This window comes from Kocuria sp. SM24M-10 (genome assembly GCF_001027955.1).
GTDB classification, from domain to species: Bacteria; Actinomycetota; Actinomycetes; order Actinomycetales; family Micrococcaceae; genus Kocuria; species Kocuria oceani.
This window is the reverse complement of record NZ_LDNX01000069.1, coordinates 1-57,300: the sequence shown is the minus strand read 5'-3', so window position 1 is coordinate 57,300 and position 57,300 is coordinate 1. Positions and strand designations below refer to the sequence as shown.

Annotated in this window: 46 protein-coding genes, 3 tRNA genes and 1 pseudogene (1 of these 50 only partly in view); 19 read left to right on the top strand and 31 right to left on the bottom strand. The window is 73.7% G+C overall.

Annotated features, from left to right (window positions below):
• Positions 1-292: the 5' end (the start) of a maltose alpha-D-glucosyltransferase gene (treS, locus tag ABL57_RS08530; protein WP_047803027.1), read on the bottom strand. The gene continues 1,478 nt to the left of window position 1, outside the view; the window shows 292 of its 1,770 coding nt (coding positions 1-292); its start codon is at positions 290-292; its stop codon lies beyond the left edge, outside the window.
• A 107-nt stretch (positions 293-399) separates the two neighbouring features.
• A complete protein-coding gene (locus tag ABL57_RS08525) occupies positions 400-2,838 on the bottom strand; it encodes an alpha-1,4-glucan--maltose-1-phosphate maltosyltransferase (protein WP_047803026.1) in 2,439 nt (812 codons plus the stop codon).
• A 144-nt stretch (positions 2,839-2,982) separates the two neighbouring features.
• Between ABL57_RS08525 and glgP the strand changes: the two genes are divergently transcribed.
• On the top strand, positions 2,983-5,580 hold the full coding sequence (gene glgP, locus ABL57_RS08520) for an alpha-glucan family phosphorylase (protein ID WP_047803025.1): 2,598 nt from the start codon (positions 2,983-2,985) through the stop codon (positions 5,578-5,580).
• Positions 5,581-5,667: 87 nt separating this feature from the next.
• Here glgP and glgX read toward each other — a convergent pair whose 3' ends face one another.
• Genes glgX through ABL57_RS08490 form a run of 6 tightly spaced genes read right to left on the bottom strand, consistent with a single transcriptional unit; the run spans position 5,668 to position 12,149 of the window.
• The gene (gene glgX / locus ABL57_RS08515) at positions 5,668-7,887 is read right to left on the bottom strand and encodes a glycogen debranching protein GlgX (protein WP_047803024.1); all 2,220 of its coding nucleotides are present in this window, start codon (positions 7,885-7,887) and stop codon (positions 5,668-5,670) included.
• Positions 7,874-8,848: a 23S rRNA (guanosine(2251)-2'-O)-methyltransferase RlmB gene (gene rlmB / locus ABL57_RS08510; RefSeq protein WP_047803023.1), complete on the bottom strand. Its 975-nt coding sequence runs from the start codon at positions 8,846-8,848 to the stop codon at positions 7,874-7,876. Before rlmB ends, glgX begins: the two co-directional genes overlap by 14 nt.
• 40 nt (positions 8,849-8,888) lie before the next feature.
• Positions 8,889-10,319 (bottom strand): cysteine--tRNA ligase, encoded by a 1,431-nt coding sequence (cysS, locus tag ABL57_RS08505; protein WP_047803022.1) that lies wholly within the window; start codon positions 10,317-10,319, stop codon positions 8,889-8,891.
• A gap of 35 nt (positions 10,320-10,354) precedes the next feature.
• Entirely contained in the window at positions 10,355-10,846 is a 492-nt protein-coding gene (ispF, locus tag ABL57_RS08500; RefSeq protein WP_047803021.1) for a 2-C-methyl-D-erythritol 2,4-cyclodiphosphate synthase, read from the bottom strand.
• 3 nt (positions 10,847-10,849) lie between these two features.
• Complete coding sequence (gene ispD / locus ABL57_RS08495) at positions 10,850-11,659, bottom strand: 2-C-methyl-D-erythritol 4-phosphate cytidylyltransferase (protein WP_082157313.1); 810 nt, start codon at positions 11,657-11,659, stop codon at positions 10,850-10,852.
• 7 nt (positions 11,660-11,666) lie between these two features.
• On the bottom strand, positions 11,667-12,149 hold the full coding sequence (locus tag ABL57_RS08490) for a CarD family transcriptional regulator (protein ID WP_047803020.1): 483 nt from the start codon (positions 12,147-12,149) through the stop codon (positions 11,667-11,669).
• Positions 12,150-12,303: 154 nt separating this feature from the next.
• On the opposite strand from ABL57_RS08490, the gene ABL57_RS08485 reads away from it, so the two are divergent.
• The gene (locus ABL57_RS08485; protein WP_047803019.1) at positions 12,304-12,867 is read left to right on the top strand and encodes a hypothetical protein; all 564 of its coding nucleotides are present in this window, start codon (positions 12,304-12,306) and stop codon (positions 12,865-12,867) included.
• 108 nt (positions 12,868-12,975) lie between these two features.
• Here the strand turns inward: ABL57_RS08485 and ABL57_RS08480 are convergent, their stop codons facing one another.
• The gene (locus ABL57_RS08480) at positions 12,976-13,656 is read right to left on the bottom strand and encodes a response regulator transcription factor (RefSeq protein ID WP_047803018.1); all 681 of its coding nucleotides are present in this window, start codon (positions 13,654-13,656) and stop codon (positions 12,976-12,978) included.
• Positions 13,653-14,921 (bottom strand): cell wall metabolism sensor histidine kinase WalK, encoded by a 1,269-nt coding sequence (locus ABL57_RS08475; protein WP_047803017.1) that lies wholly within the window; start codon positions 14,919-14,921, stop codon positions 13,653-13,655. Before ABL57_RS08475 ends, ABL57_RS08480 begins: the two co-directional genes overlap by 4 nt.
• A gap of 215 nt (positions 14,922-15,136) precedes the next feature.
• On the opposite strand from ABL57_RS08475, the gene phoU reads away from it, so the two are divergent.
• Entirely contained in the window at positions 15,137-15,835 is a 699-nt protein-coding gene (phoU, locus tag ABL57_RS08470; protein WP_047803016.1) for a phosphate signaling complex protein PhoU, read from the top strand.
• A 100-nt stretch (positions 15,836-15,935) separates the two neighbouring features.
• Here the strand turns inward: phoU and ABL57_RS08465 are convergent, their stop codons facing one another.
• The 3 genes from ABL57_RS08465 to ABL57_RS08455 are packed head-to-tail and all read right to left on the bottom strand — an operon-like array spanning position 15,936 to position 18,244.
• The gene (locus ABL57_RS08465; RefSeq protein WP_047803015.1) at positions 15,936-16,694 is read right to left on the bottom strand and encodes a phosphoglyceromutase; all 759 of its coding nucleotides are present in this window, start codon (positions 16,692-16,694) and stop codon (positions 15,936-15,938) included.
• A 56-nt stretch (positions 16,695-16,750) separates the two neighbouring features.
• On the bottom strand, positions 16,751-17,065 hold the full coding sequence (locus tag ABL57_RS08460) for a DUF2516 family protein (protein ID WP_047803014.1): 315 nt from the start codon (positions 17,063-17,065) through the stop codon (positions 16,751-16,753).
• Between the two features lie 9 nt (positions 17,066-17,074).
• Entirely contained in the window at positions 17,075-18,244 is a 1,170-nt protein-coding gene (locus ABL57_RS08455; RefSeq protein ID WP_047803037.1) for a PLP-dependent aspartate aminotransferase family protein, read from the bottom strand.
• Positions 18,245-18,326: 82 nt separating this feature from the next.
• Here ABL57_RS08455 and tmk point away from each other — a divergent pair, with 82 nt between their 5' ends.
• From tmk to ABL57_RS08435, 4 genes are read left to right on the top strand one after another with little or no spacing between them, the layout of a single operon-like run.
• Positions 18,327-19,040 carry a dTMP kinase gene (gene tmk, locus ABL57_RS08450; RefSeq protein WP_082157312.1) on the top strand — a complete coding sequence of 238 codons (714 nt, stop codon included), beginning with the start codon at positions 18,327-18,329 and terminating at the stop codon, positions 19,038-19,040.
• Positions 19,037-20,176, top strand: coding sequence for a DNA polymerase III subunit delta' (locus ABL57_RS08445; protein WP_047803013.1), 1,140 nt, complete (start codon positions 19,037-19,039; stop codon positions 20,174-20,176). The genes tmk and ABL57_RS08445 overlap by 4 nt, the downstream gene beginning before the upstream one ends.
• A gap of 32 nt (positions 20,177-20,208) precedes the next feature.
• Positions 20,209-21,795, top strand: coding sequence for an alpha/beta hydrolase (locus ABL57_RS08440; protein WP_047803012.1), 1,587 nt, complete (start codon positions 20,209-20,211; stop codon positions 21,793-21,795).
• 31 nt (positions 21,796-21,826) lie between these two features.
• Positions 21,827-22,441: a HutD family protein gene (locus ABL57_RS08435; protein ID WP_053004836.1), complete on the top strand. Its 615-nt coding sequence runs from the start codon at positions 21,827-21,829 to the stop codon at positions 22,439-22,441.
• A 39-nt stretch (positions 22,442-22,480) separates the two neighbouring features.
• On the opposite strand, the gene ABL57_RS08430 is transcribed toward ABL57_RS08435, so the two are convergent.
• Together ABL57_RS08430 and ABL57_RS08425 are read right to left on the bottom strand one after the other, a co-directional pair.
• Positions 22,481-23,119: a hypothetical protein gene (locus ABL57_RS08430; protein ID WP_047803011.1), complete on the bottom strand. Its 639-nt coding sequence runs from the start codon at positions 23,117-23,119 to the stop codon at positions 22,481-22,483.
• A gap of 128 nt (positions 23,120-23,247) precedes the next feature.
• The gene (locus ABL57_RS08425; protein ID WP_047803010.1) at positions 23,248-23,955 is read right to left on the bottom strand and encodes an HAD-IA family hydrolase; all 708 of its coding nucleotides are present in this window, start codon (positions 23,953-23,955) and stop codon (positions 23,248-23,250) included.
• Between the two features lie 243 nt (positions 23,956-24,198).
• Between ABL57_RS08425 and ABL57_RS08420 the strand changes: the two genes are divergently transcribed.
• Positions 24,199-24,274: transfer RNA gene (locus tag ABL57_RS08420), tRNA-Thr, on the top strand.
• Between the two features lie 69 nt (positions 24,275-24,343).
• On the opposite strand, the gene ABL57_RS08415 is transcribed toward ABL57_RS08420, so the two are convergent.
• Positions 24,344-26,038 carry a cell wall metabolism sensor histidine kinase WalK gene (locus ABL57_RS08415; RefSeq protein WP_047803009.1) on the bottom strand — a complete coding sequence of 565 codons (1,695 nt, stop codon included), beginning with the start codon at positions 26,036-26,038 and terminating at the stop codon, positions 24,344-24,346.
• 88 nt (positions 26,039-26,126) lie between these two features.
• Between ABL57_RS08415 and ABL57_RS08410 the strand changes: the two genes are divergently transcribed.
• The 5 genes from ABL57_RS08410 to ABL57_RS08390 all read left to right on the top strand — a co-directional run bounded on the left by ABL57_RS08410 (position 26,127) and on the right by ABL57_RS08390 (position 30,691).
• Positions 26,127-27,251 carry a PP2C family protein-serine/threonine phosphatase gene (locus ABL57_RS08410; RefSeq protein WP_047803008.1) on the top strand — a complete coding sequence of 375 codons (1,125 nt, stop codon included), beginning with the start codon at positions 26,127-26,129 and terminating at the stop codon, positions 27,249-27,251.
• Positions 27,248-29,203 carry a glycosyltransferase family 2 protein gene (locus ABL57_RS08405; RefSeq protein ID WP_047803007.1) on the top strand — a complete coding sequence of 652 codons (1,956 nt, stop codon included), beginning with the start codon at positions 27,248-27,250 and terminating at the stop codon, positions 29,201-29,203. The genes ABL57_RS08410 and ABL57_RS08405 overlap by 4 nt, the downstream gene beginning before the upstream one ends.
• Positions 29,187-29,519, top strand: a complete 333-nt coding sequence (locus tag ABL57_RS08400) for an STAS domain-containing protein (protein WP_047803006.1) — start codon at positions 29,187-29,189, stop codon at positions 29,517-29,519. Before ABL57_RS08405 ends, ABL57_RS08400 begins: the two co-directional genes overlap by 17 nt.
• Positions 29,512-29,943, top strand: a complete 432-nt coding sequence (locus ABL57_RS08395) for an ATP-binding protein (RefSeq protein WP_047803005.1) — start codon at positions 29,512-29,514, stop codon at positions 29,941-29,943. Before ABL57_RS08400 ends, ABL57_RS08395 begins: the two co-directional genes overlap by 8 nt.
• Before the next feature lie 166 nt (positions 29,944-30,109).
• Entirely contained in the window at positions 30,110-30,691 is a 582-nt protein-coding gene (locus ABL57_RS08390; protein WP_047803004.1) for a glycosyltransferase family 2 protein, read from the top strand.
• A 38-nt stretch (positions 30,692-30,729) separates the two neighbouring features.
• On the opposite strand, the gene ABL57_RS08385 is transcribed toward ABL57_RS08390, so the two are convergent.
• The 4 genes from ABL57_RS08385 to ABL57_RS08370 form a co-directional block, all read right to left on the bottom strand.
• On the bottom strand, positions 30,730-31,059 hold the full coding sequence (locus ABL57_RS08385; protein ID WP_047803003.1) for a hypothetical protein: 330 nt from the start codon (positions 31,057-31,059) through the stop codon (positions 30,730-30,732).
• A gap of 60 nt (positions 31,060-31,119) precedes the next feature.
• Positions 31,120-31,584: a hypothetical protein gene (locus ABL57_RS08380; RefSeq protein WP_139318423.1), complete on the bottom strand. Its 465-nt coding sequence runs from the start codon at positions 31,582-31,584 to the stop codon at positions 31,120-31,122.
• A 113-nt stretch (positions 31,585-31,697) separates the two neighbouring features.
• On the bottom strand, positions 31,698-32,681 hold the full coding sequence (locus ABL57_RS08375) for an NAD(P)H-quinone oxidoreductase (RefSeq protein ID WP_047803001.1): 984 nt from the start codon (positions 32,679-32,681) through the stop codon (positions 31,698-31,700).
• Positions 32,682-32,836: 155 nt separating this feature from the next.
• A complete protein-coding gene (locus tag ABL57_RS08370) occupies positions 32,837-34,273 on the bottom strand; it encodes a deoxyribodipyrimidine photo-lyase (RefSeq protein WP_203225580.1) in 1,437 nt (478 codons plus the stop codon).
• A gap of 84 nt (positions 34,274-34,357) precedes the next feature.
• Here ABL57_RS08370 and ABL57_RS08365 point away from each other — a divergent pair.
• From ABL57_RS08365 to ABL57_RS08355, 3 genes are all read left to right on the top strand, one after another.
• Positions 34,358-34,445 (top strand) — tRNA-Ser (locus tag ABL57_RS08365).
• A gap of 169 nt (positions 34,446-34,614) precedes the next feature.
• Positions 34,615-36,735 carry a bifunctional UDP-sugar hydrolase/5'-nucleotidase gene (locus ABL57_RS08360; protein ID WP_053004835.1) on the top strand — a complete coding sequence of 707 codons (2,121 nt, stop codon included), beginning with the start codon at positions 34,615-34,617 and terminating at the stop codon, positions 36,733-36,735.
• A gap of 75 nt (positions 36,736-36,810) precedes the next feature.
• Positions 36,811-39,456 (top strand): ExeM/NucH family extracellular endonuclease, encoded by a 2,646-nt coding sequence (locus tag ABL57_RS08355; RefSeq protein ID WP_047803000.1) that lies wholly within the window; start codon positions 36,811-36,813, stop codon positions 39,454-39,456.
• A gap of 76 nt (positions 39,457-39,532) precedes the next feature.
• Here the strand turns inward: ABL57_RS08355 and ABL57_RS08350 are convergent, their stop codons facing one another.
• Positions 39,533-41,497 (bottom strand): FAD/NAD(P)-binding domain-containing protein, encoded by a 1,965-nt coding sequence (locus ABL57_RS08350; RefSeq protein WP_047802999.1) that lies wholly within the window; start codon positions 41,495-41,497, stop codon positions 39,533-39,535.
• A gap of 63 nt (positions 41,498-41,560) precedes the next feature.
• On the opposite strand from ABL57_RS08350, the gene ABL57_RS08345 reads away from it, so the two are divergent.
• Entirely contained in the window at positions 41,561-43,678 is a 2,118-nt protein-coding gene (locus tag ABL57_RS08345; protein ID WP_047803032.1) for a prolyl oligopeptidase family protein, read from the top strand.
• 12 nt (positions 43,679-43,690) lie between these two features.
• On the opposite strand, the gene ABL57_RS08340 is transcribed toward ABL57_RS08345, so the two are convergent.
• The 6 genes and pseudogenes from ABL57_RS08340 to ABL57_RS08320 form a co-directional block, all read right to left on the bottom strand.
• Positions 43,691-44,101 (bottom strand): phage holin family protein, encoded by a 411-nt coding sequence (locus ABL57_RS08340; protein WP_047802998.1) that lies wholly within the window; start codon positions 44,099-44,101, stop codon positions 43,691-43,693.
• 116 nt (positions 44,102-44,217) lie between these two features.
• Positions 44,218-44,637 carry a spore germination protein GerW family protein gene (locus tag ABL57_RS08335; protein WP_082157310.1) on the bottom strand — a complete coding sequence of 140 codons (420 nt, stop codon included), beginning with the start codon at positions 44,635-44,637 and terminating at the stop codon, positions 44,218-44,220.
• 207 nt (positions 44,638-44,844) lie between these two features.
• Positions 44,845-45,417 carry a hypothetical protein gene (locus tag ABL57_RS08330; protein WP_053004834.1) on the bottom strand — a complete coding sequence of 191 codons (573 nt, stop codon included), beginning with the start codon at positions 45,415-45,417 and terminating at the stop codon, positions 44,845-44,847.
• Positions 45,418-45,498: 81 nt separating this feature from the next.
• Positions 45,499-45,663: pseudogene (locus ABL57_RS22960) on the bottom strand (hypothetical protein); the annotation flags it as partial.
• Between the two features lie 186 nt (positions 45,664-45,849).
• Positions 45,850-45,938 (bottom strand) — tRNA-Ser (locus ABL57_RS08325).
• A gap of 76 nt (positions 45,939-46,014) precedes the next feature.
• On the bottom strand, positions 46,015-47,112 hold the full coding sequence (locus ABL57_RS08320) for a glycosyltransferase (RefSeq protein ID WP_047802997.1): 1,098 nt from the start codon (positions 47,110-47,112) through the stop codon (positions 46,015-46,017).
• A 107-nt stretch (positions 47,113-47,219) separates the two neighbouring features.
• Between ABL57_RS08320 and ABL57_RS08315 the strand changes: the two genes are divergently transcribed.
• Positions 47,220-48,686: a lipopolysaccharide biosynthesis protein gene (locus ABL57_RS08315; protein ID WP_047802996.1), complete on the top strand. Its 1,467-nt coding sequence runs from the start codon at positions 47,220-47,222 to the stop codon at positions 48,684-48,686.
• 67 nt (positions 48,687-48,753) lie between these two features.
• On the opposite strand, the gene ABL57_RS08310 is transcribed toward ABL57_RS08315, so the two are convergent.
• The 3 genes from ABL57_RS08310 to ABL57_RS08300 form a co-directional block, all read right to left on the bottom strand.
• Complete coding sequence (locus ABL57_RS08310) at positions 48,754-49,842, bottom strand: glycosyltransferase (RefSeq protein WP_160310781.1); 1,089 nt, start codon at positions 49,840-49,842, stop codon at positions 48,754-48,756.
• 59 nt (positions 49,843-49,901) lie between these two features.
• Positions 49,902-52,085, bottom strand: a complete 2,184-nt coding sequence (locus tag ABL57_RS08305; RefSeq protein WP_047802994.1) for an ATP-dependent DNA helicase RecQ — start codon at positions 52,083-52,085, stop codon at positions 49,902-49,904.
• A 637-nt stretch (positions 52,086-52,722) separates the two neighbouring features.
• On the bottom strand, positions 52,723-54,528 hold the full coding sequence (locus ABL57_RS08300) for an AMP-binding protein (RefSeq protein ID WP_047802993.1): 1,806 nt from the start codon (positions 54,526-54,528) through the stop codon (positions 52,723-52,725).
• A gap of 141 nt (positions 54,529-54,669) precedes the next feature.
• On the opposite strand from ABL57_RS08300, the gene ABL57_RS08295 reads away from it, so the two are divergent.
• On the top strand, positions 54,670-56,196 hold the full coding sequence (locus tag ABL57_RS08295; protein WP_047802992.1) for an MFS transporter: 1,527 nt from the start codon (positions 54,670-54,672) through the stop codon (positions 56,194-56,196).
• 15 nt (positions 56,197-56,211) lie between these two features.
• On the opposite strand, the gene ABL57_RS08290 is transcribed toward ABL57_RS08295, so the two are convergent.
• A partial coding sequence (locus ABL57_RS08290; protein ID WP_053004833.1) for a DUF2254 domain-containing protein occupies positions 56,212-57,300 on the bottom strand: 1,089 nt, incomplete at its 5' end.

Here is a 57,300-nt window from a genome sequence, read left to right as displayed (position 1 = left end):
GCCGCTTGAAGTCGCTGATCGTGCCGAACTCGTCCAGGACCGAGTAGTAGTCCGAGATGTCGTAGCCGCCGTCGCGCAGCGGGGACTCGAAGAAGGGCGGCAGCCAGAGGCAGTCGATGCCCAGCCACTGCAGGTAGTCCAGCTTGTCGATCAGGCCGGAGAAGTCGCCGGAGCCGTCACCGTTGGCGTCGGAGAACGCCCGGACGAGGACCTCGTAGAACACCGCTTTGCGGAACCAGTCGGGGTCGTGGGAGATTCCGGGGGCGTTGAGCGAGAACGGCGAGATGCTCATGCGGGGGTGCCGCCTTTCGGGCAGGTGGGTCGGAGGCCTTCGGGTGGGAAGGGGGCCCTCCCGGGTGGCGATGCCCGGGAGGGCCCCGACGGGGTCCGGAAGGTCCCCTACTTGACGTTGCGCCGGATGTGCAGGACGTGCGCGGGGTCGTGGTGCGGATCGAGGCGCACGTAGTTGTGCGTGCCCCACTTCCAGGAGTGGCCGCTGAGCAGGTCGTCCACCCAGAAGCTGCCGTCCTCGTTGAAGTCGGCGTCGTCCAGGTTCAGGGACTCCAGGTCGAGCCAGACCGTGCCCTCGCGGGTCGCGTGCGGGTCCACGTTGACGACCACGATGATCGTGTCCTTGTAGGCGGAGCCGCCGTGCCGCACCGTCTTGGTCTTCGTGTACGCGACCAGGGCGTCGTCGGACGTGGACTGCACCGTCAGGTTCTGCAGGTCGCCCAGCGAGGCGTGCCGGCGGCGGATCTCGTTGAGCCGCGTGAGGTACGGGGCCAGGGACTCCCCGCGCTCCTCCGCCCCGGCGAAGTCCCGCGGGCGGAACTGGTACTTCTCGTTGTCCACGTACTCCTCGGCGCCCTGCCGGGCCACGTGCTCGAAGAGCTCGTAGCCGGCGTAGACGCCCCACAGCGGGGAGCCCGTGGCGGCCAGCACCGCGCGGATCCGGAACGCCGCGGGACCGCCGAACTGGAGGTACTCCGTGAGGATGTCCGGGGTGTTCACGAAGAAGTTCGGCCGGTACACCGCCGAGGTCTCGTGGCTGATCTCGTGCAGGTACTCCTCGATCTCCTTCTTCGTGTTGCGCCACGTGAAGTAGGAGTAGGACTGCTGGAAGCCCACCCGGGCGAGGCCCTGCATCATGGCGGGCCGGGTGAACGCCTCGGCCAGGAAGACCACCTCGGGGTGCTTGGCGTTGACGGTGCCGATCAGCCACTCCCAGAACCACAGGGGCTTGGTGTGCGGGTTGTCCACCCGGAAGATCTTCACGCCGTGGGAGATCCACAGCTCCACGATCCGCAACACCTCGAGGGACAGCCCCTCGGGGTCGTTGTCGAAGTTGATCGGGTAGATGTCCTGGTACTTCTTCGGCGGGTTCTCGGCGTAGGCGATCGAGCCGTCGGCCCGGGTCGTGAACCACTCCGGGTGCGCCGTGACCCAGGGATGGTCCGGGGACGCCTGCAGGGCGAGGTCCAGGGCGACCTCGAGGCCGTGGTCGGCGGCGCGGGCCACGAACCCGTCGAAGTCCTCGAACGTGCCTAGGTCCGGGTGGATGGCGTCGTGCCCGCCCTCGGGGGCGCCGATGGCCCACGGGGACCCGGGATCCTGGGGCCCGGCCACGAGCGTGTTGTTGGGGCCCTTGCGGTGTGCCGTGCCGATCGGGTGGATCGGGGGCAGGTAGACCACGTCGAAGCCCATCCCGGCCACGGCCTCGAGCCGCTCGGAGGCCGTCCGGAAGTTCCCGGAGGTCCACGTGCCGGTCTCGGGGTCGAGGGCGGCGCCCTCGGAGCGCGGGAAGAACTCGTACCAGGACCCGCGGCCGGCGGCGGTGCGCTCGACCTTCAGCGGATAGCGGCGGCTCTCGGTGACGAGATCGCGCAGCGGACGCTCGGCGACCACGGCCAGGACCTCCGCCGAGGTGCCGGCCTCGAGCCGGTGCTCGGCGGGCAGCTCCTGGTTGCCGAGCGTCCGGGAGGCGGAGCGGAACAGCTCGACGTCGGAGTCCGGGCGCCCGGGCTCCGCGGCGGCGCGGTCGAAGAGCACCACGCCCTCGGCCATCATCAGCTCGACGTCCTGGCCCACGCCCACCTTGATCTCGGCGGCGTGCCGCCAGGTCTCGTAGAGGTCGCCCCAGCCCTCGACGGCGAAGGTCCACGCGCCCTCGGAGGTCGGGGTCAGCCACGCCTCGTAGCGGTCGGTGCCGGCGGTGGTCAGGCGCATGGGCACCCGCTCGGTCTCGGTGCCCTGCGGGTCGTAGAGCACCGCGGTCACGCCGAGGGCGTCGTGGCCCTCCCGGAACACGGTGGCGCCCACCCGGATCGACTCGCCCGGCACGGCCTTGGCCGGGAAGCGCCCGTCCTCGACCACGGGGCTCACGCCGACGATCGGGATCCGGCCGTAGACCAGGTCCTCGCGGGAGAACGCCGACCCGGCGGCCTTCCGGCGCGTCGCCGGGGCCTTGCGCGTGGTCGTGGCCTTCTTCGTCGTCGACGTCCGGGCTGCCGGGGTCTTCGCGGTCGACGTCTTGGCAGTGGAGGTCTTCGGGGTCGAGGTCCTGCGGGCACGGGTGCCGGTCTCCGCGGCGGGGACCACGGAGATGCCCGGCTCGTCCTCGACGGAGGCGGCGTCCGCGGCCGGGGCCTGCTTGGCGGTCGAGGCCCTGCGGCGCGCCGGGGCCTTCTTCGCCGGCTGCTCGGCCGGGACTGCGGTCCCGTCGCCGGGCACGGCCGCCTCGGCGGCGGACGTCGTCGGGGAGTCGGGGGCGGACGTGCCGGCCGGGCTCGCGGCCGGGTCGGACGGGGACGGCGTGTTGGCTTGGCTCACCTGGAACACGTTAGCGACAAACCCCGCGATCGTTAAGCCCGCTGTCGACGCACGCGGCGCTGTTTGCGTCCCCGCGGGCGCGCCCGGCACGCCGGGGCGGCGACCGGGCGACGACACGGCCGGTTCCCGCCGGGTCACCGGTAGTCTGACCGCGTGAAGGCAATCCGTAGATTCACCGTGCGCACCGTGCTGCCGGAGTCCATCGCCCCGCTGAGCCGTCTTGCGAGGAACCTCCGCTGGTCCTGGCACCGGCCGACCGAACAGCTGTTCGCCGACCTCAATCCGCAGGCCTGGGAGACCGTGCACGGCGACCCGGTCAAGCTGCTGGGCTCCCTCACCCGGGAGGAGATCCAGCAGATCGCCGAGGACGCCGCCACCGTGCGGCGGATCGAGGAGCTCGACGCCGACCTGGAGTGCTACCTCACCGACGAGCTGTGGTACCAGAAGACCCAGACCGAGGACGCCCCCCGCGCCATCGCCTACTTCTCGGCCGAGTACGGCGTGACCTCCGTGCTGCCCCAGTACTCGGGCGGGCTGGGCATCCTCGCCGGGGACCACCTCAAGAGCGCCTCGGACCTCGGTGTGCCGGTCGTGGGCGTGGGCCTGTTCTACCAGCACGGGTACTTCAAGCAGTCGCTCTCCCGCGACGCCTGGCAGCAGGAGTCCTACCCGGTGCTCGACCCGGACGGGATGCCCCTGGCCGTGCTGCGGGAGGAGGACGGGACTCCCGCGCGGATCACTCTGCCGCTGCCCAACGGGCGCTCGCTGTCCGCGCAGATCTGGCGCGCCGACGTGGGGCGCGTGCCGCTGCTCCTGCTCGACTCCGACATCCCGGACAACGACGACCACGCCCGCAGCGTCACCGACCGCCTCTACGGCGGCGGCGGCGACCACCGCCTGCAGCAGGAGCTGCTGCTCGGGATGGGCGGGATCCGCGCCCTGCGCACGTTCTCCCGGCTGACGGGGGCGCCGGCCCCGGAGGTCTTCCACTGCAACGAGGGCCACGCCGGGTTCCTGGGCATCGAACGGATCGCGGAGCTCATGGAGCCCTCCGACGGAAGTGAACCGCTGACCTGGGACGAAGCCCTCGCCTCGGTGCGCTCGGCCACCGTGTTCACGACCCACACCCCCGTGCCCGCGGGCATCGACCGGTTCGAGCGGGCGCAGATCGAGCACTTCTTCAACGCCGGTCTCGCCCCGGCCGTCCCCACGGCCAACGTCCTGTCCCTCGGCACGGAGGACTACGACGACGGCGACCCGTCCAAGTTCAACATGGCCGTGATGGGCCTGCGCCTGGCCCAGCGGGCCAACGGTGTGGCCAAGCTGCACGGCGTGGTCTCCCGCGGCATGTTCCGGGGGCTGTGGCCGGGCTTCGACGAGGACGAGGTGCCGATCGGCTCCATCACCAACGGCGTGCACGTCATGACCTGGATCGACCCCCGCATGGCGGAGCTCGCCCTGGACCCGATGGGCTCCGACCTCGACCGGACCGCACGGTGGCGGCGGATCTACGGGGTGGACGACGCCGAGCTGTGGGCGGTGCGCCGGGAGCTGCGCACCCGTCTGGTGGCGGACGTCCGGGCCCGGCTGCGGGCCTCCTGGAAGAAGCGCGGTCTCGCGGACGCCGAGCTCGGCTGGACCGACTCGGTCCTCGACCCCGGGGTGCTGACGATCGGCTTCGCCCGCCGGGTGCCCACCTACAAGCGGCTCACGCTCATGCTGCGGGACCCGCAGCGGCTCAAGAAGATCCTGCTGGACCCGGAGCGCCCGGTGCAGCTCGTGGTCGCGGGGAAGTCCCACCCTGCCGACGAGCAGGGCAAGCGGCTGATCCAGGACCTCGTGCGCTTCACGGACGACCCGGAGGTGCGCCACCGGATCGTCTTCCTGCCCAACTACGACATCGCGATGGCCCGGACCCTGTTCCCCGGCTGCGACGTGTGGCTGAACAACCCGCTGCGACCGCTGGAGGCCTGCGGCACCTCGGGGATGAAGGCCGCCCTCAACGGCGGGCTGAACCTGTCGGTGCTCGACGGCTGGTGGGACGAGATGTACGACGGCCAGAACGGCTGGGCCATCCCCACCGCGGACGAGGACGCCCACCCGGACGAGCGCGACGACATCGAGGCGGCCGCCCTCTACGAGCTCATCGAGAACCACGTGGCGCCCCGCTTCTACGGCGAGACCGACGACGCCTCCGAGCCGGGCACGGACGTGGTGCCGCACCAGTGGTTGGCCATGGTCCGGCACACCCTGGCCACGCTGGGCCCTCGCGTCTCGGCCAAGCGGATGCTCGAGGACTACGTGCGGGAGCTCTACGTCCCCGCCGCCGTGTCCGGGCGCCGGGCCGCCGAGGACGGGCACGCCGCCGCGCGCGCGAAGTCCCGGTGGATCGGGCGCGTGCGCCAGGCCTGGGGCCAGGTCTCGGTGGAGCACGTCGACACCGAGGGCGTGGCCCAGGACCCGCAGATCGGCGACGAGCTCTCCGTGTGCGCCTACGTCACCCTCGGCTCGCTGGCCCCGGAGGACGTCTGCGCGGAGATCGGCTACGGCCGCGTCTCGGAGACCGATCACATCCACGAGCGCAAGTACGCGACCCTGCGCCCCACCGGCGAGCTCGGGGGCGGGCGGCACAAGTTCTGCGGGACGATCACCGTGGACCGCTCCGGGCCCTTCGGCTACACCGTGCGGGTGCTGCCGGCCCACCCCCACCTCGCCGACAAGGCGGAGCTGGGGCTCGTGGCGAACGCCTGAGCCCGTCCAGGCCGGACCGGGGCCGGCACGAGCAGGGGCCGCACCCGTGCACGGGTGCGGCCCCTGCTCGTGCCGGGAGGACGCGCTTCAGAGGAGCCGGAACAGGGTGACCGAGTTGGCGGGCACGCCCTGGGGCCGCCCGGCGCGATAGCGGGCGCCGTAGCGGCCGTGCAGCACCGATGCGGTGCTGTGCACGAGGGCGTAGACGCCGTCCGAGGCCCGCAGCGGGTGCTCCTCCTCGTCGGGGAGCAGCAGCTGCGTGACGTCCGGGAACGTGATCGCCATGTCGGCGCTCGCGCCGTTGACCACCATCAGCCCCGAGACGCGCCCGCCGCAGGAGCCGATCAGCACCTGGATGGTGCGGGCGCCGGGGGCCTGCCAGTCGGTGGCGGTCATGGGCGTCCCGTCCGGGCCGAACCAGTGCATCATCACCTCGTCCGGCCGGGTCGGGAAGTGGGACGGCTGCCCGGCGAGGAACTCCCCGCGCACGGCGACGAGGGAGCGGGTCGCGGCCAGCATCGCCCGGTCCGCCGGGGTGTGGTGCCAGTCCACCCAGGAGAGCTCGTTGTCCTGGCAGTAGGCGTTGTTGTTCCCGCGCTGGCTGCGGCCGAACTCGTCCCCGGCGGTGATCATCGGCACGCCCTGGGAGAAGAGCAGGGTGGCCATGACGTTGCGCGCGGTCTGGGCGCGGTCGGCCCGGATCCGCACGTCCCGGGCCGGGCCCTCGACCCCGTGGTTCCAGGAGTGGTTGTCGTTGGTGCCGTCCCGGTTCTTCTCGAGGTTGGCCTGGTTGTGCTTGTTGTCGTAGGACACGAGGTCGGCCAGGGTGAAGCCGTCGTGGGCGGTCACGAAGTTCACGGAGGCCAGGGCGCTGCGCCCGGAGGCGGCGAACAGGTCCGCGGAGCCGGTGAGCGCCCCGGCCAGGCGTGAGGCGTTGCCCCCGTCCCCGCCCAGGCTCATGCTGCGCGGGCCGGTGAGCCAGAAGTCGCGGACGGTGTCCCGGAAGCGGTCGTTCCAGTCCGCCCAGCCCTCGGGGAAGTGCCCGGTCTGCCATCCGCCCATGCCCACGTCCCACGGCTCGGCGATGAGCTTGGTGCCGAACAGCGCCGGGTCCGCGTTCACGGCGACGAGGAAGGGGTGGTTGCGGGTGAAGCGGTGGCGCTCGTCGCGGGCCAGCTCCGGGGCGAGGTCGAAGCGGAAGCCGTCCACGTGGCAGCGCTCCACCCAGTAGCGCAGGGAGTCCAGAGCCATCTGCACCACGCGGGGGTTGCCGAAGTTCACCGAGTTGCCGCACCCGGTGACGTCCACGTAGCGGCCGTCGTCGCCGTGCCGGTAGTAGGCCTCGTCGCCGAGGCCGCGCCAGCAGTAGGCCGGCTCGCCCTGCCCGGCCTCGGCCGTGTGGTTGTAGACCACGTCGAGGTAGACCTCGAGGCCGGCCCGGTGCAGGTCGCGGACCATCGCCTTGAACTCGTCGAGCACGCCCTGGGGGCCGCGGGCGCGGGCGGCCTCGGTGGCGTAGCCGGCGTGCGGGGCGAAGAAGCCCAGCGTGTTGTAGCCCCAGTAGTTGCTCAGCCCCAGGTTCGTGAGGTGGGGCTCGTCCAGGTGGGCGTGCACGGGCAGCAGCTCCACGGCCGTGACGCCCAGCGAGGTGAGGTAGTCGGTCATCACCGGGTGGGCCAGGCCGGCGTACGTGCCCCGCAGCTCTTCGGGGACGTCCGGGTGCAGGGCGGTGAGGCCCTTGACGTGCGCCTCGTAGACCACCGTGTCCCGCCACGCGGTGGCCGGCGGGCGGTCCTCGTCCCAGTCGAAGTCCTGCTGGGCGATCACGGAGACGTAGCGTCCGCCGTAGGCGTCCGGGCCGGGGTCCTCGACGTCGTCCGGCGCGGCCACGCGGCGCAGGCCCTTCCCGTAGGGGTCGAGCAGGATCTGCTGGTCGGAGGGGTCCGGGCCGCGGCGGCGGGCGGCCACCGGCGAGTCCGCGGGCACGAAGCCGTACTCCGTGCCGACGGGCAGCGCCGGGGCCTCGTCCCGGTGCCTCATGTACTCGAAGCCCGTCTCGGAGAGCCGCTGCTGCTCGGCCGGGGGGATCGTCCCGTGGTGCACCCCGCCGGTGCGTCCGGTCAGCCGGCGCCGCTGCCAGCGCCCGCCCGGCAGCCGGAAGACGATGTCGAGGTCCGGCACCCCGGGGGCGTAGACGGCCACGTTGGCGCTGCCGTCGCGCTCGTGCGAGGGGTGCACCCCCAGCGGGTAGGGGTGGGAGACGTAGGGCCGGCCGGTGTCCTGCCGCCGCGGCTCAGGAACCGGCACGGCGTCGTGACACCTCGTACAGGGTGATGCCCACGGCCATCGAGGCGTTGAGGGACTCCATGGCGGAGTCGATGGGGATGGAGACGACCTGGTCGCAGTTCTCGGTGACCAGCCGGGACAGGCCCTTGCCCTCGGCGCCGACCACGATCACGAGCGGTTCGGTGGCGAGCTCGAGCCCGGGCAGCTGGACGTCGCCGTCGCCGTCGAGCCCGACCACGAAGTAGCCCATGCCCTTGAGCTCCTCGAGCGCGCGGTTCAGGTTGGCCGCCTTCGCCACGGGCACCCGGGCGGCGGCGCCGGCGCTGGTCTTCCAGGCGGAGGCGGTGACGCCCACGGAGCGGCGCTCGGGGACGATGACCGCGTTGCCGGAGAAGGCCGACGCGCTGCGGATGATGGCCCCGAGGTTGCGCGGATCGGTGATGCCGTCGAGGGCGATCAGCAGCGGCGGGCGGCGGATGTGCCGCTTCTCCCACTGGGTCATGAGCCGGCGGGCGGTCTCCACGGCGTCCTCGTACTCGTAGGCGGGCACCTGCAGGGCCACGCCCTGGTGCACGGCGTCGCTGGTGAGCCGGTCGAGCTCGGACTTGGAGGCCTCGAGGATCGTGATCCCGCGCTCGGCGCAGATCTGCAGGATCTCCCGCACCCGGTCGTCCACGTCGATCTTGCTCGCCGCGTGCAGGGCCTTGGCGGGGATGTCCGCCCGCAGCGCCTCGAGCACCGAGTTCCGCCCGGTGACGAGGTCCTCCTGGACCTTGCCCCGGGTGCGGGAGGCAGCGCGGCCGCCCTGGGCCTGGCGGCGCTCGGCGGCCTTCTTCATCTTGTGCGCCTTGTGGTACGGGCGGTCCTCGGCCTTCGGCGTCGGTCCGCGCCCCTCGAGCGCCTTGCGGCCGTGGCCGCCGGTGCCCACGAGGGGGCCCTTCTTGTTCTTGCGGATCGCACCGGGGCGCTTGGGGGCTGGCATGGCATTCCTCTGTTTCGGTCGGTGGTGGGTGGGGGCCGGCTCAGGCCACGGACCAGGCGGCGCCGCCGGCGCCGTCGCGGACCGCGACGCCGGCCGCGGCGAGCTCGTCCCGGATGGCGTCGGCCCGGGCCCAGTCCTTGGCGGCGCGGGCCTGTGCGCGCTGGGTCAGCAGGGAGCGCACGAGGGCGTCGAGGGCGGCGTGCTCGGCGGCGTTGCCGCCGGCGCCGCCGAGGTCCATGAGCCTGCTCAGCCCGAGGACGTCGGTCATGGCCCGCACGGCGCGGGCGGGCGCGGACGGGTCGCCGCCGTCGGCGAGCGCGGAGTTGCCCGCCCGCACGGTCTCGTGCAGGGCCGCGAGGGCCTGGGGCACGTTGAGGTCGTCGTCCATGGCGTCCTGGAAGGCCTCCGGCACGTCGGTGGGCGTCCAGGCGAGGTCGAGGCCGGAGTCCGCGGCGTGGCGCAGGAAGGACTCGACGCGCTCCACGGCGGCGGCCGCCTCGGCCAGGGAGGTGGGCCGGTAGTCCAGCACGGAGCGGTAGTGGGCCTGCCCCAGGTAGTAGCGCACGGCGAGCGGGCGGGCCGCGGCGAGCATGTCCGCCGGGGAGACGGTGTTGCCGATCGACTTGGACATCTTCTCGCCCGCGGAGGTGACCAGCCCGTTGTGCAGCCAGAAGTTCGCGAAGCGCTGCCCGGCCGCGGCCGACTGGGCGAGCTCGTTCTCGTGGTGGGGGAAGCGCAGGTCCAGGCCGCCGCCGTGGATGTCGAAGTGCTCCCCCAGGTACTTCCCGGCCATCGCGGAGCACTCGAGGTGCCAGCCGGGCCGGCCGGCGCCCCACGGGGACTCCCAGCGCGCGGTCTCCGGCTCGCCGGGCTTGTGCCCCTTCCACAGGGCGAAGTCGCGGGGGTCGCGCTTGCCGCGCGGGTCGGCGTCCGGGGCGTCCTGCATGTCGTCCACCGACTGGTGGGTGAGCTCCCCGTAGCGCGCCCAGGAGCGGACGTCGAAGTAGACGTCGCCCGAGCCGTCCGGGGCCGGGTAGGCGTGCCCGGCGTCGACGAGGGCGCGGATCAGGGCGTGCATCTCGGGGACGTGGCCGGTCGCGCGCGGCTCGTAGGTGGGCCGGGCGATGCCGATGGCGTCGTAGGCGGTGTTGAAGACCTGCTCGAACCGGTAGGCCAGCGCCCACCACGGCTCGCGGGGGTGGTCGCCGGTGTAGTCGGGGGCGTACGACGCCGCGGCGTTGGTGAGGATCTTGTCGTCGATGTCGGTGACGTTGCGCACCGTGGTGACCCGGTGGCCGCGGAAGTCCAGCCAGCGCGCCAGCAGGTCGAAGACGAGCGCGGAGCGCACGTGCCCGATGTGCGGCATCCCCTGGACGGTGGCACCGCAGTAGTACAGACGCGCCTCACCGGGGTGGACGGGCTCGAAGTCCCGCACGGAGGCGGTGGCGGTGTCGTAGAAGCGCAGAGTCACACGGCCCATCATAAGGGCGCGCGCCCGCGGGCCGGTCAGGCCCCGCCCGCTCCCACAGCGACGACCAGGGCCGTGGCCACGGCCGCGAGCCCCTCGCCCCGGCCCGGGAACCCGAGGTGGTCCGAGGTCGTGGCGCTGACCGTCACGGGGGCGCCGGCGGCGGCGCTGAGGGCGTCCTCGGCCTCCGCGCGGCGGGGCGCGAAGCGCGGCCGCTCGCCGATCAGCTGCACGGCCACGTTGCCGATCTCGAAACCGGCCGCCCGCACGATCCGGGCCGCCTCGGTGAGGATGTGCAGCCCCGAGGCGCCCTGCATCTCGGGCCGGTCCACGCCGAAGTTGGAGCCCAGGTCCCCGGTGCCCGAGGCCGAGAACAGGGCGTCGGCGGCGGCGTGGGCCACGACGTCCCCGTCCGAGTGGCCCGCGAGGCCGCGCTCCCCCGGCCACTCGAGACCGGCGACCCACAGCGGGGTGCCCTCGGGCCCGAAGGCGTGGACGTCCACGGCGATGCCGGTGCGGGGCAGGTTCACGGGTCAGCGCTCCTCGGGGACGGTGACGGTCGAGGGCCCGACGGCGACCGGGACCGTGCCGGCGGCGCCGGGCGCCCGGCCCCGGAGCACGGCCTCGGCCAGCACGAGGTCGAGGGGCCGGGTGATCTTGAAGGCGTGCTCGTGGCCCGGGACCGTCCGGACGGCGACGCCGGGGGCGTGGGTCTCCACGAGCGAGGCGTCGTCGGTGACGGTCTCCGGGTCCGTGCCGGCCTCGGCGGCGGCGCGGTCGACCGCGCGCAGCAGCGCGAGCTCGAAGCCCTGGGGGGTCTGCACCGCGCGCAGGACCGTGCGGTCCACGGTCCCGAGTGAGCGGCCGGCCTCGTCGACCCGGCGCATCGTGTCCGCGACGGGGAGCACCGGCACCACGGCCCGCGCCCCCGAGCGCACGCGCCGCGCCACGGACCGGAAGACCGAGGGCGGGGTCAGGCAGCGCGCGGCGTCGTGGACCAGCACCGCGGCGCACCCGGAGCCCTCCAGCACGGCCAGGGCCGCGCGGACCGACGCGGCGCGGGAGGCGCCGCCGGTCACGGGCAGCGCCCCGTGCTCCCGGGCCAGGGCGGACAGTTCGACGTCGCCGGCGGGGACCGTGACGAGCACCCGGTCGGCGATCCCGGCCTCGGCGACGCCGCGCAGGGCGTGCTCGAGCAGGGGGCGGCCGTCCAGCGGCACGAGGGCCTTGGGGATGCCGTGCCCGAGCCGGGTGCCGGATCCGGCCGCCACGACGACGACGGCGAACCCGCCCTCCGAGGAGGGCGGGTCCGCCGTCGTGGGCCGTGGCCCGTTCCCGGTCACGGGGAGGTCAGGACGCGAGGATGTCGTCGAGGCGCTTCTCGGCCTCTTCCTCGTCGATCTTCTTGGCGAGGGCGAGCTCGGAGGTGAGGATCTGGCGGGCCTTCGTCAGCATCCGCTTCTCCCCCGCGGAGAGCCCGCGGTCGCGGTCCCGGCGCCACAGGTCGCGCACGACCTCGGCGACCTTCAGGACGTCGCCCGAGGCGAGCTTCTCCAGGTTGGCCTTGTACCGCCGGGACCAGTTGCTGGCCTCCTCGGTGTCCTTCGCCTGCAGGACCGAGATGACCTTCTTCAGCCCGTCCTCGTCGACGACGTCGCGAACGCCCACCAGGTCCACGTTCTCCGCGGGGACCTCGATGACCAGATCGCCCTGGGTCACCTTGAGCTTGAGATACATCTTCTCTTCGCCCTTGATGGTGCGGGTCTTGATCTCCTCGATGGTCGCCGCGCCGTGGTGCGGGTAGACAACCGTCTCGCCAACCTCAAAAACCATATGGAAATACCCCTTTCAGAACGTCCATTCTAACACGGTGTAGGATTCGCCGATCCGCCGTGAACGGCCCCCCGGCGGCCGGCGATGCGGACGATCCGTCGGCAAACGGATAAGCTGATCGGGACATCGTCCTGAGCTCCGAGGAGTACGCGCCGTGAAGACCGCCGCCCGCAAGTCCCTGAAGCGCGCAGGCCTCAGTGCCGCCGCCGTGGCCGCCCTGCTCACCGCCAGCGGGTGCAGCGCCATCAACCCGGTGGCCACCGCCGAGGTGGGCTACGCGCCCGCGGACGGCATCGTGGTGGAGATGGGCGACATCAACCTGACGGACATGCTCATCGTGGCCGAGAGCGCCGAGGCCCCGGGCCGGCTGCTTGGCAGCATCGACAACGAGTCGGCCGAGGACGTGACCGTCACCCTGGACACCGGTGAGGCCACCGCCGAGATCGACGTCCCGGCCGGAGTCACCGTGAAGCTCGAGGAGGGCGAGCCCGTGATCCTCGAGCCGGCCGGCGCCATGCCCGGCCTGATGGTCGAGACCGAGTTCAGCGCGGCCGGCGAGACCCTGATCGACTCCGTGCCGGTGCTCGACCACACCTTCCCCCGCTACGCCGAGTTCATTCCCGGCGGGGCCCCGACCACCCCGGCCAATCCGTCCAACGTCCCGGCGGAGCCCGGCGACGAGGCCTTCGTGGGAGGCCAGCAGGCCGACGAGCACTGATCCGAGGCCGAGGCGCACGGGCAGGGCCCGGGACCCGCGGTGCGGGGCCCGGGCCCTTTCCGGTGCACCGGAGCGGTGCACCGGCGCGGTGGGCGCCGCGGCGGGCGCTCAGGCCTCGAACTTGTAGCCCAGGCCGCGCACCGTGACCAGGTGCCGCGGTGTGGAGGGGTCGGGCTCGATCTTGGCGCGCAGGCGCTTGACGTGGACGTCGAGGGTCTTGGTGTCCCCCACGTAGTCCGATCCCCAGACCCGGTCGATGAGCTGCCCGCGGGTCAGCACCCGGCCCGCGTTGCGCAGCAGCATCTCCAGCAGCTCGAACTCCTTGAGCGGCATCGCCACCTGCTCCCCGTTGACGCTCACCACGTGGCGCTCCACGTCCATCCGCACGGGGCCTGCCTGCACGGTGGCGGTCACGAGCTCCTCGGGCTCCGCCTGGCGGCGCAGCACGGCACGGATCCGGGCCACGAGCTCGCGCGAGGAGTATGGCTTGGTGACGTAGTCGTCGGCGCCCAGCTCGAGCCCCACCACCTTGTCGATCTCGGCGTCCTTGGCGGTGAGCATGATGATCGGCACCGAGGAGCGCTGCCGCACCTGCCGGCACACCTCGGTGCCGGACTGCCCGGGGAGCATGAGGTCCAGCAGCAGCAGGTCGGCCCCGGCCCGGTCGAACTCCGTGACGGCGTCGACGCCGTTGTCCACGACCTGCACCTCGAAGCCCTCCTTCCCCAGCAGGTACGAGAGGGGGTCGCTGAGGGATTCCTCGTCCTCGACGATCAGGATGCGGGTCACTGTCGGTCCTCCGTGCTCCCGGTCCGGCGCGCGGGGGCGGCCGGCCGTGGGGTCGTGGTCACTGGTTCGGGTCGCGCCGTCGGGGGCGCCGGTGGGGCGGACGCGCCGGAGGCCGCCGGGGCGGTGTCCTCGAGCTCGTCGGCGCCCTCGATCTGGGGGATGCGCAGGGTGAAGGTGGAGCCGCGGCCCGGCTGCGACCACACGGTGGCCTCCCCGCCGTGCTGCGACATGACGTGCTTGACGATGCTCAGGCCCAGCCCGGTCCCGCCCGTGCGCCGGGATCGGGCCGCGTCCACGCGGTAGAAGCGCTCGAAGATCCGGTCCTGCTCGTCCTCGGGGATGCCCGGGCCCTGGTCGGTGACCGAGATCTGCGCCATGCCGTCCCGCTCGCGGACGCCGACGCCCACGCGGGTGCCCTCCGGGGAGTAGTGCACCGCGTTGTCGATGAGGTTGCGCAGCGCCGTGACCAGCAGGTCGGGGTCGCCGAAGACGGGCCGGCTCACGCGGCCGCCGACCACCAGCTCGATCCGCTTGGTCTCGGCGGGGAACCGGTTGCGGTCCACGGCGTCGGCGATCACCTGGTTGAGGTCCACGGGCCGGCCCTCGGTGACGACGTCGGCGCTCTGCAGCCGGGAGAGCTCGATGATGTCCTGCACCAGGGCGGTGAGGCGGACGGACTCCTTGTGCAGCCGCTGGGCGAAGCGGCGCACGGCCTCCTCGTCCTCGGCCGCGTCCTCGATCGCCTCGGCGAGCAGCCCGATCGCTCCCACCGGGGTCTTCAGCTCGTGCGAGACGTTGGCCACGAAGTCGTTGCGGATCGACTGCGCCCGGGCGATCTCGGTCTGGTCGTCGGCGAGCAGCAGGATGTACTCCTCGGCGATGGGGGCGACCCGGACGTCGAGCACCACGGCACCGGTCTGGAAGGGCCCCCGGGACAGCTCCACCCGCCGTTCCTCGATGACCCCGCTGCGCCGGGCGCGGCGGATCATCTCCAGCATCTGGTCGTGCACCACCGTGTGCCCCCGGACCAGGCCGAACGCGTAGGCGGCCGGGGAGGCGCGCACCACGCCGTCGACGCCGTCCACCACCACGTAGGCGCGCCCGATCACGGCGAGGACGTCGGCGGTGCCGTCCGGCAGGGTGGGCTCCTGCACGTCGGCGCGGGCGCGGCGTCCGCGGCCGCTCAGCCGCAGGCCGATCAGACCGCTCACGCCCAGGGCGAAGCCGAGCAGGCCGGCGACGACGGCGATGGCAGTTGGACTCACGGATCCAGCTTAGGCTTCCGCCGCCGCGGGGAGGTCACCCCGGGCGTCACGGGCTACGGGTTCAACGAACGTTCATCCTAAGATGAGCGGAAGTTCACTCCTGGCTGTGACCGTGGCGGCGGGTGTGCTCGCACCTCGCCCCTCGTCATCCGTTCCGCCCCGCGCCGTACCCGGCGGCGGGCCGCGGACGTGCCGCATCTCGAAAGGACACACCCGTGCGCAAGGTTTTCCAGGCAGAACTCCACCAGGTCGGGGAGGAGCTCATCCAGATCGCGACCCTGGTGCGCGAGGCCCTCGCCCGCGCCAAGGACGCCCTCCTCGACGCGGACATCCAGCTGGCCGAGGAGGTCATCTCCAACGACGCCCGGATCGACTTCCTGCAGAACGACCTCGACGAGCGCTCGATCGACATCCTCGCCCTGCAGAGCCCGGTGGCCTCGGACCTGCGGATGATCGTGGGGGCGCTGCGGATGAGCGCCTCCCTCGAGCGCGCCGGGGACCTGGCCCGCCACCTGGCCCAGGCCGTCCGCCTGCGCTACCCGGACCCGGTCATCCCCGAGCCGCTCGTGGAGACGTTCACCCGCATGTTCGACCTCGACCTGCAGATCGTGGACCGCGTCATCCAGGTGCTCCAGACCCGCGACCTCTCCCTCGCCGACGACATCTACGCCCTGAAGGGCGAGGTCAACGCGCTGCACCAGTCGGTGTTCGACGCCCTGGCCGCCCCCACCTGGGACTGCTCGGTGCCCACGGCCGTGGACGTCACCCTGTGCTCCCGCTACCTCGAGCGGATCGGCGACCACGGTGTCTCGGTGACCCGCAAGGTGTCCTACCTCGTGACCGGGGACTGGGTCCCCGCCAGCTCCGACCGCCCGACCGGCCACGGGCACGTGGGCCGCGACGGCGGCGAGTGAGTCCCCGCCCGGGCGCGGCACGGTCCGCGCCCGGGAACGCCGAAGGGCCGGCCCCACCGCTGCGGTGGGGCCGGCCCTTCGGCGTGCTGCGGTGCCGGGCCTACTTCTTGCCCTGGTTGGCGACCGCCTTGATCGAGCTGGCGGCGGCCTCCGGGTCGAGGTACTCGCCGCCGGCCACCACGGGACGCAGGTCCTCGTCCAGCTCGTAGTAGAGCGGGATGCCCGTGGGGATGTTCAGCGCCGCGATGTCGTCGTCGGAGATGCCGTCCAGGTGCTTCACCAGCGCGCGCAGCGAGTTGCCGTGCGCCGCCACGAGCACGGTGCGCCCGGCCTGCAGGTCGGGCACGATCTCCTGCTCCCAGTAGGGCATGAAGCGGTCGAGGACGTCCTTGAGGCACTCGGTGCGGGGGGCGTCCTCCACGTCGGCGTACCGGGGGTCCCCGGCCTGGGAGTACTGGTCGGAGTCGTCCAGCTCGGGCGGCGGGACGTCGTAGGAGCGCCGCCAGGTCATGAACTGCTCGTCGCCGTACTCCTCGCGCACCTGGGTCTTGTCCTTGCCCTGCAGGGCACCGTAGTGGCGCTCGTTGAGCCGCCACGACCGCTTGACGGGGATCCAGTGCCGGTCCGCCCGGTCCAGCGCGAGGTGCGCCGTGGTGATCGCCCGGCGCAGCAGCGAGGTGTGCAGGACGTCCGGGGCGATGCCCTTCTCCACGAGCAGCTCACCGCCGCGGACGGCCTCCTCCCGGCCCTTGTCGGTGAGGTCCACGTCCACCCACCCGGTGAACAGGTTCTTCTCGTTCCAGTCGGACTGTCCGTGACGGAGCAGGACGAGCTTGTACGGTGCTGATTCGGTAGCCATGGCCCCATTCTTCCATCCGGGCACGAGCCCGGGACAAGCGGGCGCCACGGGGCGGGTCACCAGCTGTTGGGCCCCTTGGACTCCAGGCCCACGGCCGGGCGGACGTCGGCGAGGTAGACGCCCACGGCGGTGCCCGCGATGAGCAGGACGAAGAGGCTGGGCCGCAGCAGCAGCAGGGTGAAGACCGTGAACGCGAGGGACCCCCCGGTCAGGGCGAGCCAGAAGCCCTTGGTGCGCTTGAACGCGCGCTGGAACTGCACCGGCGCCTTGGTCAGGCAGTCGACGAAGGCCCACACGGCCAGGCCGGCGACGACCAGCGCGAGGGCGATGTCGATGAATCGCACGAGATAGAAGACCCAGGGAATGTCCACGGTCCCAGCCTACCGGTCGATCGCGGACAGGGCGCGGTCGAGGTCCTCCCAGAGGTCCTCGACGTTCTCGATGCCCACCGACAGGCGCAGCAGCGTCTCCGGCACGCTGCGCGGCTCCTCGTGGTGCCGGCGCCGGCGCTCGATCAGCGACTCGACCCCGCCGAGGGAGGTCGCGGGGGTCCACACCCGCAGGCGCTCCACCGCCGCCTCGACCGCCTCGACGTCCCCCGCGGGGACGATGGCCACGATCGCGCCGAACCCGTCCATCTGCGCGGCGGCGCGCTCGTGCCCCGGGTCCCCGGGCAGACCGGGGTAGCGCACCTCCAGCACGGCCGGGTGCTCCTGCAGCCGGCGGGCGAGCTCGCCCGCCGTCGCCGCGGAGCGCTCGATCCGCAGCGCGAGGGTCCGCATCCCCCGCAGCGCGAGCCACGCCTCGAACGGTCCGGGGATCGCCCCGTGCAGCGAGCGGTGGGCCTTCAGCCGGTCCCACAGGCCGGCGTCGGAGGTGACGGCCGCCCCCAGCACGACGTCGGAGTGCCCGGCCAGGTACTTGGTCACGGAGTGCACGACCACGTCGGCGCCGTGCTCCAGCGGGCGCTGGACGAGGGGCGTGGCGAAGGTGTTGTCCACGCACGTGAGCACACCGCGCTCCCGCGCCGCGGCGAGCAGCGCCGGGAGGTCGGCGACCTCGAGCATGGGGTTGGTGGGGCTCTCGAGCCACAGCAGGTCCGCGGCGCCGAGGGCGGCCAGGACCTCCTCGGTGTCCGCGACGTCCACGGTGACGATCGTCAGCAGCCCGCGCGCCTCGAGGTCCTTGGCCAGGGCCAGGGAGCCCTGGTAGCTGTGCCGGGGCATGACCAGGCACCCGCCCGCGGGGACGAGGGACAGCACCGAGGCGATCGCCGCCAGGCCCGACGCGTAGAGCAGCCCGGGCCGGCCGGCCCCCTCGAGCCGGGCCAGGACTCCCTCCATGTCCTCCCACGTGGGGTTGCTGTAGCGCCCGTAGGCGCGGTCGGCGGCGTCGAGGCCGCCGGAGCCCCGGTACGTCGAGGTCAGGACGATGGCGGGCCCGACCGGGGCGTCGTGCTCCGGTGCGGGCCGCCCGCCGGCCACCACCACGGTGTCCGGGCGCAGGGCGTCGGTGGAGTGGGCGGACGGGGTCTCGGGGCGCGCAGTCATGGTCACAGGCTAGCGGCCCGCCGGGTCCCCAGTGGCAGAGCGCGGAGCGCTCCCTGTCCCCCGCGGTCGATAGGCTGGTGGGGTGACCTCCCGACCGGCTCCCGCCCCGCCGTCCTCCTCCGCCCCGGAGCGCTCCCCCGCGCCTGCCCGGCGCGGGGTCTTCGTCGTGTTCGAGGGCGGGGACGGCGCCGGGAAGTCCACGCAGGCCCGCCTGCTCGCCGACGTGCTGTGCGCGGAGGGGCACGACGTCGTGCGCACCCGGGAACCGGGCGGCACCCCCCTGGGCGAGCGGGTGCGCGCCCTGGTCCTGGACCCGGCGCACGGCCCGGTGGACGCCCGCACCGAGGCCCTGCTGTTCGCGGCCGCCCGCGCCGCCCACGTCGAGCAGCTCATCCGTCCCGCCCTCGCGGCCGGGCGCACCGTGGTCTGCGACCGCTACGCCGACTCCTCCGCCGCCTACCAGGGCGCCGGGCGCGGGCTCGGGGTCGACCGTGTCGCGGAGCTCAACGCCTGGGCGACCGCCGGCCTCGTGCCCGACCTCACCGTGCTGCTGGACGTCCCCGCGCCCACGGGCCGCACCCGCCGGGAGGTCCGCGACGGCGGCGCCGGCGACCGCCTGGAGCTCGAGCCCGACACCTTCCACGACGCCAACCGCGAGGCCTTCCTCGAGCTGGCGGCACGGGCCCCGGGCCGCTACCTGGTGCTCGACGCGACCCGGCCCGCCGAGGAGCTGGCGGCCGCCGTCCGGAACCGCCTGGCCGCGCTGCCCCGGACCGCCGCGGAGGTGGCCTCGTGAGCGTGTGGGACCAGCTCCTGGGCCAGGAGTCCGTGGTCGGGCAGCTGCGCCGCGCGGCGCAGGAGGACCGCCCCACCCACGCGTGGCTGTTCACCGGTCCGCCGGGCTCCGGCCGGTCCAACGCGGCCCTGGCCTTCGCGGCGGCGCTGCTGTGCGAGCAGCAGGACCCCGCCGACCGCGGCTGCGGGCACTGCCACGCGTGCCGCACGGTGCTGGCCAGCTCGCACGCCGACCTCACCCACTTCGTCACGGAGAACCCGCAGATCACCATCGACGAGGCCCGGGAGCTCGTGGTCCGCGCCCAGGACCGGCCGTCGGTGGGCCGCTGGCGCGTGATGGTGGTCGAGGACGCCGACCGGATGGTGGAGCGCACCTCCAACGTCATGCTCAAGGCCATCGAGGAGCCCCCGCCGAACACGATCTGGCTGCTGTGCGCCCCCAGTCCGATGGACGTGCTCGTGACCATCCGCTCCCGCTGCCGGCCCGCCACGCTGAAGGTCCCGGCGGTCGAGGACGTCGCGGAGCTGCTCATCCGCCGGCACGGGGTGCCCCGGCAGCGGGCGCAGGAGAGCGCCCGGCTCGCCCAGTCCCACGTCGGCATCGCCAAGCGGCTCGCCCTCTACGACGACGCCCGGTCGCGGCGGCAGGAGGTCGTGTCCATCCCCCTGAAGCTCTCCGGGGTGCCCGACGCCGTGCGCGCCGCGGACCGGCTGCACAAGATCGCGGTCGAGGAGTCCCAGGCGGACGCCGAGGCCCGCAACGAGTCGGAGCGCAAGCAGCTGCTCGTGGCGCTCGGAGCGCCCGAGTCGGGCCGGGTGCCGCCGGCCATCCGCGGCGCGCTGAACCGGCTCGAGGCGGACCAGAAGCGGCGCTCCCGGCGGATCCAGACCGACACCCTGGACCGCTTCCTCATCGACCTCACCACCTTCTACCGGGACGTCCTGACCCTGCAGCTGCGCACGGGCTCCGGTCTGGTCAACGAGCACCTGGCCCAGCAGCTGCAGGACCACGCCTCCAACGCCACCCCCGAGCAGACCCTGCAGCGCATCGACGCGATCAGCCGGACCCGCGACCGGATCCGCACCAGCGTCAGTGCGCAGCTCGCGTTCGAGGCGATGGCCGTCTCCCTGCTGTGACCCCGTCCGACGCCCGTTCCCCGAGGAGCCCCATGATCCGCCGCGCCCCCCGACCACGCCGCACGCCCCTGCCCGCGGCGGCCGCGCTGACCGCGGCGGGCCTGCTCCTGGGCGGGTGCTCCTCCCTCGGCGCCTCCGGCACGGACGAGCCGTCCGGGGGCGCGAGCGGCGCCGTGGTGGAGGGCACGCCCGCGGAGCTCGAGCGGTTCTACACCCAGTCGGTGGACTGGGGCCGGTGCGAGTTCGAGATCGAGACGAACGGCGCGGAGGACGACCTCCGGTGCGCCGCCGTGGAGGTGCCCCTGGACTACGACGACCCGTCCGGGGAGACCACCACCGTGGTGATGTCCCGCCTCCCGGCCGAGGGGCAGGCCCGCGGGAGCCTCCTGATCAACCCGGGCGGCCCCGGTGCCTCCGGGGTGGACGCGACGGCCTTCGCCGAGTACACGGTCACGGACGAGGTGCGCCGGGTCTACGACGTCGTGGGCTTCGACCCGCGGGGCGTGGGCCGTTCCGCCGGGATCGAGTGCCTCGACGACGCCGAGCTGGACGCGTGGCGCGCCGAGCCGATGTTCGACCCGGGGTCCGAGCCCGCCGACGAGATCCGCGAGGAGTACCGGCGGCTGGGCGCGCAGTGCGTGCAGAACTCCGGGGACCTGGTGGCCGAGATGGACACCGCCAGCGCCGCCCGGGACATGGACGTCCTGCGGGCGGTCCTGGGCGACGAGCGGACCACGTACCTGGGCTTCTCCTACGGCACCCACCTGGGCGCCGTGTACGCCGACCTGTTCCCCGAGCGGGTGGGCCGGCTCGTGCTCGACGGCGGCGTGGACCCGACCCTCAGCGACCAGGAGGCCACGGCGGACCAGGCCGTGGGCTTCGAGGAGAACCTGCGGCACTGGGTCCAGGTGTGCCAGGCCGAGATCCGCGGCTGCGTGGTCGGCGGGTCGAGCACGGACGCGGCGACGGCCCGGATCCAGGAGCTCATCGCCTCGGTCGAGGAGGGCACCGTCACCGCGGGGGACGGGCGCCGGGTCACCGCCACGAACGTGGTGGAGGGCATCCTGACCCCGCTGTACACCACCACGTCCTACCCGCAGCTCAACGAGGCCCTGGGGGCCGCCTTCGACGGGGACTTCTCCCCGCTGCTGGCGCTGTCCGACGCCACCCACGGGCGTGACGCCGAGGGCCGGTACGCGAACAACACCACGATGGCCTTCACCGCGGTCAGCTGCCTCGACCGGTCCGCCGGGACGGTCACCGAGGAGCAGATGGCCCGGCACCAGGAGCAGCTCGAGCAGGCCGCGCCGACCTTCGGCCCCTACCTCGGCTACGGCGACGCGGCGTGCCAGGGCTGGCCGGTGGAGCCCGCGGCCGCGCCCGCTCCGGTCGACGCCGCCGGCGCCGGCCCGATCCTCGTCGTGGGGACCACGCACGACCCCGCGACCCCCTACCACTGGTCCGAGGCGCTCGCGGAGCAGCTGGAGAGCGCCCGCCTGCTCAGCTACGACAGCTACGGGCACACGGCCTACGCCTCGGGCGACGAGTGCGTGCAGGACGCCGTGGACGCCTACCTGCTCGAGGGCGAGCTGCCCGAGGAGGGGACCACGTGCTCCTGACCCCGCCCACGACCGCCGACCGGAGGCTCCTGTGACCGACCCGCTCCCCCACCCCGTCCCGCTGCGCGCCGGCGACCTGCCCGTCACCCGGGCCGGGGGCCGAACGGTGCGCCGGATCGCGGCCGGCCCGGACGGCGCCTGGCAGCTCACGCTGCTCGACCTCGAGCGCCCCGGCACGCTGCCCGCCGCCGCGGGGGCGGAGCGCGTGCTCACCGTCGTCGACGGCGAGCTGCTCGTGCTCGGGACCGGCGGGCGGGAGCAGGCGCTGGAGCGGCACCGGCCCTTCCGGGGCCCCGCCGACGAGCCCGTCGACGTCGCGCTGCCCACCGGCCCGGTCCGCGCGCTCGAGGTCCTGGCCCCGCGCGAGGCCGTCCGGGCGCACGTGGTGGTCCTGGAACTGTCCCCGAAGCGCCCGCACCCGGTGTTCGCGGACCAGCTCGCGGTCCTGCTCTCCGGCCGCGCCGTGCTCACGGCCGGCGGGGCCGCGGAGCAGAGCACGGAGACGGCCCCCGGAGAGACCACGGCGAGGACCACCGAGGACGTCGGGGTCCTCGACACCGTGCGCGGCGGCGAGCCGGACGCTCCCGAGCTCACCGGCCGCGGCTTCCTGGCGGTCGTGTCCCTGGATCCGCCGGCGCAGGACTGAGCGGGCCGCCCCGGCGCGCACCCGCGCCGGACCGCCCGGTCAGGCCCGGGCGAGCTCGGCGCGCTGGCACCAGCCGCCCGCGCGGAAGGCGAGGGCCAGCAGGCCGAGGAACACCCCGGCGACCAGCAGCACCGCGTCGGTGTCCCCGAAGGACCAGCCGTTGACGAACGGCGCCCGGCCGAGCTCCACGCCGAGGGCGGCGAAGATCCTCCCCTGCGCGGCCGCGAACAGGAACGGGCCCAGCAGGGACAGCGCCACGAGCGAGACCGAGGAGACCGTCAGCCCCACGGTCAGGACCCGGTCGAACGGCTTGCCGAGGTGGATGCGGTGGCACAGGTAGGCGAGGAAGAAGCAGATGCCGGCGAAGACCACCGTGCCCAGGGCCAGGGTCAGCGCGTAGAGGACCATGCTCGAGGGCTCCGCCCCCGTCACCCGCAGGTGCACCAGGTCGTAGCCCTCCGAGCTGAGACCCGGGGCCAGGTCCCCGACGTCCGGGGCGGTCGCCGCGGCGGCCTCCAGCCACAGGTCCGCCCGGCCGTGCCAGGCCCGGACCCCGGCCTCGGCACCGGCGAGCAGGACGACCAGCCCCAGCACCCCGAAGGCGAGCGTCAGCCCCGTGATCAGCACGCGCTGCGAGGTACGCCAGGAGCGGTGGAGGGGCGGGGCGGGGCGTTCCATGGGGGTCCTCTGGGGTGTGCTGGCGGACGAGGGCGGGGAACGGCGGCCCGCCGGTCCCCCCGCACAGCATGCCAGCAGACGGCGCCGTCCTGCTCCCGGGGCGGAGGACGGATCCGTGCCGGGGCGGATCAGCGGCGAGAGGCCACGGGCGCCCGGAGGAGGCCGGGCAGGTCCCGGACCGAGTCCACCACCACGTGCGCACCGGCCGCACGCAGGGCCTCGGCGGGGTGTGCGCCCGTGCGGACCCCGACGACGGCGGCCGATCCGGCCCGCCGGCCGGCCTGCATGTCCGCCGCCGTGTCCCCGACGACCATCACGCGGCGGACGTCGCCGAGGTCCAGGGCCAGCACCGCGGTGAGGACCATGTCCGGCCAGGGCCTCCCGCGCCCCGCGTCCGAGGGACACAGGCTGAGGTCGGCGAGGCCCGTCCAGCCCAGCTGCTCCAGCAGTGTGTTCATGCTGTGCCGGTTGTGGCCGGTGGCCAGGCACACCCGCAGCCCGGCCGCGCGCAGCTGCGCGACCGCCTCCTCCGCGCCCTCCACCGGGCACACTCCCTCGGCGGCCAGGAGGTCGTCGAGGTGGCGCTCGAAGTCCCGCACGGCCCGCCGCGCCCGGTCCGGCTCGGCGGCGAAGAGCTGCTCGAGCACCTCGGACCGCGACTGCCCCGGACTGCTGCGGAGGTGATCCAGCATCTGCCGGAACCGCTCGGAGCCCGGGTCCACGCCCAGGCCGGCCGCTGTCCGCCCGAAGGCCCGCTCCACGATCCCGTTGTCGTGGAACAGGGTCCCGGACATGTCCAGGAACGCCAGGTCGAGGTCCTGAGCCGTCTCGCCCACCGGGGCCCTCCTGTCCCGGGAGAGCCCTCACCGGCCACCCCGTCGTCGTGTCCGTCCATGGTGCGCTCCAGGCCCCGGACCCGGAAGGCGTGGCGGCCGAAGGGCGGGTGAACACCCGGGGAACGCGGGCACCGGGCCGGTGCCGCACCCGCACCACGCCGGGACGGCCGGAATTGCGGCCGCCCGGACGCTCTCTGCTACAGTTTCACCTGCACTGATCCCGTCCCGGACGGCGACGTGCAGGCCTCCTTAGCTCAGTCGGTAGAGCGTTTCACTCGTAATGAAAAGGTCGTCGGTTCGATTCCGACAGGAGGCTCCACCCGGAGGCTCCGGACCCACCAGGGTCCGGGGCCTCCGTCGTCCCCGCGCCCAGCCCCTGCTCGGTGCGTCAGCCGTGCCGCTGCAGGGCCTCGCGCGGGCCCGCGCCGGCGGACCCGGGGCCGGCGAGCGGCAGGACGACCGTGAAGACCGTGCCTTCCCCCAGCGCGCTCTCGCAGCGGATGCTCCCGCCGTGGCGCTCGACGATCTTCCGGGCGACCGCCAGCCCCAGCCCCAGCCCGGGGATCGTGCTCATCCGCGCGTTGGGGCTGCGGAAGAACCGGCCGAAGACGTCCTCGGCGTCCTGCGGCCGCATGCCCATGCCGCGGTCGGCCACCCGGATCTGCACGGCGCGCCCGGCGGGGGTGACGCTCACCGTGACGGGCCCGCCGGACGGCGAGTACTTGATCGCGTTGGAGAGGAGGTTGTCCAGCACCTGGCCGAGCCGCACGGGGTCGCACTCCAGCACGAGGCGGCGCGGCACCTCGACGTGCAGGTCCACTCCACCGGCGGCGGCCTTCGGGCCGGCCGCGGCGACGGACTGCTCGACCACCTGCACGAGGTCGGCGGACACGAGCTGCGGCTCGAGCGCCGAGCTCGCCGTGCCCAGCAGGTCCTCCACCAGGACCAGCAGCTGGTCGGCGTTGCGCTCGATGACCTCCAGGCCGGAGCGGACGTGCCCGGGCAGCCCGTCGTCCATGGCCAGCAGCTCGGTGTAGCCCCGGATCGAGGTCAGCGGCGTGCGCAGCTCGTGCGAGACGCCGGCCAGGAAGTCGTCCTTGGCCTGCAGGGCGGCGACGAGCTCCGTGACGTCGTTGAAGGACAGCACGGAGCCCTCCGGGCGTCCGTCGTCGTCGCGCATGACCCGCGCGGACACGGAGAGCACCCGCTGAGCCGGGGCCCGGCCGGCCCAGACCAGGACGTCCGAGAAGGACTCCCCGCGCACCGCGCGGGCCGCCACCCGCTCCTCCGGGAGCAGGGGCGTCCCCTCCGCATCCGCGTAGATCAGCAGGTCCGCCTCGGCGCCGTCGGACATGCCCTCGGGCAGCGACAGCTGGTGGATCCGGCGCTGGCGCCGGTTCATGAGGACGTCGTGGCCGTCCTCGTCGATGGCCAGCACCCCCACGTCCACCGCGTCCATGACGGTCTGCAGCAGCCGCTCCCGGCGCGCGGTCACGGCCAGCAGGCGGCGGAGCTGCGCGTCCTTGGCCGTCAGCTCGGCGTTCTGCCGCTCCATGCTGTTCGAGAGCACCTGGACGGTGATCCCGATGCTCAGCAGCATGAACGGGATCAGCAGCGGCGCCGTGACCATCTGCGCGGTGAGCGGCCGCGGCGGGACGAGGAGCGGGACCCAGACCATGGCCAGGGTCAGCGGGAAGCCCAGCGGGGCGGCGGCGCGGGGCAGCCGCCCCGAGCCGGCGAGCCAGACGACGGGGAAGGCCGCCATGATGCCCACCCCGGTCACCCAGCCGAGCGTCGCCTCCCGGAGCAGCGTGAGGGGCACGAAGTCCAGGACGGGCACGGCCAGGAACGCGCCGTCGGGCAGCCGGTCCCACGGCACCAGCACGCACAGGGCCGTCAGCACCAGGGTCAGCGCCGTCGCGAGGTGGAGCTGGAGGTCCCCGCGCAGGGGTGCGTGCGCCACCCAGACGCCGAGGACGAGCACCACCGTCGTGACGCTGAACGGCAGCTGGCTCAGCAGCACCCTCCGGCGCATCGACAGTTCGTGGAAGCTGAGCCGGTCGAGGGACAGGGCGGTGAGCATGCGGTCCACGGGAAGCACTTCCGACGCGGGTGGGCCGTCCCCGGAGGGTCGGGATGACATTCGCAAAGATTAGCGGCTTAATGGGTCCATGACCCCCTCCCCCCAGGGCCGTCGTGCCGTCGTCATCGAGGATCACGACGACATCCGCAACCTGCTCGCCCAGACCATCGGCATGCGCGGTTTCGCCGTGACCACGGCCGCGACCGGCCGCGAGGGCCTCGAGGCCGTCCGCCGCGACGGCGCCGACCTCATCACCCTCGACCTGAACCTGCCCGACCTCGACGGCATGGAGGTGTGCCGGCGGGTCCGGGAGTTCTCGGACGCCTATCTCCTCATGGTCACCGCCCGCCCGGGCGAGATCGACCGGCTCGAGGGCCTGGAGCTCGGGGCGGACGACTACATCAGCAAACCGTTCAGCCCGCGCGAGCTGCAGGCGCGGATCGAGGCGATGTTCCGCCGCCCGCGTGCCCGGGCGGAGCAGGCCGACGCGGAGGAGCTGCGCCGCGCCGCGGAGGTCCAGCGCAGCCTCCTGCCCTCGGCCGCCCCGGTCGTGGCCGGCTACGACGTGGCCGGCGCGTGCCGGCCCTCCCGCAGCGTGGGCGGGGACTTCTTCGACTGGTACGCCACCGAGGGCGGACTGCAGGTCTCCCTGGCCGACGCCATGGGCAAGGGCATGGGCGCCGCGCTCATCGCCGCCACGGTCCGGGCCGTGCTGCGCTCGGCCGCCGGGCAGCCCGACATGGAGCGGGCCTTCCGGGACACCTGCCGCCACCTCGAGAACGACCTCGACCACTCCGGGTCCTTCGTCACGCTCTTCCACGCCCGGCTGGACACGGCCCGCGGGGTGGTCGACTACGTCGACGCCGGCCACGGCCTGGGCCTGCACGTGCACGGGGACGGCGTCGCGCGGCTCCGCCCGGGCGGCCCGCCCGTGGGCGCGGTCCCCGGCACCAGCTGGACGCCCGGCCGGTTCGCGCTCGCACCCGGCGACGCGCTCGTGGTGGTCAGCGACGGCCTGCTCGACGCCTACGAGGACGTGGACGAGGCCGTGCACGCCGTGGCCGAGGCCACCTCCCGCGGCGCGGACGCCCGGGCGGTCTGCGCGGCCGTTCTCGACCTCGCCCGCGGCGCCGCCCCGGCAGCGGACGGACCCGGCGACGACGTGACCGCGGTGGTCCTGCGCCGGCTCCCGGAACCGCGGGCCGGGGCATGAACCGCTTCCTCGTCCGGCTGCTGGTCGTCCTGACCCTCCTGCTGGGCGTCAACTACATCGCCTGGCGCTGGCTCGAGTCGCTGAACTGGGCCGCGTGGTGGATCGCCGTGCCCCTCGTGCTCGCCGAGACCTACAGCCTCATCGACGTGTCGCTGTTCGGGCTGACCGTGTGGCGCCTCCGGCGCCGGGGAGAGGCCGGGGACCCGCCCGCGGGCGCCACGGTGGACGTCTTCATCACCACCTACGACGAGCCGCTCGACCTCGTGATGGGCACCGCCCTGGCCGCGAAGGCGATCAGGCACCCGCACAGCACGTGGATCCTCGACGACGGCGCCCGGCCCGAGCTGGAGGCCCTCGCCGCCGAGCACGGGCTGGGCTATCTGACGCGCAGCGCGGACTGGGCCGACCGGCCCCGCCACGCCAAGGCCGGCAACCTCAACAACGCCCTGATGCTCACCCAGGGCGAGTTCCTGCTGATCCTCGACGCCGACCAGGTGCCGGACCCGCGGATCCTCGACCGGACCCTGGGCTGGTTCAACGACCGCAAGGTGGCGCTCGTCCAGACCCCGCAGTGGTTCGTCAACGTCCCGGCGCACGATCCCCTGGGCAGCCAGGCCCCGCTGTTCTACGGCCCCATCCAGCAGGGCAAGGACGGCTGGAACGCCGCCTTCTTCTGCGGCTCCAACGCGATCCTGCGCCGTGAGGCGCTCATGCAGCTCGGCCTCTCCGGCTACGTCCGGGAGGTCGAGCAGGACGTCAGGGATTCCCTCGCCCGCACCCGGACCGCCCTGCGCCGGGCCCGGAAGTCCCCGGAGGCGGCCAACCCGGTGGTCGCCGGGATGCTCGACGACGTCGAGGCCGCCACCGAGCGGGCCCGCGCGGAGCTCCGGGCCGGGGCGCCGCTGACCGACCTGACCTACCGGCTGCATCGGGCCGTGGACGCCGCCGCCCGGCGGACCGTCACCCAGGAATTCTCCCAGATCGAGGCGGACCTCGCCTCGATCGCCGCCCTGGAGCTGCCGCCCGAGGACGGCATGGTGTGGCCGGACGAGCTCTCCTCCGCCGTGGACCGGATGTCCCGCCGCGACCTCTCCCCTCTGGCGTCGGTGGAACCGGTCCGGGAGGTGCTCGAGGCGGTGTCCGTGGAGCGGCCCGGCGAGGCCCAGCCGCTGATGCCGCTGGCCACGATCTCGGTCACCGAGGACATGGCCACCGCCATGCGCCTGCACGGGCTGGGCTGGCGCAGCGTCTACCACCACGAGATCCTCGCCCACGGCCTGGCCCCCGAGGACCTCAAGACCATGCTCACCCAGCGCCTGCGCTGGGCGCAGGGCACGGTGCAGGTCCTGCTCCGCGAGAACCCGCTGCTGCAGCGCCGGCTCGGGTGGGGCCAGCGGCTCATGTACTTCGCCACGATGTGGAGCTACCTCAGCGGTTTCGCGGCGGTCGTCTACTTCGCGGCGCCCATCGTCTACCTGGTGCTGGGCATCCTGCCCGTCAGCAGCCTCAGCTGGGACTTCTTCGTCCGGTTCATCCCCTTCATGGTGGTGAACCAGCTGCTGTTCCTGGTGGTGGGACGGGGCATCCCCACGTGGCGCGGCCAGCAGTACAGCCTGGCCCTGTTCCCCATCTGGATCCGGGCGTGCACCACCGCCGCGCGCAACGTGTGGTTCGGCCGGCCCCTCGGCTTCGCGGTCACGCCCAAGGTCCGGCAGGACTCCGGCCCCGCCTGGCACCTGATCCGCCCGCAGCTGGTGGTGATGGGCCTGCTCGCCGCGGCCCTGGTGATCGGCACGCTGCGCCTGGCGCTGGGGCTGAACGAACCGGTGGGAACCCTGGTCAACGTGGCCTGGGTCGCCTTCGACCTGGTGGTGCTGAGCGTGCTCGTCACCGCCGCGAGATACACGGGCTTCGACCCGGAGGAGAGGAAAGCCGATGCAGTTCACGGTTGAGCAGAAGCCGAGGTTCGCCCACATCACGGGCACCGGACGGCTGAACATGGTGGGAGCGCCGAAGCTGCGGGAGGTGGTGGCGCGGGTCGTGGACGAGGGCAGCAACCACGTGGTGGTCGACCTCGGCGGCACGGAGTTCATGGACTCCTCCGGTCTGGGCGCCCTCATCGGGTGCCTCAAGCTGGCCCGTCAGGCCGGCGGGGACCTGCGGATCGCGAACGTCCGCCCCCAGGTGCGCATGGTCCTCGAGCTCACCAGCATGCACCGCGTCCTGACGCCCTACGACACCGCTGACGCGGCCTTCGCCGATGACTGAGAGCACGTCCCGCCGCTCCCGGCGCGGCCCGGCCACCGCCGAGACCGTGGACGCCCTGCACGAGGACTTCGACGCCCTGTGGGAGGCCGCAGCGTTCGTGCCCGAGGCCGACCGGATGGCCTTCACGCTGGCGGTCATGGAGGCGGCCGGCAACGTGGTGGTCCACGCGGTGCCCGCCGCGGAGGCGCCCATCCAGCTCGAGGTGGACCTCGCCGCGGGACCGCACCGGCTGGAGGCGATGATCTACGAGATCGGCGCCGCCCCGGCGGAGGTGGACCTCGGCCGCGCCATGGCCGAGGAGCACCTGGAGTCGGGCCGGGGACTGGCCCTGATCCAGGCCCTCGTGAGCCGTGTGGTGTTCGAGCGCCGCGGGGAGGCGAACGTGTGGGAGCTCTCCCGGGAGTGCGGCCCGGAGGCCCCGTAGACCCCGCCGTCCCCCTATTTGCGTATGTGAACTGTCTGTCGTGATCCCTAGAATCGGGAGCAGAACAGGACGTTCAGGGGGGACATCCGATGTCATCTGCAGCACGCACTCGGGGAGCCGATCAGGTCCTCCGCCGCGGGGGTCACCGCCCGCAGGAGGCGTCGTCATGATCACGGCCATCATCCCCGCCCACGACGAGGCGGCCCGCGTGGGGCACGCGGTCACCGCGCTCCACCGCCAGTCCCGTCCGCCGGAGCGGATCCTCGTGATGTCGGACGAGTCCACGGACGCCACCGTGGACGTGGCGCTGGACGCCGGGGCCGAGGTCCTGCTCACCGTGGACAACCCGCACCATCGCGCCGGGGCCCTGAACCAGGCCTTGGGCACGGTGCGCATGGAGGCCGGCGACCTCGTCCTGCTGCTCGACCCGGACGCCGAGCTGCCGCCGGGGTTCCTGGCCCGCGCGCTCACCGCCCTGCGGGACCGCAACGTGGGCGCCGTCTCCGCCCGGGCCTCCGCCGTGGGCGGCGCCGCGGCCCTGGTCCGCTGGTGCGCGCTCGAGGACGTCCACCGATCCTTCGGCCGCTACTGCGACGAGGGCCCGGTGACCGGGCACACCCGGCTGGCGCTGGACCTGGAGGCGGTCGGCTGGCGCCTGGCCGCGCCGCTGGAGGCCGAGCAGGACGTGCCCGTGGGCGCGCCGGCCGGGGTGCTGCACGGCGCCGCGGCGCAGCCGGTGGCCGCCTGACCCACCGGGCGCCCCGCGGCGACGCCCGGGACCGGTCCTCAGGAGCGGGCGGCGCGTCCCACGACCACGGCCGCCGCGCCGGCGAGGACCGTGGTGGTCAGGCATCCGATCGGGATGGGCAGGCAGCAGCCGCCCACCGAGACGTTCGTGCCCCGCCGGGTGCGGGTCGAGTAGCTCGGGAACGGCAGCATCCGCAGGCCCGAACGGCGCCCGCCGCGCCCGTACGGGTCCCTGCGGTAGCCGGGGAGGTCGTAGCCGGGGCCGTAGCGTCCGGGCCCCCGGTGTCCGGGGCGGCCCAGCCGCGAGCGGGACCGGCGGGGGTCGAAGTCGTCGTCGGCCGCGCGGTAGTCGAACGCTGGAGCAGTCATGCCGTCCATCAAACCATCAGCAGGCTGTTGGGTCCATCCCCTGCGGGCCCGTCGGCCGTCTCATCCGCGCTCGAGCAGCTCCCGGGCGCGATCCACGTGCCCGCGCACCGCCTCGGCCCGGCGCACCACCGCGTCCAGGCGGTGGGCCGCGCTCTCGTCGTCGGTGCGCATGAACCGCGCCATGGTCAGCGCCTCGGCGGCCTGGGCCATGGCGTTGCCGGCCCGGGAGAGCTCCCGGTGGACGTCGTTGAGGTAGCCCCCGGTCGAGGCGGGGATGTCGTGGCTGCCGCTGGGCGCCGTGCGCTGGGCGGCGGCGCAGATCGCCCGCACCTCCGGCAGCAGGTCGGCCAGCGCGTTCGCGGTGGGCACCACGGACTGCGCGAGCGCCTTGTCGGGGAGGGTCTCGAGGATCTGGTGGAAGCGGTCCAGACCTCGGCGGAACCGGTCGTGGGCGCGGCGCCACACACCCAGTCCCAGTTCGGCCTCGTCACGGCGAGCGGCGCGGTAGTCGCGCAGGAATGCCACGGGCGGTCCTTTCGGGAGGAGACAGTCCATCCTACGGCGATGGGCGCGGCCGTCCGCGCGCCGCCGGCGCCCGGTCGGCGCAGGCCCCGGGCGCGGTGGCCCGGGGCGGGTGCTCAGGGGACGAGCAGGACCTTGCCGATGTGGGTGCCCGAGTCGAAGTACTCGTGGGCCTGCGCCACCTGGTCCAGGGGGAAGGTGCGGTTGACCACCGGGACGATCCGCCCGGCCTCGACCTGCGGCCAGACGTGCTCGCGGAGGGCGGCCATGATCCGGGCCTTCTCCCCGGCGGGCCGGGAGCGCAGCGTGGTGCCGATGACCGCGGCGCGCTTGGCCATGAGCTTGCCCAGGTCCAGCTCCCCCGTGCGCCCGCCCTGCAGGCCGATCACGACCAGCCGCCCGTTGACGGCGAGCGCGTCGAGGTTGCGGTCCAGGTACGCCCCGCCCACCACGTCGAGGACGATGTCCGCGCCGTGGCCGTCCGTCAGCTCCCGGACGCGGGCGACGAAGTCCTCCGCGCGGTAGTCGATGATCTCCGCGCCGAGCTCGCCGGCCGCGGCCGCCTTTTCCGGGCCGCCGACCGTGGTCAGCACCCGCAGGCCCAGCGCCCGGCACATCTGGATGGCGTTGGTGCCGATCCCGCCGGTGCCGCCGTGGACGAGCACCGTCTCCCCCTCCCGGGCCGCGGCGGCCATGAAGACGTTGGAGAAGACGGTGGCGCACACCTCGGGCAGCCCGGCGGCGGCCTCCACGTCCACGCCCCGCGGGACGGGCAGCACCTGCGCGGCGGGGACCACGACCTCCTCGGCGTAGCCCCCGGAGTCCAGCAGCGCGACGACCTCGTCCCCGACCCCGATCCCGGCCTCCGCCGGGACCGCCGGGCCCAGCTCCTGGACCGTGCCCGAGACCTCGAGCCCGAAGACCTTCGAGGCCCCCGGGGGCACCGGGTACCGGCCCAGGCGCTGCATGACGTCGGCCCGGTTGACGCCGGCCGCGCGGACGCGGATCCGCACGCTGTCCGGGGTGAGCTCCGGGGCGGGGACCTCGGTCACGGCGAGCACCTCCGGTCCGCCGGGGGTGGTCTCGAGCACTGCGCGCATCTTGGGGCCTTCCTGTCGGGAACGACGTGCGCTCCCATTGTGTCCCCGGGTCCGGCCCGGGTCACCCGCGGCCGCCGGTCCTCCCCCGCCGGCGAACGCCCCGGGCCCGGCGCTCTGCCGCTGTCCGACCGGCGGCCCGGGGCGTTCGGCTCCGCTCAGCGGATGGAGGCGTAGGCGTCCAGGGCGCGGGCGCGGCTGGCCGGCAGGTCCACCACCGGGGCGGGGTAGCCCACCGACGGCCCGAGCAGGCCGGGTTCGTGGGGATCCACCCCGGAGTCACCGGCCAGCTCCGGGACCCACCGGCGGATGTAGCGGGCGTCGGGGTCGAACCGGCGCCCCTGCGTCAGGGGGTTGAAGATCCGGAAGAACGGGCTCGCGTCCGCCCCGGAGCCGGCCACCCACTGCCAGTTGCCCGGGCCGCCGGCCGGATCGGCGTCCACGAGGTGGTCCCAGAACCACTGCTCCCCGCTGCGCCAGTCCACCAGCAGGTTCTTGGTCAGCAGGGACCCGGCGACCATCCGGACCCGGTTGTGCATCCAGCCCGTGGCGAGCATCTGCCGCATGCCCGCGTCCACCAGCGGGAACCCGGTGCGCCCCTCCTGCCAGGCCCGCAGGTCCGCGGCGCCCTCGGCGGGGTCCCGCCACGGGAACGCGTCGAACGCCGGGCGGACGTGGCGCACGTGCAGCTCCGGCTCCTGGTGCAGCAGGTGCCAGTTGAACTCCCGCCAGCCCAGCTCCGTCAGGAACTTCTCCAGCCCCGGGCTGCCCCCCTGCTCGGCGCGGTGCCGGACCGCGGCGTCCCACACCGCGAACGGGCTGATCTCCCCCCAGCGCAGGTGCGGGGAGAGCCGGCTGGTGCCCTCCCGGTCGGGGCGGTCGTGGCCCTCGTCGTAGTCCTCGGCGCGGTCCAGGAAGTCGTCCAGCCGCTCCCACGCGGCGGCCTCTCCCGGGGTCCACGTCCCGGCCAGCCCAGCCGCACGCCCGGGCTCGGGGAGCAGGCCCCACGCCTCCGGGTCCTCCCCGGCGGCGCAGGCCGCGACGGCCCGGTCCGCGCCCCGTCCCGCTCCCGGCACCGGCAGCGGCTGGCGGATCTCCAGCGCCCGCAGGGCCTTCCAGAAGGGCGTGAACACCTTGTACGGCCCCCCGGCCCCGGTGCGCAGGGCCCACGGCTCGTGCAGCAGCGAGGCCTGGAAGGAGTGGGCCTCCACCCCGTGCTCCGCGCACCACTGCTTCACCCCGGCGTCCACCGCCAGCTCGGGGCCGCCGTACCGGCGGTTCCAGGTGATCCCGCCCGCCCCGGTGCGCTCGAGCACCTCGGGCAGCACCGCCCCGGCGGGCCCGCGGCGCAGCACCAGCGGGATCCCCAGCTCCTCCAGGGAGGCGCGCAGGGAGCGCAGCGACCCGTGCAGCCACCACTTCGAGGCCGCGCCCAGGGGGCGCACACCCGCCGACTCCTCGTCCAGGACGAACAGGGCCAGCACCTCCCCCCGCCGGCACGCGGACTCGAGGGCGGGGTGGTCGGTGACGCGCAGGTCGTCCCGGAACCACACGATCGTCGTCGTCCCGCGGGCGGGGCTCTCCGGTGCGCTCACGCGCCCACCCTAGCGGGGGCTTTGCTGGCGTTCCCAGCGGCGTGGAAGAATGGGCGGCGCGCTCTGCCGTCCCGGTGAGCGCGGGGAAGGTTGTCCGAGCGGCCTAAGGAGCCGGTCTTGAAAACCGGTGTGCGGTGACCCCGTACCAAGGGTTCAAATCCCTTACCTTCCGCTGCTGACCCGGCCCCCGGCGCCCCGCGCCGGGGGCCGGGTCGTCGCCGTGGCTCTCCGGCAGGTTCCCGGCAGGCCGCCGACATGTGCCCGTCACGACGCCGGACGTTCACGTCTGCATGCTCCAATGGGGACATCGACTCGTCACCCCGCCCCCGGAGGACCCCGTCATGACACCCCCGAAGCACCGTCCTGCCCTGCACGCGGCTCTCGCCGCCGGCGTCGTCTCCTCGTCCGTGCTCGTCCTCCCGGCGGCGCACGCCGACGAGACCGCGGGCGCCTCCCCCGCCCCGGCGGCCGCGGACGCGGACGTCGACCTGCTCTACTTCAACGACTACCACGGCCGGCTCGCCTCCGACCCGCTCCTGTTCGCGGGCGCGATCGAGCAGCTGCGCGCCGAGAACGAGGACGGCACGCTGCTGCTGTCCGGCGGCGACAACGTGGGCGCCTCCGAGTACGTCTCGGCCGTCCAGCAGGACAACCCCACCCTGGACGTGCTCGACGCCCTGGAGCTGGACGCCTCCGCCGTGGGCAACCACGAGTTCGACCGCGGCGTGGAAGACCTCACCGGGCGCATCACCGAGCGCGCCGACTTCCCCTACCTCGCGGCCAACGTCCTGGGCCCCGACGGCGCGCCCGTCACCGAGGCCGCCGCGACCTTCGACGTCGACGGCGTGCGCATCGGCGTGGTCGGCGCCGTCACCCAGCAGACCGCCACCCTCGTCTCGCCCGCCGGGATCGCGGGCCTCACCTTCGGGGACCCCGTCGCGGCGGTCAACGCCGAGGCCGAGCGGCTCGAGGCGGCGGGGGCCGACGTCGTCGTCGCCCTCTACCACGAGGGCGCCGCGGACGCCTCCGACGTCCTGGCCGACCGGCTGGTGACCGGCACCTCGGAGACCGTGGACGTGGTGTTCAACGCGCACACCCACGACGTCTACGATCAGGCCGTGGATCTCGACGGCGACGGCGACTTCGAGCGCGCCGTGCTGCAGGCCGGCTCCTACGGCGGCAGCCTCGGACGGGTCTCCTTCAGCTACGACCGGGCGGCCGACGACGTCGACCTCACCACCGAGGTGCTCGACGTCGGCGAGACCGTCACCGCCACCGAGGAGGAGCTGGTGGCCCAGTACCCCCGCGTCGCCCGGGTCGCCGAGATCGTGGCCGCGGCCGAGGCCGTGGCCGTCGAGCGGGGCAGCACCCCGGTCGGGCAGATCACCGGTGACATCACCACCGCCTACGGCCTCCGCGACGGCCAGCCGGCCCGCGACGACCGCGGCGCCGAGTCGAGCCTGGGCAACCTCGTCGCGGAGTCCATCCGCGCCACCCTGCAGGAGCCCCACGGCGTGCAGATCGGCCTGATCAACCCCGGCGGCCTGCGCGCGGACCTGCTCTGGGCGGACGACCCCCGCGAGGCCCTCGACGGCGACCGCGACGGCCAGGTCACCGAGGCCGAGGTGAACCAGGTGATGCCCTTCTCCAACAACCTGAACACCGTCACCCTCACCGGCGCCCAGTTCAAGCAGGTCCTCGAGCAGCAGTGGCAGCCCGCCGGGTCCTCCCGGGCCTATCTCCAGCTGGGGCTCTCGGAGAACGTCTCCTACACCGCCGACCCCTCCCGTCCGGCCGGCGACCGGATCACCTCCATCACGGTGGACGGCGCGCCCTACGACCCCGCGGGCAGCTACGTGGTGGGCTCCGTGTCCTTCCTGACCGCCGGCGGCGACAACTTCACCGCGCTCGCCGAGGGCACGGCCGCCACCGACACCGGCCGGATCGACCGCGAGGCCTTCTCGGAGTACCTCGCCGCGAACGCGCCGCTCAGCCCGCGGTTCGACCGCCGCTCCGTCCAGCTCACCGGGGCCGCCGCCGAGGCCTGCACCGTGCGCTTCGACGTCTCCTCCCTCGACCTGACGTCCCTGGGCGCCCCGGACACCACCTCGCTGTCCGTGCGCGCGGGCGCCCCGGACGGGACGGAGCTCGGCACGGTGCCGGTCCTCGACGGCGCGGCCTCCGTCCGCCTCGACACGGCCGAGCTGGCCGACGGCGCCGCGGTGTGGCTGGTCGCCGAGCCCACCGGCACCCGGGTGCGGGTCCCGGACGCCGTCCTGGGCCTGGCCGCGGACTGCGTGACGCCCGGGCCCGCCGAGCCGGAGCCCACCGAGCCGGCCGAGCCCCAGCAGCCCGGCAAGGGCCGGCCCGGGGAGCGCCCCGGGAAGGGCGAGCCCGGCCGCGGCGTCTGGGAGCACGGCTCCGAGCGCGCCCGCCAGGTCCTCGGCCGCCTCTTCGGCTGACCCCCGCCCGCCTCCTCCCTGCGCTGACCTCTAACCCTTCCGCTCCCTTTTTCTGACCGAAGGAACCCTCCCACCGTGAAGACGTTGCTCTCCCTGCCCCTGAGCGGGGCCCTGGCGGCGGCGCTGCTCGCCGCGCCGCTGACCGTTCCCGTCCACGCCGCCCCGGACGTGACGGCCGTGGTCATCAACGAGGCCTACACCAACGGCGGTTCGGCCAACGCCGTCCACCGGCACAAGTTCGTCGAGCTCTACAACCCCACGTCCGAGACCGTGGACCTCACCGGCTGGACGCTGCAGTACCGGGCCGCGGGCGGCACCGGCACGTCCAGCGCCGTCGCACTGTCCGGGACCATCGCACCGGGCGGCTACTTCCTGGTCCAGGGCGGGTCCAACGGCGGCAGCGGGGAGCCCCTGCCCACCCCGGACCTGACCACCTCGTTCAATCCCGCGGGCGCCTCCGGAACGATCCTCCTCTCCGACGGCGCCGAGCGCCTGAGCGCGCCCACCGGCTCGGTGACCGGCGCGGACGGCATCGTGGACCTGCTCGGCTACGGCACGTCCAACACGTTCGAGAGCGCACCGGCCACCGGGCCGGCCACGAACGGCGACCCGCGGTCGATGACCCGCCAGGGCGGGGTCGACACCGACGACAACTCCGCCGACTTCACCGCCACGGGCACCGTGACCCCGCAGAACTCCGGCGGCGACGGCCCGGCGCCCGAGCCCACCCCCGACCCCACCGCCGAGCCCACGGCCCCGCCCGTCAGTCTCCCGATCCGGGAGATCCAGGGCACCGGGGACGCCTCGCCCGTGGCCGGGCGGACGGTGACCACCCGCGGCGTGGTCACCGCCGTCTACGCCACAGGGGGCCTCGACGGCTGGTACGTGCAGACGCCGGGCACCGGCGGAGACCTCGACCTCGAGCAGCACGAGGCTTCGGACGGCGTGTTCGTGCACTCCCCCTCGGCCGTGGCCGACGTACGGCTCGGCCAGTACGTGGAGGTCACCGGAACGGTCGCCGAGTACTACGGCCAGACCCAGCTCAGCGTGCGCCCCGACGGGCTGCGGGTCCTGGACGAACCCGTGGAGGCCGTCAAACCGGCCACGGTCGGCTGGCCGGCCGACGACGCCCGGCGCGAGAGCCTCGAGGGCATGCTGCTCGACCCGGCCGGTGAGTTCGTGATCACGGACAACTACGGCCTCAACACCTACGGCGAGCTAGGGCTCGCCGCGGGCGGCGCACCCCTGGTCCAGCCCACCGCCGTCGGGGCCCCCGGCTCCCCGGAGGCCGCCGCCCAGGCCGCCGACAACGCCGCCCGCGGGGTGCTGCTCGACGACGGCGCGACGACCGACTACGGCAGCTTCGCCAACGCGTCGGTGCCGCTGCCCTATCTCACCCCGCGGACCCCGATGCGGATCGGCGCGCCCGTCGACTTCGTGGCGCCCGTGGTGCTCGGCTACTCCTTCGACGAGTGGCGCCTCCAGCCCACCACCCACCTCACCGGGAGCAACCCGCAGGACGCGCCGGTCGTCGCCGAGAACACCCGCACCGCCGCCCCGGAGGACGTGGGAGGGGACCTCCAGCTCGCCACGTTCAACGTGCTCAACTACTTCAGCACCACCGGGGACGAGCTCTCCGGATGCTCCTACTACACCGACCGCGCCGGGGACCCGATCTCCGTGCGCGGCGGCTGCCTGGCCCGCGGCGCGGCAGAGCAGGAGGACCTGGAGCGCCAGCAGGCCAAGATCGTGGCCGCGATCAACGCCCTCGGCGCCGAGGTCGTCTCCCTCGAGGAGATCGAGAACTCCGCGAAGTTCGGCAAGGACCGCGACCAGGCGCTCGCGGACCTGGTCGCGGCCCTCAACGCGGCGGCGGGGGCGGAGACCTGGGCCTACGTGCCCTCGCCGGCGCAGCGGCCCGCCCTCGAGGACGAGGACGTCATCCGCACGGCGTTCATCTACCGGCCGGCCGCGGTCGGCCCCGTGGGCGAGTCCGTGATCCTGCAGGACGAGGAGAACTTCGACAACGCCCGGGAGCCGCTGGCCCAGACGTTCCGCCCCGCCGGCGGGAGCGCCGACGACGACTTCACCGTGGTGGTCAACCACTTCAAGTCCAAGGGCTCCGCGTCCCGCACCGGGCCCAACGCCGACGCCGGGGACGGTGCCGGGGCCTGGAACGCCGACCGCACCGCGCAGGCGCAGGCCCTGGTCGCGTTCGCCGAGCAGCTGAAGACCTCGCAGGGCACGGACCGGGTCTTCCTCACGGGCGACTTCAACTCCTACGACCAGGAGGACCCGATGCGGGTCCTGCACGACGCCGGCTACGCCAATCTGTCTCCCGAGGGCGAGTACTCCTACGCCTACGGCGGCATGCTCGGCTCCTTGGACCACGTCCTGGCCTCCCTCGCCGCGGCCGAGCTCGTCACCGGCTCGGACATCTGGGAGATCAACGCCCACGAGTCGGTGGGCCTGGAGTACAGCCGGCACAACCACAACGTGGTCGACCTCTACGCCGCGGACCCGTACCGCGCCTCCGACCACAACCCGGAGGTCGTGGGCCTGGCCTTCGGCGGTGCGCAGCCCACCGACCCGCAGAAGCCGGGCCGGGGCAGCTCCGGCGAGCACCCCGGCCGGGGCCACTCCGGCGAGCACCCCGGCAAGGGCCTCCGGGAGCACGCCAGCGACCGCGCCCGCGAGGTGCTGCAGGGCCGCCTCGGCTGACCGGCCCACGGCACGCCGATCGCGCTCCCGCCGCTGAGCGACCCCGCTGCACCCGAGGGATCACGACCTGCTGTGGTCACTCGCGGCGCACAGCGGGGGCCAGCACGGCCTCAGCGATGCGGTCGGCGTCGGCCAGGGTCCGCGCGCCCAGCTCCGCGGAGGCCCCGGCCTCCGCGGCGATCGCCACGCCCCACTGCACCGCCGAGAGCTGGATGCCGAGCACGTGCACACCGGGCTCCACGCCGCCGTCGACCCGCACGGCCCGGTACGGGGGGCGGCTGACGTCGAGGCCGGTGCTGGGCACGGTCGCGACGCCGTCCCGGGTCTCCATCGCCCGCACCCGGACCAGGCCCTCCCGGTGCATCGCGGTCAGCAGCGGCGAGATGTTGCGGCGGACGTCGTTGGGCGGTGACATGGCCTCCACCAGGTGCTCGGCGTGGAAGGGCTCGTCCTTGACCCACGGCGAACCGGCCACGAACCGGCCCTCCTCCTCGTGCACGAGGAACTGCGGGTCGGGGCCCAGGAAGCGGACCACCCCGGCCCGGGCGAGGGCCGCCAGCTGCTGGGTCCGCAGCACGGGCGGCCCCGAGGCGAGGCCCTCCACGAACGGCTCGAAGCTCCGGCGCAGCTCGTCCGTCCAGGAGGCGTCGCCGATCCCGATGTCCGCGAGCACCGCCTTAAGCACGGTGCGCGCGGCGTTGAGCGAGGCGACCGCCATCTGCAGCGGGTCGTCCTCCCCCGCGAGGGCCCCGTGCACGTCCCGGTCCAGGTGATGGACCACGGCCGCGGCGAACTCGTCGTGGGAGCCGAAGCCGATCCCCTCGAACGGGCGGGCGAGCCGGAGCGCGTTCAGCTGCCGGCCCGGGACCACCGCCGAGGCGATGAGCCGCTCCGCGCGGGAGGTCCACGGCCCCTCCGGGTGGTCGTCCCCCGTGCCGAGCACGGCGTCGAAGCGGGCCAGGAACTCCTCCGGGTCGGTCTCGAAGGCCTCGGGAGCCGTCCTGGCCAGAGCCGTGTAGTAGTTCCACTGGGCGTCCTTGCGGATCAGCGGGTAGAGGTCCGCCTCGAAGGACAGGGGCCCGTCGGCCCGCGCCGCGAGCGCCCGCACGGCGTCGAGGGTGAAGAAGCGGGTGCTCAGGGAGCGCGCGTAGTAGCCCTCGAGCACCGCCTTGGAGCGGTAGGGGGCGCCGCGGCGGGAGCCGGCCACGATCACCGGCTCCCGGCCCGAGGGGTGGTAGACGAAGCGCTCCCCCTCCTGGGTGTAGATCCCGCCGCGGCCCTCGGTCACCTGGGCCAGCACGTCGCAGAAGTTCAGCCCCATCCCGCGCACCAGGACGGTCTCCCCGGCCGGCAGGTCGTCCCAGTGGACGTCGGCCGGCACGGCCGGCGGCCAGTAGGTCAGCCCGAACTCCGCGGCGCCGTCCACGAGCTCCTGCTGGTCCGGGCGCAGGTCGGCGTCGAGGTGGCCGAGGGCGAGCACCACGGCGTCGGCCGGCAGGTTCTGCCCGCCGCTGATCTCCACGTCGTAGCGGTGCCGCGCGTGCTCGCGCACGTGCACGCCCACGGCCTCGGCCCGGTGCACGGTCAGCTGGACCGAGGCCGGGAGGGCGTCCCGCAGGGCGCGGAAGACCCAGTCGAGGTAGACCCCGTACATCCGCCGGGAGGGATAGGACGTGGGGGTCATCCGGGTGAGGTGCGCGGCGTCGTCGGGGTCCACGGCGATCCCCCCGGACACGGCCGCGAGCCGCCAGTGCTCGAAGCTCATGTTCCGCAGCGGCTCGAGCGGGTCCACGGGCAGCACCCCGTCGTCGGCGATCACCGTGGGGAACAGCGACGGCGTGTTCATGAGGTAGAGCGGGGACTGGTTCGTCCGCCACACGTGGCCGGGGCCGGGCGGGAAGGGGTCGACGACGTCGATGCGCACCCGGGTGCCGGAGGCCGCCGAGCGGGCCGCGAGCCGCTCCACCACGGACAGCCCGCGCGGGCCCGCCCCGATCACCGTGACACGTCGTTCCGTCCCTGTCCTGCCCGCTGCACTCATGACCCTCAGGGTATCGACCCGCGCGGGCGGCGCCGGACGAGAGCGGGGCCTACGATGGCGGACATGACCGAGACCGCTGAGACCGCCGCCCGCCCGACCGCCGAGCAGCCGCACGACGAGCACCTGTGGCTGGAGGAGATCACGGGCGAGGCGCCCCTGCAGTGGGTCGCCCGGCAGAACGCCCGCACGCTCTCGGCGCTCGAGGGACCGCAGCTGCGCCGCCTTGAGGCGGACGTGCTCGAGGTCATGGACTCGACCGAGCGGATCCCCATGGTCGCCAAGCACGGCCCGCACTACTACAACTTCTGGCGCGACGCCGAGCACCCGCGCGGTGTCCTCCGCCGCACCACGTGGGAGTCCTGGCTGAGCGAGGAGCCCCGCTGGGAGCTGCTGCTCGACGTCGACGCCCTGGCCGCCGAGGAGGGCGTGGAGTGGGTCTACGGCGGCGCCCGGCTGCTGCGGCCGCAGTACACCGGCGGGCAGCACCGGCGGGCGCTGATCAGCCTCTCCCCCGACGGCGGCGACGCCAAGCGGGTGCGCGAGTTCGACCTCGAGCGCCGGCAGTTCGTGCCCGGCGGCTTCGACGTCCCCACGGCGAAGTCCTCGGTGAGCTGGGTCGACGCGGACACCGTGCACGTGGGCACCGACTTCGGGCCCGGTTCGATGACCGCCTCCTCCTATCCCCGCACGGTGCGCGTGCTCCGCCGGGGCCAGGACCTCGCCCAGGCCCGCCAGGTCTTCGAGGTGGACGAGCAGCACGTCCAGGCCGTGTTCGTGCGCGACCACACCCCCGGGTTCGTCCGGGACCTGGCCGTGGACGTGATCGACTTCTTCGCCTCCCGCACCTACCTGGTGCGCGGGGACGAGCTGGTGCACGTGGACGTGCCCGACAGCGTCACGGTGGACCTGCACCGGCAGTGGCTGCTGCTGCGGCCCCAGGAGGAGCTGGAGCTGGACGGCACCGTCCACCCCGCGGGGTCCCTGCTGGCGGCCGAGCTGGAGGCCTTCCTGGCCGGGGACCGGTCCGTGGCACCGGTCTTCGTCCCGGACGAGCGCACCGCGCTGCAGTCCTGGTCCTGGACCGCCGACCGGCTGATCCTGAACCTGCTGCGGGACGTCTCCTCGGTGGTGCGCGTGGCCGAACCGGGCCCGTGGAGCACCGTCGAGCTGCCCGGGGCGCCGGCGCTGTCCAGCCTGGACGCCTACGCCGTCGACGACGAGGACCCGGAGGCGGGCAACGACTACTGGCTGGTGGCCTCCGGGTTCCTCACCCCGACCACCGTCTCCCGGGGCACCCTCCCGGCCGGTGCGGGCGCCGGGGCGCCCCCACGGCCGGCGAGGACCGCGCCGGGGTTCTTCGACGCGTCCGGGCTGGCCGTCGAGCAGCACTTCGCGGTCTCCGCCGACGGCACCCGGGTGCCGTACTTCCAGGTGGGTCCGGCCGAGCTGGTGCTCGACGGGGAGAACCCGACCCTGCTCTCGGGCTACGGGGGCTTCGAGGTCTCCCGGACCCCCGCGTACTCCGGGGCGCTCGGGCGGTCCTGGCTGTCCCGCACCGACGCCGCCGGCCGCTCCGGGGTGTACGTGCTCGCCAACATCCGGGGCGGCGGGGAGTACGGCCCGGCGTGGCACCGGGCCGCGCTGCGGGAGCACCGGCACCGCGCCTACGAGGACTTCGCGGCGGTCGCCGCGGACCTGCAGGCCCGCGGCGTGTGCGCGCGGCGGCGCCTGGCCTGCTCGGGCGGGTCCAACGGCGGGCTGCTCGTGGGGAACATGCTCACCCGGTGGCCGGAGCTCTTCGGCGCGGTCTCCTGCGGGGTGCCGCTGCTGGACATGCGCCGCTACACGAAGCTGTCCGCCGGGGCGTCCTGGATCGCGGAGTACGGGGACCCGGACGACCCCGCCCAGTGGGAGTCCGTGCGCACCTTCTCCCCCTACCACCTGCTGCGCGAGGATCGGGACTACCCGCCGGTGCTGTTCTGGACCGCCACGAGCGACGACCGGGTGGGCCCGGTGCAGGCCCGCAAGACCGCGGCGCGGATGCTGGGGATGGGCCACGAGGACGTGTGGTTCTACGAGGCCACCGACGGCGGGCACGCGGGCGCCGGGGACAACCGGCAGGCGGCCCGGCTGCACGCCCTCTCCCACGAGTTCCTCTGGGCGGCGCTGCACCGGGACTGAGCCCGGACCGGCTCAGCGCCGCTCGCGCTCCGGCACCACCCAGCCCATCACGAGGGAGACGACCCCGATGATCAGCGTGGCCAGCACCGCGGTCCAGAAGAAGTCGTCGATCTCGAGCCGCAGCGGCGTGAACGAGCTCAGCCAGGACGTCAGCCACAGCATCGCCGCGTTGACCACGATGGCGAACAGGCCCAGCGTCAGGCAGGTGATGGGCAGGGACAGGATGGTCAGCACGGGCCGGACGATCGCGTTGACCAGGCCGAAGACCAGCCCCACGAAGAGGTAGGCCAGGACGGAGGCCGTGGTCCCGCCGCCGACGGCCGAGACCACGGAGGGGTCGGCCGTGAGCTGCATCCCGGGCAGGATCCAGGCGGCCACCCAGATGGCGAGCGCGTTGACGAGGACGCGGAGCAGGAAGGACATGGCCCCATCCTGTCAGGCCCCGGTGCCGGGGCGACAGGAGCGGACGCTCGGTGACGGCGCCCCGGCACGGCAGCGCGGCAACGACCGCGCGGCAACCACCAAGCGGCAGCGGCCGCTCAGGAGCGGCGTGAGGCGAGGGCCCAGCCGACCGCGCCGAGCGCCGCGACGAGGGCCAGGCCGACGGGCAGGGCGATCCGGACCGGCTCGACGGCCGGCTGCCACGTCACCGCGCCGCCCCGGAGCACGTACACCCCGGCCGGGGAGGCGTTGACCCCGTAGCCGAGGCCCGATCCGCTGCCGGACTCGCCGTGCTGCTCGCCGGAGCCGCCCCCGCCGCCGCCCCAGCCGCGGACGTGGGCCACGGGCACGATCGTGGCGCCGTCGAGCTCGTAGGCCTCGCCGAACACCCGGCGCACCGTCACGGCGTCGAGGGTGCGCTCCAGCACGGAGCGGTCGGGGGCGCCGGACTCCCACTGCGCGGCGGAGCGACCCGAGGACGGGTCGGCCGGGACGGAGGGCTGCTGCTGCTCGGACATGGTCTTCCCCCTGGGATCGGTCCGCCGGCGGTGCTGAGCACCATCCTAGGAAGCGGCCCGGCGGCGGTCACGGGCACGGCCGCAGATGACGCACGGCGCCGGACCCCGGAGGGCCGGGAACGCGTGCGGCGACATCACGCGGAGGCCGCACCGCGGCGGTCGTGCCCCCCGGACACGCCTGTCGTCCGCAGGACCCGGAGCTGGAGCTCAGGGTCTGATGGTCCATGATCCGTCGGCCGTCACCTCGACGAGGCCGGGACCGGGATAGCGCACACGGCCGGAGTAGCGCCCGATGCGGTTCACCAGCAGGTCGTCCACCCCGCTGCCGGCGTACGACCAGACGACGAAGTTGCTCCTGCCGCTGTGGGTGAAGTGGCGGGTGGACCGTCCGCCCGTGTACCGGAAGACGGTGTCGCCCCTGCCCGAAACCGCTCGACCGGCTCCGTACGCGGGCAGAACCTTGGTCGATTTGACGGTGATGGTCCAGGGCCCCTCGGCCGTGATCTCGAGCCACGTGGTCCTGCTGCCCCGGTCGGACTCGTCGAGCAGGGCGGTGCCGGAGTACGAACCGATGGCGTTGGCCAGGAGATCCGTGTTCCCGTATGCGGAGTCCAGGCCCCAGACGATGAAGTTCCCTGCTCCGCCGTAGGACGACTGGACCGCGGCGACGGACCTGGAACCGTCGGGCTTGGCGATGTTGATGACCGCATCGCCGTTGCCGCGGTAGGTCCTCGTGCCGGTGGGCGCCGGCCGCTTGGGCGGATCGGTCCACGTGATCACGCCGCCATGGAAGCGCTGCGCCTTGCCGGTGGAAGTGGTGTACTGGCCACTCGCCGGGTAACCGTATCTGCCGTTCCCCGAGCCGGCGCGAGCCCATGTCTTCTGGATGGCGCCCTTGGTGGCGTGGGTTCCCGTGCGGGGTGACCAGCGGATCGCACCGCCCCGGGAGGACTGGTAGGCGCCTCCGGTCCTGAGCCGCCTCGCGTTGCTGACGGGCTGGCCGAGGAAGCTCGTAATGCAAATCAATTGCTACTCGACGGTAGTCGTCTTTTCCGTCGGCGACATCTCGCCCGGCGCCCGGTGACGTGGCATCGCCTGACGCGGCCGTATCGGGGGTCTGGCATCACGGCCGGGAGGTCGGGCCTCCGGGCACAGAAAACACCCCGGACCACTGGTCCGGGGTGTTTTCGATGTCCTGCGACATCACGAGCGCGGAGACGGGGGGATTTGAACCCCCGGTCGAGTTTAACCCCGACCCTTCATTAGCAGTGAAGTCCATTCGGCCGCTCTGGCACGTCTCCATCCGTTGTCCACCGTGCCGGAGGACAACACAGGCCAGCTTAAGGCCACGACGGGCGGCCGGTCAAAGCCGCGCGGTCAGCGGCGCACCAGCTGCCCGTAGAGTTCGCTGAAGAGCGCTCCGACGGCGCCCCGGGAGAAGCGTTCCCGCACGGTGTCCGCAATCCGCGCCGGATCCGTGTCCCGGAAGCGGTCCCACGCCCGCAGGACCGCGTCGGCAAGGACGTCGGGGTCCCAGCTGTCGGTGAGTACCGAGTTCTCGTCGTTGCAGTAGTCGTCGAAGCCGCCGCTGAGCGGCACGGCCGCGGGCCGGCCCGCGGCGAGGGACTCGGCGACCGCGGTGAAGAAGTTCTCCTGCGCGCTGGGCAGGAAGAAGACGTGCGCGCAGGACATCTCCTCGACCACCCGAGACGGCGCCACGGCACCGGTGAACACGACGCGGTCCGCGATGCCCAGCTCCCGGGCCCGATGCCGCGCCCTCTCCAGCAACGGCCCCGTGCCGACCATGGTGTAGCGAACGTCGGTGCCCCGTTCGACGAGCCGGGCGACGACTTCGAGGGCGAGCAGGGGCTGCTTGCGTTCGATGAAGGCGCCCACGCCCACCAGCCGGAGAGGGGGCGCGGGCGGGAATGGGAGCACCGGGCGTGGGTGGTCCACCACGCAGGGCACCACGTGCGTGGCCCGTGGCCGGGCGAAGCGGGCCATCTCGTCCGCGAGTTCCCGGGTCACCCCGGTCACGGCGTGCGGCAGCCGCAGGGCATGACGGGACCACGCGAGCCGTTCCCAGTGCGGGCCCACGCTGGCCGGGGCGACGACTCCGTTCCAGTGCTCGGTGTGCACCCAAGGGCGACGGCGCAGCACCCAGGAGGGACCGGCGAGCAGGACGGCCGAGAAGGCCATGGTGTGGAGGACGTCCGCCCCGCGAAGGCCCTGGGAGATCGTGCGGGCGACGAGGACGTAGCTCAGGGGGTCCGTGACGTCGAGCCACACCCGGGTGACAGGCACGCCCTGGTAGACCTCCCGGACGCTCTCCCTGCGGGTCCGACCGATGACGACGTGCACGGCTGCGACCTCGTGACCGGCCTCCTGCAGGGACCAGCAGTGCTCCAGGACGAACGGGGTGCGGCTGGGCACGTCCCGGTCCGGGAACCAGGCGGTGACCACGAGAGAGCGCATGCAGGAGGACCTTCCGACGGTGTGGGGCCCGGGCGGGCTCGGCCCCCACTCTAGCGGCCCCCGCTAGACTCGGCTCCGATGAACTCCCGTGCCCCCAGGACGACCTCATGACGCCCCGTTTCCGCGCCATCCTCTTCCCCCCGCCCAATCACGAGAACACCGACAACCCGCTCGGATCGGCGTTCGCCCTGACCGTCCTCGCGGTGTTCGTGCAGGGTCTGACCCGGCTCGGCTACAGCATCCTGGTGGGTCGGCTGCTCGGCCAGCAAGCACTGAGTGATGTCACCACGGTGATCGCCTTGGCCTCTCTGCTGGTGCTGCTGTGGCCGCAGGCCGGGGGGACGACCGTCTCCAAGTTCACGGCCATGGCACGCTCACGTCAGGATCCTGCCGAGCAGGCGGCGGTGGGCGCCTTCGCGGCACGCAACGTGGCCGCGGCGACGACCGTCCTCGCCGTCGTCGCCGCCGTGTGGGCGGCCTTCAGCCTGCACCTGCCCTGGCACTATGCGGTCTCGGCAGGCATGCTGCTCATCGCACTGTCCGCCTACAACTTCGTGCGCGGGGTGCGCACGGGCAACAACCAGTTCGTGACGACGACGGCGTGGGACACCATCAGCTCGGTCATCAGCCTGACCTCGTTGTCCCTCGTCCTGCTGGCCGGCTGGACCCCGTGGCTGCTCGCCCCCTTGATCCTCGGGTACCTGAGCTACGCCCTGCCGGCGTGGCCGCGACGTTCCAGCACGGCCCTGGATCCGGCACTGCGGCGGGAGATGCTGGTTTTCACCGCCTGGACCTCGGCGCACCTGCTCACCTCCACGGGCTTGCTCCAGCTGTCCGTGATCATCGGCCGCACTGTCGACGACAGCGACGCCCACGGGCTGTATGCCGCCGCCGTGGCTCTGGCGACACCGGCGAGCATGCTGTCCGGATCCATGCTGACGGCACTGTCCCCCAGCGTCGCGCGGATGTACGGCTCCGGGGACCTCGAGGGCCTGCGCTCGCAGGTGGACCGCATCATGCGCATCATGGTCACGGTGTTCCTGCCGGTCTTCGCGGTCGGGATCTTCTGGGCCGACACGCTTCTCCGCGTGGTCTACGGACCGAAATTCGTCGAAGGCGCGCCGATGCTCGTGCTCCTGTTCGCCGCGGTGTCGTTCACGAGCTTCAACGCGGCCAACTCCCGCCTGAGTGGCACGGTCTCGTGGGGGGTGAGGGTGCTGGCTCTCGCCAACGGCGCAGGTCTCGTCGTGGGCGTCGCCACGATCTACGTTCTGGCCCCGACCATGGGCGTCACCGCCTCAGCCGTCGGTTATCTTGCGGGCACCGCGCTCGCCGCGGTTGTGCCCCTCGTGGTCGTCTGGCGCATGGACGCCATGCCGTGGGCGAACCTGCTCCTTCGCATCGTCGCCGGCTACGCGCTCGTCCTCAGCGGGCTGGCGGTGCTGCCGGGAGACCCCACCTGGTGGCAGGCCTCGGCGGTGACGGCCGGGTTCCTCGCCATCTGGGCGGGGATTTCCTGGCGCGATCTCGGCCCGGCGCTGCATGCTCTCGCCGCACGAGGGCGGCGGGGCTGAGCAGGGCAGGGACCACACCCCCCTCCGGGCAGGCGAGGCCGCACTGCGGCACGGACCCGAGAACCTCTCAGGCGAGCAGGGAGGCGGCCATGAACCGTAACGACCCGTCGCGGTGGAAGGTGCGCGACAGCCTGCGCGGGAACAGCGTGGCCGGTCTGCCGAAACGCCGCCTCCTGTCAGCGGCGCCCCGGATCCGGTCCGTGACGGTCGTGCCGGCCAGCAGCAGGTCCAGCAGGTCCCGGTCCGCCCGGGCCATGGCCTCCTCCGCACCGGGCCCCGACCGCAGCAGCGCTCGAACGGCCCCTGCGGCAGCCACGGCGTCCTCTGTGGTCCAGCGGCCGGCCCGGGAGTCGACGTGGCCGAACAGGTGCACCCGGAGCACCTTGACGACGAACGATCGACGCAACGGCAGCGGATGTGCGCGGAACCAATCGGAGGCCGCGAGGTCCACGAAGGCGGCCATCTCCTGCTCGAGCGGCCGCGGGTCTGACGTCACACGGTCGCCGGCGTCGTCCCAGACGATGTAGCCGGGGCGGCCGCGTGCGTAGTCGATGCGTCCTCCGTCGACGTAGAGGCGGAGGGCGAACTGTTGGTCCTCCGCGGTGCCGTGCCTGCCGTCGAAGAGCAGTCCGAGAGCTCGCGCCGTCTCCGTCCTCACCAGACCGAAGGCACTGGTGCGGTAGAGCACCCGATCCCGCACGACGTCGAGGTCGCGCGCTTTGCCCGGCCGCGTCACCGGGGTACGGACGTGGCCGCCGCCACTGCGCGTCAGCCACGGGACCACAGCGTTCGAACCGTGCTCCTCGGCCAGCTCGACCCAGCGGGCGAGAGCACCCGGGTCCAGGGTGTCGTCGCTGTCCAGGAAGCTGACGTAGCGCGCGTCCGTGGTGGCCAGTCCCAGGTTCCGGGGACCGGCTGCACTGCGGCGCCCGTCCCGGCACTCCAGCACGGTGACGAGGTCGCGGTGCTCCGGGGCGATGGCCGCCAGGACCGGCTCGGGATCCAGGTTGTGGCACACCACCGTGATCCGGACGCCGCCGGCGCCCCCGACGCCGAGGCCACCGGTCACTACGGACGCCACCGCCCGGCCCACGGGGCGGCTGGTGCTATGCACGGGAATGATGACGTCGACGAGCGGCGTGGGAGCGGAGGACACGCAGGACAGCGTACAAGACCGGGTCCGGCCGCTCCCCCTCCCCCACCCCTCCCCGCGGCTCAGCCCTGGGCGGCCAGCACGAACGGCAGCACCGGCCCGGAGCCGGCCCGGCGCAGGGCGCGGGCGGCCACGGCCAGGGTCCAGCGGCTGTCCACGAGGTCGTCGACCAGCAGCACGGGCCGTCCGCCGAGCCGGTCCAGCTCCTCGGCGAGTCCCGGACCCACCTGGAACTTCTCCCACACGGCCGCCAGCCGGTAGGCGCTGTTGCCGCCGTGCCCGCCGGTGGGGAACCCCTCGGGGACGTCGAGCTCCCCGAGGTAGGGCAGGTGGCCGACCCCGGCCATGCCCTCCGCCAGCGAGCGCACGAGCCGCGGCCGGGAGCGGGACGGGACCGAGACGACCGCTGCGGGCCGGTCCGCCCAGCGCCACTCGGCGAGGACCTGCACGCAGGCCCGGCCCAGGGCCGGGTCCACCGGCCCGTCGACAGGAGCGCCCTGCTCGTCGGTGCGGAACAGCTCGCGCAGCCGGTTGCCCCAGCCCAGGTCCGTGAGCCGGGCGAGGGCCCGGCCCTCGGCGCAGCGCTCGTCCTCCGGGATCCGGCCCTTGACGTCCACGCCGAGCCGCGGCATCCCCGTGGGCCACTGCGCCCGGGGCTCCACCACGACGCCCACCCGGGTCAGCGCCGCCCCGGCGGAGTCTGTGGCGCTCTCGTCGACGGTCGTGGGGTACCACGGACCGGCGCAGGTGTCGCACCGCCCGCACGGGGCGGCCGTGGGGTCGTCCAGCTGCCGGGCGAGGAACTCCATGCGGCACCCGGTGGTGCGCTCGTAGTCCAGCATGGCGTTCTGCTCGTCGACCCGGGCGGCGGCGATCCGGCCGTAGCGCTCGGCGTCGTAGCGCCACGGTGCGCCCGTGGCCAGCCAGCCGCCCTGCACGCGCTCCACCGCGCCCTCGACGGCGAGGACCTTCAGCATCAGCTCGAGCGGGCTGCGCCGGACGTCCACGCGGGACTCCAGGACGGCCACGGAGAGGGCGCCTCCCGCGGCGGCCAGCTCGCCGAGGACGGCGGTGGCCTTCTGCTCCGTGGGCATGGAGGCGGTCGCGAAGTACTCCCAGATCTGCCGGTCCTCCGTCCCGGGCAGCAGCAGGACGTCGGCGTTGTCGGTGGCGCGCCCGGCACGGCCCACCTGCTGGTAGTAGGCCACCGGCGAGGACGGCGCGCCCAGGTGGACCACGAACCCGAGGTCCGGCTTGTCGAAGCCCATGCCCAGCGCCGAGGTGGCCACCAGGGCCTTCACCCGGTTCTCCTTGAGCGCGGCCTCGAGCTCCTCCCGCTCGCCCTGGTCCGTGCGCCCGGTGTAGGCCCGCACCGGCAGACCGGCGTCGGAGAGCGCCTGGGCGGTGTCCTCGGCGGCCCCCACCGTGAGCGCGTAGATGATCCCGCTGCCCGGCAGGGACTCGACGTGCTCGAGCAGCCACGCGAGCCGGGCCGTGGCCGAGGGCAGGTCCAGCACGCCCAGCCGCAGGGACGCCCGGGAGAGCGGGCCCCGGAGGGTGAAGACCTCCCCCGTGCTCGTGCCGCCGGGCCGCACCCCCAGCTGCTCCTCGACGTCGGCGACCACCCGCTCGTTGGCGGTGGCGGTCGTGGCCAGCACCGGGACCTCCTCGGGCAGGCGCGCGATCAGGTCGCGGATCCGGCGGTAGTCGGGGCGGAAGTCGTGGCCCCAGTCCGAGATGCAGTGCGCCTCGTCCACCACCAGCAGCCCGAGCCGGGCCACCAGCTGCGGCAGCTGCTGCTCCCGGAACACCGGGCTGTTCAGCCGCTCCGGGGAGACGAGCAGGACGTCGAGCTCGTCGGCCTCCAGCTGGGCGGAGATCTGCCCCCACTCGGTCGCGTTGGCGGAGTTGATGGCGGCCGCCCGCACTCCCGCCCGGGCCGCGGCGGCGACCTGGTCCCGCATCAGGGCCAGCAGCGGGGAGACGATCAGGGTCGGGCCCCGCCCGCGCGCCCGCAGCAGCAGGGCGGAGAGGAAGTAGACCGCGGACTTGCCCCACCCGGTGCGCTGCACCACCAGGGCGCGCCGGCCGTGCCCCACGAGGGCCTCGATCGCCTCGAACTGCCCGGGGTGGAAGGCGGCGTCGGCCCGGCCGGTGAGCGCACGCAGCAGCCCCAGCGCGTCCTCGCGCAGGGCGGTGTCCTGGGCAGTGGCCTGGGCTGTGTCGGAAGCCGGGGAAGTCGTCATGGGACCCAGTCTTCCAGGGTCCACCGACGCCGTGGCGCGGCGGTCGCCGGGCGGTGCAGCACGGCGCACCGCCCGGCGCCACCGGCCGGGCCCGGACAGAGCGATGCGCCCGTTGCCCATCCGTCGGAACGGATGGCCCCCGCAACGGGCGCATCGTCCGGCCTGTCGGCCGGTGGCGAGCAGAGACTCGCCTGGTGGGAGTACCGCCCCCCAGCGGTGCTCCCGTGTCGGTTCACCCCCCGATGAACCGGTCGCACCGGCACCCCCCGATGCCTGCGTGCGGGCGGCCCATCCCCCGATGAACCGCGGTCGATCCGCCCCCCGACGGATCAGTTGGTTCTGCCCCATCGGGTGAACCAATTGACTCCATGGTGGCAGGGTTTCCATGACCTGTCACGGCGGCCGACGTCATATGCAGAACGGTGGACATCGACGTTTTCGCATGTGTTTGTGCTTGCCACATCGGCGTTTTCCCGGCCTCGAGACGCCGACTCCATTCATTTGCATCGACAAACGTGGCACGAAGTGGGGACAGATCGACCCTGCCACGTCCCCCGTGCGGCACCGGTCCGGGACACGGGGTGACGTCACGTTGCGCGCCCGGGGCCCCTGCCGGAGGCACCGGGCGCGCTGCCGCTCAGCCGCGCAGCCCCGGGAAGTCCGCCTCGGTGTACTCGATGCCCAGGCCGTCGGCGGGAGGCGCCGCCGGTGTGCCGGCCGCCGGGCGGTCCGCGGCCTGCTCGCGCTCGCGCAGCACCACGCGGCGGATCTTGCCCGAGATCGTCTTCGGCAGGTCGGTGAACTCGACCCTGCGCACCCGCTTGTAGGGGGCGAGGTTCTCCCGGGCGAAGCGGAGGATCTCCCCCGCGAGCTCCCGGGTGGGCTCCGCCCCGGCGGCGAGCACCAGGTAGGCCTTCGGCACGGCGTGCCGGACGGGGTCCGGGGCCGGGACCACGGCGGCCTCCGCGACCGCGGGGTGCTCGATGAGCACCGACTCCAGCTCGAACGGGGAGATCCGGTAGTCCGAGGCCTTGAAGACGTCGTCGGTGCGCCCCACGTACGTGTAGACCCCGTGCTCGTCGCGGCGGGCGATGTCCCGGGTGTGGTACCAGCCGTCCTGGACGACCTCGGCGGTGCGCTCGGGCTCGTCGATGTAGCCGGCCATGATCCCGGGGGGATCGTCGTCGACCTTCAGGCAGATCTCGCCCTCCTCGGCGGGCGCGCCCGTGCGCGGGTCCAGGAGCTCGACGACGAAGCCCGGCAGCGGCCTGCCCATGGCGCCGGGCACCACCGGCTGGCCGGGGGTGTTGGCGATCTGCAGCGTGGTCTCCGTCTGGCCGTAGCCGTCGCGGATCGTCACGCCCCACGCCTCCTGCACCCGGCGGATCACCTCGGGGTTCAGCGGCTCCCCGGCGGAGACCGCGGACACGGGCGGGTCCTGGACGCGGTGCAGATCGGCCTGGATGAGCATCCGCCACACGGTGGGCGGGGCGCAGAAGCTGGTGACGCCCGCGCGGCCCATCTGCTCCATCAGTCCCACCGCGTCGAAGCGGTCCTGGTTGAGGATGAACACGGTGGCCTCCGCGATCCACGGGGCGAAGAAGTTCGACCACGAGTGCTTGCCCCACCCGGGCGAGGCGATGTTCAGGTGCACGTCCCCGGGGCGCAGGCCCATCCAGTAGACGGTGGAGAGGTGCCCGAACGAGTACGAGTAGTGGGTGTGCTCCACGAGCTTGGCCTGCGACGTGGTCCCGGAGGTGAAGTACAGCAGCAGCGGGTCCCGGGAGCGCGTGACCCCCTCGGGGACGAACACGGCGTCCGCGCCGGCGGAGTCGGCGTAGCGGCGCACCTCCCGCCCGGGCAGCTGCCCCCGCACCGCCTCCACCTCCGCGTCCCCGCCCACGACGACGAGACCGTAGTCCCCGTCCACCTCGGCGAACTTCGGGGCGTTGGCGGCGTCCGTCACGACCCAGGAGACCCGGCCCCGCCGGACCCGGTCCTGCAGGTCCGCGGACGGCATCATGACGGCCGTCGGGATCAGCGGCGCCCCCAGCTTCATCCCCGCGAGCTGGGTCTCCCACAGCTCCAGCTGGTTGCCCAGCATCAGCAGGACGCGATCGCCGCGGCGGACCCCCAGGCCCCGCAGCCAGTTCGCGGTGCGGGCCGAGGACTCGGCGAGCTCGGCGAAGGTGCGCCGCTGCTCCGAGCCGTCGGCGGCCACGATCCACAGGGCGTCCCGGCTCCCCCGCCCGGGGCCCCGGGCCACGTGGTCGAACCAGTCCAGGGCGAAGTTGAAGTGCTCCATCCGCGGCCAGCGGAACTCCTCCCGGGCCCGGTCGTAGTCCTCGCGCAGCTCCAGCACACGGTCCCGGACCGCCTGGTACTGCTCGGAGACACCTGGGGCGGCGTCGGACATCGCGCTCGTGGGAACCGGCTCGACCATCGGGGACCTCTCTCCGTCGCTGCGGGCCGGGCGGGCTCGTCCGGCCGGCCTTCCCGAGAAGTCTAGTGCGGCGCTCCCGCCGGGAGAGCTCTGCGAGGATGGTGCCCACACCCGTCGCCCCGGAAGGAGGCCCGCCCCGCCATGCCCTTCCCGGCCACCGCAGCTCCCGCCCGCGCCGGCGCCCGGGAGTGGGCCGCCCTCGTGGTGCTGATGCTGCCGGTCCTGCTGATCTCCGTGGACAACACGGTGCTGAACTTCGCGCTGCCCGAGATCTCCCGGGAGCTGCGCCCCACCGGCACCCAGCTGCTGTGGATGGTGGACGCCTACCCGCTGGTGCTGGCCGGGCTGCTCGTGCCGATGGGGTCGCTCGGGGACCGGGTGGGGCGCCGCCGGCTGCTGCTGGTGGGGAGCACCGGGTTCGCGGTGGTGTCGGCGCTGGCCGCGTTCGCGCCCACCGGAGGGGCGCTCGTGGCGGCCCGCGCGCTGCTGGGGCTCTTCGGGTCCATGCTGATGCCGGCCACCCTGTCCCTGCTGCGCAACATCTTCCACGACCCCACCCAGCGGCGGACCGCCATCGCGGTCTGGGCCACGGGGTTCTCCGCGGGCGGGGCCCTCGGCCCCGTGCTGGGCGGGTTCCTGCTGGAGCACTTCCGCTGGGGCTCCGTCTTCCTCATCGCCGTGCCGGTGCTGCTGCCCCTGCTGGTCCTGGCCCCGGTCCTGGTGCCGGAGTCCCGCAACCCGGCCCCGGGGCCGGTGGACGTGCCCAGCGCGGCGCTGATCATGACGGCGATGGTCGCCCTGGTCCACGGTCTCAAGGACCTCGGCGCGCACGGGCCCTCCCCGGCCGTGGCCGCGGCGGTCCTGCTGGCCGCCGCCGCGGGCGCCCTGTTCGTGCGCCGTCAGCTGCGCCGTCCGGTGCCGATGCTCGACCTGCGCCTGTTCCGCCACGCGCCGTTCACCGGCGGGCTGCTCAACAACCTGGTGGCCTCGACGACCTTCATCGGCTTCCTCTTCTTCGTCTCCCAGTACCTGCAGCTGGTGGAGGGCGTCCCGCCCATGCGGGCGGGCCTGGCCCTGCTGCCGGGGGCGGCCGTGACCATCGTCTCGGGGCTGCTGGCGGTGCACGTGGTCGGCTTCGTCCGCCCGGCGCTCGTGCTCGGCGGCGGCCTGCTCGTGATGGCCGCCGGATTCCTGCTGGTGCTGCTCGGGGACCTCTCCGGCGGGGCGGTCCTCGTCGTGGCCCTGATGGTGATCGGGCTGGGGTCCGGGGCGGCCCAGACGATCGCGGGGGACCTGATCCTCTCCGAGGTCGCTCCTGAACAGGCCGGCGCGGCTTCGGCGATCTCAGAGACCGCCTACGAGCTCGGGGCGGGACTGGGCGTGGCCGTGCTGGGCACGGCCGTCACGGCCACCTACGCCCACCGGGTGGTGCCGCCGCCGGGCCTCGCCCCGGACCAGGCCGCCACCGCGGCGGAGACCCTGGGCGGGGCGGTCGACGTCGCGGGAGCCCTGGACCCGGCCACGGCCGACCAGCTGTTCGCCTCGGCGGTGGCGGCCTTCGAGGCGGGGGTGCACCTGTCCGCCGGGATCGGCGCCGCCCTGCTGGGCGCCACCTCCGTGGTCGTGGCCCTGCTCCTGCGCCGCGTGCCGCGGCTGCGCCGACGGTAGGGCTCCCGGCCCGGCTCAGCCGCCCAGCCGGGCCGCCACGTGGTGCTCCACGCGGGCGAGGTCCCGCGGGTTCGGGCCGCTGTCCCGGAACTGACCGAGCAGCACGTCGACGTGCTCGTGCACCTGCCGCTCCACCGAGGGGTGCACGGTCGCGGACCCGATCCGGGCGGCGAGGTCCACGAGGGCCAGCAGGACGCTGACGTGCCCGGTCGCGTGCGGGCGGATCTGGTCGAAGGGCATGTCCACGATCTCGTCGAGGCCCACCACCCCGTAGCGGAGGCGGTGCACCCCGTCCACGACCACCGTGTTGCCGGGCAGCGGGCGGGAGACGGCCGTGACGATGCCGGCCGCGACCTCCTCGATGGCGTTGACCGCGGTGTAGGGGTCGTTGGTGCTCGGCGACAGCGCCCGCACCGCCAGCTCGACGACCTGCTGCTCCGCGAACCGCACGTCCTGGTCCGCCGAGCGGGAGTCGCCGAGCACCACGCAGTGCCGCAGCCGCTCCGCCAGCTCCTCCGCCCGGTGCTCGGGCCGGACCCGGAACAGGGGCTCCTCGGGCAGGACGTGGTCGCCCACCCGGGGAACGAGCTCCACGAAGACGTCCTGCTCGTCGGCGTGGGAGCGCAGCCGCTCGAAGTTCACGCTGACGAGGTAGCCGACGGCGTCCGCGCGGACCCGTCCCCCACCGGACCGGCCCCCGGCGGTCCGGATCAGCTCCTCGGGCGGCTCCTCCGGGTGCCACCGCTCGATCACGGCCAGCAGGCGCCGGCGCACCCCGTGGACCAGGGTGTCCACCTGGACGGAGTCGGCGATGTGGTGGATGAAGTACACGACCAGGGCCACGTCCGCCACGGCCAGCAGGACGGCCAGGTTGACGGCCAGGTGCGGGACGAACGGCTGCGCCAGGTCGTCGGAGGCGGAGCGGATCGTGCGCAGCACCAGCAGGGCGTAGATGAAGGTGGAGACCAGCACGCCCAGCACCACCTGGTTGCCGCGGTCCGCCATGAAGTTGCGCACCAGCCGCGGCCCGTACGTGGAGCTCGCCGTGGCGACCACCGAGATGGTGATCGAGAACGCGGTCGCGGCCACCGCGAGCATCGACCC

What these genes read in the sequence shown, in the direction of transcription:
- ABL57_RS08395 (WP_047803005.1), top strand. Translation starts at nt 29,512, where the DNA reads ATGACTGAGAGCACGTCCCGCCGCTCCCGGCGCGGCCCGGCCACCGCC.
- ABL57_RS08340 (WP_047802998.1), bottom strand. Translation starts at nt 44,101, where the DNA reads ATGTCCTTCCTGCTCCGCGTCCTCGTCAACGCGCTCGCCATCTGGGTG.
- ABL57_RS08400 (WP_047803006.1), top strand. Translation starts at nt 29,187, where the DNA reads ATGCAGTTCACGGTTGAGCAGAAGCCGAGGTTCGCCCACATCACGGGC.
- ABL57_RS08465 (WP_047803015.1), bottom strand. Translation starts at nt 16,694, where the DNA reads ATGGCTACCGAATCAGCACCGTACAAGCTCGTCCTGCTCCGTCACGGA.
- ABL57_RS08320 (WP_047802997.1), bottom strand. Translation starts at nt 47,112, where the DNA reads ATGCGCTCTCTCGTGGTCACCGCCTGGTTCCCGGACCGGGACGTGCCC.
- ABL57_RS08385 (WP_047803003.1), bottom strand. Translation starts at nt 31,059, where the DNA reads ATGACTGCTCCAGCGTTCGACTACCGCGCGGCCGACGACGACTTCGAC.
- ABL57_RS08345 (WP_047803032.1), top strand. Translation starts at nt 41,561, where the DNA reads ATGACCGAGACCGCTGAGACCGCCGCCCGCCCGACCGCCGAGCAGCCG.
- ABL57_RS08490 (WP_047803020.1), bottom strand. Translation starts at nt 12,149, where the DNA reads ATGGTTTTTGAGGTTGGCGAGACGGTTGTCTACCCGCACCACGGCGCG.
- ABL57_RS08405 (WP_047803007.1), top strand. Translation starts at nt 27,248, where the DNA reads ATGAACCGCTTCCTCGTCCGGCTGCTGGTCGTCCTGACCCTCCTGCTG.
- ABL57_RS08375 (WP_047803001.1), bottom strand. Translation starts at nt 32,681, where the DNA reads ATGCGCGCAGTGCTCGAGACCACCCCCGGCGGACCGGAGGTGCTCGCC.
- ABL57_RS08300 (WP_047802993.1), bottom strand. Translation starts at nt 54,528, where the DNA reads ATGGTCGAGCCGGTTCCCACGAGCGCGATGTCCGACGCCGCCCCAGGT.
- ABL57_RS08315 (WP_047802996.1), top strand. Translation starts at nt 47,220, where the DNA reads ATGACGCCCCGTTTCCGCGCCATCCTCTTCCCCCCGCCCAATCACGAG.
- ABL57_RS08440 (WP_047803012.1), top strand. Translation starts at nt 20,209, where the DNA reads ATGATCCGCCGCGCCCCCCGACCACGCCGCACGCCCCTGCCCGCGGCG.
- ABL57_RS08455 (WP_047803037.1), bottom strand. Translation starts at nt 18,244, where the DNA reads ATGACTGCGCGCCCCGAGACCCCGTCCGCCCACTCCACCGACGCCCTG.
- ABL57_RS08430 (WP_047803011.1), bottom strand. Translation starts at nt 23,119, where the DNA reads ATGGAACGCCCCGCCCCGCCCCTCCACCGCTCCTGGCGTACCTCGCAG.
- ABL57_RS08415 (WP_047803009.1), bottom strand. Translation starts at nt 26,038, where the DNA reads ATGCTCACCGCCCTGTCCCTCGACCGGCTCAGCTTCCACGAACTGTCG.
- ABL57_RS08305 (WP_047802994.1), bottom strand. Translation starts at nt 52,085, where the DNA reads ATGACGACTTCCCCGGCTTCCGACACAGCCCAGGCCACTGCCCAGGAC.
- ABL57_RS08410 (WP_047803008.1), top strand. Translation starts at nt 26,127, where the DNA reads ATGACCCCCTCCCCCCAGGGCCGTCGTGCCGTCGTCATCGAGGATCAC.
- ABL57_RS08360 (WP_053004835.1), top strand. Translation starts at nt 34,615, where the DNA reads ATGACACCCCCGAAGCACCGTCCTGCCCTGCACGCGGCTCTCGCCGCC.
- rlmB (WP_047803023.1), bottom strand. Translation starts at nt 8,848, where the DNA reads ATGCCAGCCCCCAAGCGCCCCGGTGCGATCCGCAAGAACAAGAAGGGC.
- ABL57_RS08335 (WP_082157310.1), bottom strand. Translation starts at nt 44,637, where the DNA reads ATGTCCGAGCAGCAGCAGCCCTCCGTCCCGGCCGACCCGTCCTCGGGT.
- ABL57_RS08390 (WP_047803004.1), top strand. Translation starts at nt 30,110, where the DNA reads ATGATCACGGCCATCATCCCCGCCCACGACGAGGCGGCCCGCGTGGGG.
- ABL57_RS08295 (WP_047802992.1), top strand. Translation starts at nt 54,670, where the DNA reads ATGCCCTTCCCGGCCACCGCAGCTCCCGCCCGCGCCGGCGCCCGGGAG.
- ABL57_RS08350 (WP_047802999.1), bottom strand. Translation starts at nt 41,497, where the DNA reads ATGAGTGCAGCGGGCAGGACAGGGACGGAACGACGTGTCACGGTGATC.